Genomic DNA, 57671 nt, shown 5'->3' with positions numbered 1-57671 from the left:
TGCGCACCCGCCAGTGGTTCGCCAGCTCCGTGGCGCCGGCGTCTGTGGCGCCGGCGTCTGTGGCGCCGGCGTCTGTGGCGCCGGCGTCTGTGGTGGACAGGGTGGCTGTGGGCACGGTGCTGGCGGCGGACATGCGCCGACCCCAGCTGTCATCAACACAGATCACGGCCGCGCTGGCGTGTTCCGGGGTGAACAGGGCCGATTTGGTGGCGAAGTAGCCTTCCATGCCACCGTGGAGGTCCAGATGGTCCTGGGTCAGGTTGGTAAATCCTGCCACGTTGAAGCGCACCGAATCGACCCGCCCAAAGGCCAAGGCGTGCGAGGAGACCTCCATGGAGGCAGCGGCTATGCCGCGTTCTGCCATGACAGCCAGCAGCGCGTGAATGTCGGTGGATTCCGGTGTGGTCAGCTTGCTGGGGATGGCAACATCGCCGGCAAGGATCTCAATGGTGCCAATCAGCCCGGTGGTGTTACCCAAGGCTTGCAGCAGGGAATTCAGGAAGTACGTTGTGGTGGTCTTACCGTTGGTACCGGTGACGGCGAACAACGGCAGGGTGCTGCTGATGGCCGCCGTCCCGTAAACAGTGGCCGCCACCACGCCCGTGGCGGCCCGGGCGTCGGCCACCGTGAGCACGGGAACACCCGACGCCCCGGCCAAAAGGCGCGTACCGGCGTCGTCCGTCAAGATGGCAACGGCACCACTGGCAACGGCAGAGGCGGCAAATTGCGCCCCGTGGGTCTTGGCCCCCGGCAGGGCCACATACAGATCGCCCGGACAAATGGCGCGTGAATCGAGGCTGACGCCGCTGACCCGCTGGGCTGACGCGGTGTCTGCGGGGTGGCTCAAGGCGGCACCCAACAGGGCTGCCAGCTCTCCCAAGGTTGCCCCTCGGGGGTGGTGCGGACGCAGCGGCGCTGACGGAATATTCACAGGCACTTCCACGCCATCCTTTTCATTCACAATACGTTTTTCCTTGAGTTCCGCTTCACTTGTAGAACTTGGGCAGCTTGACAGGGGGTGTGGTGGACGGTGGAACATTGTTGCTGCGCAGCACCTGGCCCATCACCTGGTTAAACGTTATCCCCTGAGTGACCCCATATATCTGTCCTTGCGGCCGTTGCACAGTAATACCCACCACATATCGGGGATCTTCCATGGGGGCTATCCCGATGAAGGAGGACGTGTAGCCGTCAAAGCCCACACCGTTGTCCGCCGGGGCCTCCGAGGTGCCCGTCTTGCCACCTGTGCGGTAGCCGGGGATGCCCACCACCTTGTAGTCGGTCATGGTCACCACGCCTTCGAGCATGTCCCTGGCATCCTGGGCGGTCTCCGGGCTGATGACCTTGATCCCAGGGGCCATGGCGGGCGTTTCCACTGTTCCGTCGGCGGCAGTGAATGAGTCAATGATGGTGGGCTTGAGCCGGACACCGTTGTTGGCAACCGTCTGGAAGATCATGGTGGTCTGCAGCGGCGTCTGCGCCACGCCCTGACCAAACAGCACTGTGTACTGTTGACGGCCGTCCCAGTTCTTCCAGTCGGCCAGGATGCCGGGGCTCTCACCGGGCAGCTCAATGCCTGTCTTTTCACCCACGCCGAACTTGCGCAGGTAGTCATAGCGCTGTTGCAGGGACAGCCGGGACCCGGCCATGACAGTACCGGTGTTCATGGAATCGGCAATGATGCCGGACAAGGTGCGTTGTTCGGTGCCGTGGTCGAAGGCATCGGAGAAGTTCTGGCCACCAATGTTCAGCGTTGGCGGCACCAGGAAATGGCTCTGGGGCGTGGCTAGGCCCTCCTCCACTACTGCCGCGGCGGTCACGATCTTGTCGGTTGAGCCGGGCTCAACCACCGAACTGACCGTACGCGAGCCAATGTTGCTTTCAGCCGAGGCACCCACATTGTTGGGGTCATAGGAGTCGCTGTCACCCAAAGCAACCACTCTGCCTGTCTTGGCCTCGATGACGGAGACGCTGGCCCATTCGGCGCTGTACTGCTGCTTTTGCTGCTGCGCAGCTTGCTGGGCGTAGAACTGCATATCCTGGTCGATGGTCAGTTTCACTGTTTGGCCGTCAACGGCTGGCACTGTGCGCACGGGGGCCGTGGGAATGATGATGCCATTCTTGCCGGCCTGGTACGTGCGGGTGCCGTCGGTGCCTGTGAGCTTGGCGTCCATGGTTTGCTCAATGCCTGCCAGCGGCTTGCCTTCGGCGTCAACAAAGCCAACGATCGGCCCGCCCACAGCACCCATCGGGTAAACCCGCTTCGTAACTGATTCGGAGTAGATGCCAGGTACGCCAAGCTCAGCGACTTGCTTCTCCACCAGTGGGCTCACGTCCATAGCCAGGTAATTGTGGTTCTTGGTTCCGGTGGCGTTCTTCACCACGTCAGCAAAGGGCAGGCCAAGGACATCGGCAACTTTCTTCAGGCCCTCGCTCTTGGTGAATTCCTCGATCTTGCCGGTATCCGTGTTCCGGTGCGCATATTCCTCATAGTCCGCCACATTGATTTGGGAGACAGTGATGTTGTAGCGAATGATGCTCTCGGCCAGGACTTTGCCCTTGGAATCAATGATCTTTCCCCGGACGGCGGGCAGCTTTTGCACCACCGTGCGCTGGTTCTCAGCCGCCTGCGCCATGTTGCCGGTATCCAGGCCCTGCACCATGACCAGCCGGCCGGCAATGACCAGCAGGACGGCCACCATGATGATGAAGCCAAGCCGCATTCGGCCGCGGCCAACCTTGTTGAGTTGGAGGGCGTTTGCGCCCGATGCGACCTTTTTGGGGTTCTGTGCCACTGCTACGATTCCTTGCACTCACGCGTTGGGGCAGCCAAGCTGCCAGGCCGTTTGGAACAGCCTAACTGTCCTTTTGGGCAGGGGCCGGGATGGTCCCGCCATTGAGTTCAGGGGCTACCTCTGCAGCCGGAGCGGCTGCCGGGGTGTTGGCGGCCTGCTGTGGCGACTTTTCACCCGACTGGGCCATGGCGGCAGGGCTCGACGGCGACTCGGCGGGCACCGCTGCTTTGGGCGTGTCGATCAGCGCAGGAGGAATGATGGCCAGCCCCTTAGTGTCGGCCGTGGCGGGCAGCGGGGTACCGCTGACGGTCTTGTTGCGCACATCTATCTGGCCGGTTGATCCTGCCGGGACCATGCCCAGGGCTGCGGCCCGCGAGACAAGATTCTGCGGTGCCTGGCGAGCAGCGATCTCCTGTTCCAGCGTTTGGTTGGCTTTATGCAGATCAGACTGCTGGTTCTTCAATCCCACCAACTCGTACTGTCCCTTGCTGACAGAAATGCTGGTGCCAAGAACAACTGCGGTTGCTGCCAGGATCACCAGGAAGAAGATGACCACCACTGAGGAGCGGCTTCGCCGTGGCGTGCTGACCACCAGGGACAGCGGGGTCCGCGCCTTCTTGGTTTTGGGTTCCGGGAGTAGCAGTTCAGGGTCATCGTGCTGCAGTCTCAGTGCCAAGGCAGTGTTGCCCTCGGTCACGGCGATGGTGCGTGATGCACGCTGGCTCATGTTGCACTCCTGACTCTGATCTTTTCCACGGCCCGCAGCCGCGCCGATGCGGCTCTGGGATTCTCTGCAATTTCCTCATCCGTGGGAATTTCGGTTCCCTTGGTGAGACGCTTAAGTGTTGCCTTGTGTTCTTCGAGTTCCACCGGGAATCCTGCCGGAGCCGACGAGGCGGAACCCGCAGCAAAAACTGCCTTAACGATCTTGTCCTCCAGCGAGTGGTAGGACATGACTACGGCGCGTCCGTGCAGGGCCAGGGCGTCAACTGCTGCCGGAATGGCGGTTTCTAGGACGCTGAGTTCCTCATTGACCTCGATCCGCAAGGCCTGGAACGTCCGTTTGGCCGGGTGGCCGCCGGTTTTGGCAGCACCGGAGGGGACCACATTGCGGATGATGTCCACGAGTTCCCCGGTTCGACTCAACGGGGCAATGTTTCGTGCCGCAACAATGTGGTTCGCGATGCGGCCGGCAAACTTTTCCTCACCCCATTTGCGGATGATGCGGACCAGGTCCTCCTCGGAGTACTGGTTGATGACGTCCGCAGCTGTTTGGCCGCGGCTGGTATCCATGCGCATGTCCAGGGGAGCGTCAAAGGAATAGGCAAAGCCCCTCTCCCGCTCATCCAATTGCAATGACGAGACGCCCAAGTCCATGAGGATGCCATCAATGCTGGGAATGCCGAGGTCCTCCAGCACGGAGGCAATTTCGTCATAGACGGCATGGACCAGATCGGTGCGGTCCGCAAAGGGTGCCAGCCGCTCCCCTGCCAAACCCAAGGCTTCGGTGTCCCTGTCAATGCCGATCAGGTGCAGATCGGGGTAGCGCTGCAGCATGGCCTCACTGTGGCCGCCCATGCCTAAGGTTGCGTCAATGACGATGGGCGTGCGCCCGGCTGCCCGGGCAACCTCAAAGGCAGGAGCCAGGAGATTTATGCAGCGGTCTTTCAAAACGGGAGTGTGGCGTTCGGACGTTGGTGGCGTGGGGTTTTCCGACGTCATCACGACTCCGTTTCTGTTCGGTCAAAACCGTAAAGGGGAAAGAATCGTTCCCCCAGTGGCAATGCAAATATGGCAATGAAAATCATTTCTGGTACTGCTGGTGTTGCTGTGCTGGAATCTGTCGACACCGCCGCCTCATTGCGTGGTGTGTTCTTAAACCAGATCCCCCTCCGCGCCAAGCCAAGCCCCGCCTGGCTCCGGGGAAGGTGAGTCAGGAAAGAACCGTGCTGGGCGGCTGGAGATCTCATTCAAGATCACCACCGGATAAAACTAAAGTTCTCTAGCCAATTCCGGGGATACCTAGTTCATCAGTGGCGGAGAAGGCGCTTTCCTTGGCTGCCAGGTACTCGCGCCAAGCTGTTGCATCCCAGATTTCGGCCCGGCTGCCGGCACCAATGACCACCAATTCCTTCTCCAGACCCGCGTAGGAACGCAATGTGGCCGGAATGGTCACACGCCCCTGCTTGTCAGGCACCTCATCCGATGCGCCGGAGAGAAAGATTCGGATATAGTCGCGGGCCGCCATGTTGGACAGTGGAGCATCCTGCATTTGCGCCAAGACCTTTTCAAACTCCCGGGCACTGAAGACGTAGATGCAGTTTTCCTGCCCCTTGGTCAGGACAAGTCCACTGGAAAGTTCCTCCCGGAACTTTGCGGGAAGAATGATCCTTCCTTTCTCATCAAGGCGTGGTGAGTGTGTTCCGAGAAACAACCCATCACCACCTTCAATGTCGAGACTTTAGGACCAAACTAGCCCCATTCCCCTCCTACGTGCTCCACATTACTCCACAATCCTCCACCGTCAACTCCATTTGGCCCCGTGTTCCCCACACAATTTCCCAAGAATTCCCGTGTTTCCGGGGAAGTGATCCGTGTCAACACAGTGGAGGGGAAAAACCAAAAATGACGTGAGGAGTTGGCTTTTTGCCACATTTTCAGCCCGCCGGGGGGCATTTTGGGTCCGGGCGCAGCCTTCGAGGGGGAAAGTGGAGGGCTTTGGTGGCATCCGTGGCGGGCATTCGGCCTCACCTGTTGGCGTGTTGGCGGGCCAGGCGGGCCACCCAACGAGGACAGGTGGCAGGGATCCCTTAAACCACAAAAAAGGCCCGCAAGGGAGCCTTTTTGATGGGGTGTGGCGCAAAGCCATGACGTGCCGGGCGAACGTGCCTCCGGCGGGCGCCGTCAAGTACTGCTAGTGCCCGCCGATGCATCGCCTACTGTTCGCGGCGGCGCTCGTCCCACTTTTCTTCAAGATTATTCATGAAACCGCTCTTCGGCTTGGCTCCGGGCTTACTGCCTGCCTTGCCCGCCCTTTGCGAAGCGGCCCCGAATTTCGGTTTTGAGATGGCCAGGTACACGCCTGCTCCCATGACAAGGAATCCCAGGATTCCCACAACTATCAGCTGGGAGGCCACACCGCCCAACAAAATCATCAACCCGATGATTACCACCAGCACGCCAAGCACAATGTTCCGAGTGGACATTGATCTGGTGGGTGAGGTGGACAAGACGTTGGCAAACTTGGGATCTTCAGCATGCAACTGCTGCTCAAGCTGGTCCAACAGTCTCTGCTCGTGCTCAGAGAGGGGCATGACGACCTCCTTCAGGTCAGGGCCGTAGGCGTCTGTAGTCGTTAACGTCTCTGCAGCGTCATCGGTTCCCCGGTGGTCAGGTACACGCCGTGTCCCTAATTTACCCAGTTCACCAATGAGTTGTGAAGCATCCAAGATTTAACTCCTTGTACTAACAATAGGCTTGATTGCATCGAACTGAAACCCGAATCTACAAAGGTGTTGACAAGCTCCGTGCAAGAGGTGCGGGTGCCTGTTCAAGGCCGGAAAAACGGGCTCCCCAAAGCCCCACTCGGCTGCGTAATATATGCCATTGTTGGCTACTGGGAGTCCCGCGGTTTTAGCAGCCTTGCCGGGACAATCTTGGCGCTGCCAAAGCGTGCCGCAATGGCGTCACCCACCACTTCGGTGCTGCGGCTGCTGTCCTCACGCGGGTCAAGGGAAAATTGCAGAGGGGCTGAGTCCACCGATTCCAGCTGGTCCATGCGCACCCCAATAAGACGGACGCTCTGGGGCCTGGCCCCCAGGGCCTCGAGAAGCGCCACAGCGCCTGCATAGATCTGGGCGGCACTGTCGGTGCCGGCTCCCATGGTTTTGGAACGGGTGATGGTTGAAAAGTCTGTGTATTTGATTTTCAACGCCAAGGTGCGGCCGCTGAGATTGGCCATCCGCAGCCGTGCAGCCACCCGGTGGGAGAGGCGCAAGAGTTCACGGGTGAGGATCTCGTCGTCGTACGTGTCCTGGGCAAAGGTCTCCTCGGCACCGATGCTCTTCTCCGCCCGCTCGGCCTGGACCGGGCGCGGATCAATCCCCCATGACAGGGCATGCAGGGCCGGGCCCGTACTGCCCAACGCTTTTTGCAGTGTTGGCACAGGTGTGGCGGCAACATCCGCCACAGTAAAGATCCCCAAGCGGGCCAGGGCAATGCGGGTCTTCTCCCCCACTCCCCACAACGCCTCCACCGGCAGGGTGTGCAGGTAGGCCACGGTGCCTTCCTTTTCAATCAGCAACATGCCATTGGGTTTGCACCTTGTTGAGGCCACCTTCGCCACGAATTTGCTGGCCGCTATCCCCACCGAGGCGGTGATTCCTATCTCGGCAGAAATCCGTGAACGGATCAGCGCCCCGATCTCCAAGGGCGTGCCCAAACGCCGCAGCGCACCGCGGACGTCCAGAAACGCCTCATCGACACTCAGCTGCTCCACCGTGTCAGTGATGGAATTGAACACCTCCATCACCTGGGCTGAGACCTGATAGTAGAGCTGGTGGCGGGGTTCAATGACCACGGCGGTGGGGCAGATCCGCAGCGCCGTCACCATGGGCATGGCCGAGCGGACCCCCACGGCCCGTGCCTCATAGGAGGCTGAGAGCACCACCGACCGTCCCTGCGGGTGGCCAACAATCACCATTTTGCCGACCAAATCCGGGCGCTCTCGCAACTCCACCGAGACAAAGAAGGCATCCATATCCACATGCAAGATGGTGCAGCCGTTTTGCTCGGGAGGCTTGTCCTGCTGCGGTATCTGGTTCACCCCTCCAGTCTAGTGACGGGCCAACCCTGCCCCCGGCAGCAGTGAAGTGCACAACATGTGCTGGGGTGCCGTTGCCCGGAGTGGGTAAACTAGGGGGTGGTGCCAACGCACCGGCACCGGCAGCAAAGGAAAAGTCATGACTAACTCCACACCCCGCCCCGGGTCCCCCCGGCAGTTCACGCGCAGGAGCCTGTTCGGCATCGGCGCAAGTTCCGCCGCGTTCCTGTTGGCCGCCTGCTCAAGCCCGGCAGCACCCGCCGATTCCCCAACAGCGTCAAGTGCCGCAGCCACGCCAACTTCACGCCCTGCGACGTCCGCCCCAAGCGCCGCCACGGCCCCTGCCACCGCGAAGGCTGCGGTGAAGGAACTCGTTGACGGCTTCCCCACAACTGTTGTGCCGCTCATGAAGGGTGCCCAGATTCAGGCGTCCAGCATTCAGCTGTCCACCCCTGTTTCCATTGCCTCGCTGACGGCCACGGTGACCGCCCCTGCAGCCGATGTTTTGAGCTACTACGCCAAGGTCTTTACCGACCAGGGGTTCAAGGCACAGCCCGGCGACGCCGTGGACGGCGTGCCGCTGAAAACGTTCATCCGGGCAGAGGGCCAGGAAATCATCACCGTCTCGGTAGTCCAAACCGCTGCCACAGCCACCTTCACAGTGGGCGCCACGTTGTTGCCCGCCTCCCTGAAGTAAGTTCGCCCAGCCCACTGGGCCCCTCCCTGCGCTCCACCCCCAACGGCCGGCCAGCACCTCCCACAGCAAGGAATCCTGAACGCATGAATGCAACGCCTGAGCAGACTGACGCCGCCATTGCTGGTGAGCACGAAGCCTACATTGCTGGCGTTGCCGCGCAATTGAATGACTTCCTGGCCGAAAAGCACCAGCTCCTGGCCCAGATCTCCCCCGCGACACTGGTCCTGGTCGATTCCATCAAGACACTCGTGACCGGCGGAAAACGGATGCGCGCCCTGCTGTGCTATTGGGGCTGGCGTGGCGCCGGGGGCGCCGCCGATTCGGCGACCATCATTGCCGCTGGGGCGGCGCTGGAACTCTTCCAGGCCGCGGCCTTGATCCACGATGACATCATTGACCGCTCGGACACCCGACGTGGCGGGCCCAGCGTGCACAAGCAGTTCAGTACGCTTCATGCCGATTCGGGCTGGGCCCTGGACGCCGAACGGTTCGGCCATGCCGCAGCCATTCTCACCGGAGACCTGTGCCTGTCCCTGAGCGAGGAACTGTTCGCCCGCGTGGACAAGGGCTCCAACCCCCGGGCCCGTGCCGTGTTCAACCTCATGCGCACGGAGGTCATGGCCGGGCAGTACCTGGACATTCTGGAAGAGGTGGCCGGGCCGTCAAAACCACACACCACGGCAGTGGCCAGGGCGTCGGCAATCATCCGCTTCAAGAGCGCCAAATACTCCTCCGAGCACCCACTGGTGCTGGGCGGCGCACTGGCTGGCGCCGACGAGCCGCTGCTGGCCGGCTACAGCGCCTTCGCACTGCCCCTCGGAGAGGCCTTCCAATTGCGCGACGACGTCCTGGGCGTTTTTGGTGACCCGGCACAAACGGGGAAGCCAGCCGGCGACGATCTCCGCGAGGGCAAACGAACGGTCTTGGTGGGCCTGACCATTGACGCCGCAGCAGAGGCAGACATGGAGTTCGTTGACAAGAATCTGGGCCGCCAGGACCTGACAGAGGACGAAGTGGCCCGTCTGTGCACCATCATGGTCGAATCGGGGGCACTTGCCCGTACCGAAGCCATGATTGCGGATCTGAGCCAAACGGCGTTTGCCGCGCTGGACACCCTGCCCCTTGAGCAATTTGTGACCGTGGCGTTGTCAGCCCTGGGCCGGGGCGCCGTTTCTAGGACGTCCTAGTCCCCAGCCGCCGGCCCAGCCGTTAAAACAGTCGCGCCCGTCCCCGCTTTTCGCACCCGAGAACGGGTGCGACAAGCGGGGACGGGCGCGACGGCGCTAGGTGGCCCGCAAAGCTGTGGCCCACACTGGTCTCAGTCGGCCAGAGGCCTGGTTACCAGCCCAGGGCTGAGGCGCGACGGCGGATTTCCGTCTTCCGGCCGGCGTGCAGGGCGTCGATGGGACGGCCCGGCAATGACTCATCAAAGGTGAAGAGCCAAACAATGGCTTCGTCATCTTCGAATCCGGCATCGTGAAGCACCGAGATGGTGCCGCGCAGGCTTTCCAGAATATGGTCATCGGCAAAGAATTCGGCCGGAACGGCTCGAATTGAGCGTTCACCAATGCGTGCTGCCAGCAAGGAACCGTCCTTGACCATGGCGTGGACTTTGGTGACCGAGATATCAAGTTTCTCGGCAACATCGGGCAGGGGCAGCCATTCGCTGACTACTGTTTCAACTTTACTCACACTCAAAGGTTCCCACAGATCAGCTCCCTCGGTATAAAGCTGAATAAAAATTGTGCCTGATTCCACAAATAAACCCGCCACGCTGGTGGCTTAGTGTAGGTTCAATTTAAGTCACATCAGTAACATCGTTACCAATAGCATCATCCGTAACGGAAACTTGAGGTATGCATCCATGACACCCACACGCCCCTCGACCAGCGCCGGCAAGCAATTGGCAGCAGTAGCCACGGCAGCCATTCCCGTGGTCATGCTCTCTTCCCTAGCCATGGCACCGTCGGCAACGGCTGCCCCGGTCAAGACCCAAACAGCCCCTCACGGCGCCATTGACGGCAAGAGCGTCCTGGCCGCGGTCAAGGCGCGCACCTCCACCGGCACCAGCATTTCAGCCGCTATGGTGGCAACATCGGTTCCCCGCGGGGTGGCCGCAAAGCTGGTCCTGCCGGCACAAGCCGCCAAGACCATCAAGCACACGGTTGCCGCTGGCGACACCGTCTCGGCAATTGCCGCCCGCTATGGGGTCTCCACGGCGTCAGTGCTGACACTGAACAACCTGTCCGCCGCCACGATCATCTACCCCGGCAAGGTCTTGTTGGTTTCCGGCCCCAAGGCATCCGCCGTGGCCAGTCAGTCGACGGCGACACCGGCAGCCAGCTACACCGTCCGCAGCGGCGACACCCTCAGCGGAATTGCAGCCAAGCACAAGGTGAGCCTGTCAACGGTGTTTTCGCTGAATGGGCTCAATGGCAGCTCCATCATCCATCCCGGCCAAAAGATCAAGGTGGGTGGCCAGGCGCAGGCGGCTGCGCCGTCGAGCCCGCAGGTGAACGCGGCCAAGCCGGCCAGTGGCAACAAATATGTCATCAAGGCCGGCGACACGCTCTCCGCCATTGCGGCGAAGCACAATGTGAGCCTTTCGGCGTTGGCCTCGGCGAACAGCATGGACCTGCGGACCACGATCTACCCGGGCAAGATCCTTGTCATCCCCGGCATCGGTGCTGCTTCCACCGGCATCAAGCCGCTGGCACCGTCACCGGCAGCACCGGGCGCCCTGACCGATGACCAGAAGGTGCCCAACACCTTCCTGCACTACACGTACCCCGACGCAGTGGTCAGCGACGCCAATAAGAACAAGGCGGCCCTGCTGGCAGCACCGTCGCCCAATAGGGCACAGATGAAGGAGATTGTTGCCAGCACGGCAGCACGCATGGGAGTGGATCCCGCGCTGGCCCTGGCGTTCGCGCAGCAGGAGTCAGGGTTCAACCACCAGTCGGTGTCGCCGGCCAATGCCATTGGCACCATGCAGGTCATCCCGGCCGCCGGAGACTGGGCCTCGGGCCTGGTGGGCCGGAAGCTGAACCTGCTTGACCCGCAGGACAACGTGACGGCCGGTGTGGCGATCATTCGGGCGCTGCTCAAGGGTGCCCCCTCGGAGGACCTGGCCATTGCCGGCTACTACCAGGGCCAGTACTCGGTCAGCGTGCACGGCATGTTCAAGGACACTGTCATTTACGTGGCCGGCATCAAAGCCAATCGTGCGCTTTTCCGCTAAAAAAGTTTTCGCTGAACTCTTTTAGCGCCACTAAAGTACGCTTTCAACGAAAAGGGGCTGCCTGCACTGTGTTGCAGGGGGTCCCTTTTCGTTTCAACTCATAAGCTGGAAGAGTGCAAGATCCCTCAGCCGACCCCTTGATTGGGTCCACCATTGATGAGCGCTACCTGGTTTTATCCAAGGTGGCCCATGGCGGCATGTCCACAGTGTATTTGGCCAAGGACTTGCGCCTGCACAGAAACATTGCGCTGAAGATCCTGCACCCGCATTTGGCCACCGACGCAGCCTTCATTGCCCGGCTGCAGCGGGAGGCCCAGAGCGCCGCGAGCCTGTCCCACCCGCATGTGGTGCAGATCCATGACCACGGTGTGGGTCCGCAGCACGCCTACCTGGTCTTTGAATTCATTGACGGCTACACGCTGCGTGATGTCATCAATCAACGCGGCGCCCTGAGCCCGCGGCAGGCGCTTGACCTGCTGGATCCCGTGGTTGAGGGACTGGCCGCGGCGCACAACGCCAGCCTGGTGCACCGGGATGTGAAGCCCGAGAACGTGCTGATTTCACGGCAGGGCTGGGTGAAGATCGGTGACTTCGGCCTGTCCCGGGCCGTCACCACCAACACCAACACGGGAACGCTGCTGGGCACCGTGGGCTATATTGCCCCCGAACTTGCCCAAGGCCACAACGGCGATGCCCGCAGCGACATCTACTCCGCTGGCATCATGCTGTACGAACTACTCACCGGCGTCCAGCCCTTCCGCGGCACAGTGCCGGTGGCCGTGGTCATGGCGCACATCCAGGATGACGTCCCGGCCCCCTCGCTTGCCGTTCCCGGGCTCCCGCCAGTCATGGACGAGCTGGTGCGCTACATGACCGAGAAGGATCCTGACCACAGGCCTGCCAACGGTGCCGCGCTCCTGGAGGACCTGCGCCATATCCGCCAGACGCTCACGCCCGCCGAACTGGATTTTGGCAGCACCGCGTTGGGCCAGCGTCCCGTGGTGGGCGCCAACGCAAACACCGAGGTCATCTCCGCAGCCACCTCTGCCATTTCCCACGATGCCACGAGCGTGATTGCGGCGCCCAGCTTCCCCACCTCGGTGCTGCCGCAGTCGTCAAGGCTGTACCCCGATGACTCCCGGACAGATGTGTACGACGCCGGAAACTCCAGCGCCGCCCACATCGGCGCCAGCTCCTATGCCCAGGCAGGGGACGGCACCTCCGCCCCTGCCCCCTCCAAGCGCCAGGCCAGCGCTGACGCCAAGGCCCGCGCCAAGGCGGCCGCCACACCCCAAAAACGACTGGGGCCCAAGAACCCCCGGCGGCGGGCACTGCTGTGGAGCCTGCTGGTGGTTGCCCTGGCCGTCATTGCCGGCGTGGCCGGCTGGTTCCTGGCCCTGGGTCCTGGCGCCCTGTCAACAGTCCCCGATGTCCACAACAAGACGGTGGCGCAGGCCCACGAACTGCTCCGGGCCCAGGGGTTCGAGCTGCTGCCAACCTCCAAGGTGTTTGACGAGAAGGTAGCTGCCGGCTTTGTGGTGGCCACCGATCCGGGCGCCGGGGAATCAATCCGCAAGTTTCAGTCAGTCACCGTGAAAGTCTCGGCAGGGCCGGTTCTGTACAAGGTCCCCACCGTGACGGGTCAACCCCTGGACGCCGCCAAGAAGCTGCTCGCCGACGGCCAGCTGGCCGTGGGCAGCGTCACCGAGACCTTCGACGAGAAGGTACCGGCCGGCGTCGTCCTGAGCCAAAACCCGGCCGCGGGGAAGGAATTCCGGGCCAACACCAAAGTAAACCTGGTGGCATCCAAGGGCCCCAAGCCCATCCCCGTCCCGGCCGTGGCGGGCAAGACCGAGGCCGACGCCGTGGCAGCCCTGAAGGCCGTGGGCTTGGTGGCGGCCATCGCGCCGGAGCGCGCCAACAGCCTCACGGTTCCTGCTGGTTCGGTGATCTCACAAAACCCCGCGGCCGGCAATCTCAAGGCTGGCGACACCGTCACCCTGACGATCTCCCAGGGGCCGCGGATGATCGCCGTGCCGAACCTCGTTGGCAAGCAGGTTGATGCCGCCACGAAAGCGCTAGAGGATCTGGGCTTCAAGGTCAGCGTGGAGACGCTGCTGGGCGGGTTCTTCGGCACTGTGCGTTTCCAGACGCCCGACGGCGGCGAGGCCCCGGAAGGCTCCACCATAGTCCTGAGGGTGGTCTAGCGCCGCTGTAGTCCCCGGGATTGTTAACTTGTGCGTTGAACCCACCCTGAGTTCTGCGCATATGTTCTGTTGAAACACCACGGCCCCCACCCCTTGCACAAGGGATGGGGGCCGGCGTCATGCAGGTGTTACTTGGACTTGCCCAGTGCTTCCGCGACCAGGAATGCCATTTCAAGTGACTGCTTGTGGTTCAGGCGGGGATCACAGACTGACTCGTAGCCGGTCAGGAATGCTTCCTGGTCAACGGGATCGGCGCCACCGAGGCACTCGGCCACGTCGTCGCCGGTCATCTCCACGTGCAGGCCGCCGGGGAAGGTGCCCTGTGCCTGGTGGACTTCAAAGAAGCCGCGGACCTCATCGATGACGTCATCGAAGTTGCGGGTCTTGTAGCCGTTGGGCGAGGTGACGGTGTTGCCGTGCATGGGGTCGGTGACCCACAGGACCTGGGCCCCGGAGGCGGTGACCTTCTCCACGAGGTTCGGCAGCTTCTCGCGAATGTTGTTCGCACCCATGCGCGTGATGAACGTCAGGCGTCCGGGCTCGCGGTTCGGGTCAAGCTTTTCAATGAGGCGCAAGGCATCGTCCGGGGACGTGGTGGGGCCAAGCTTCACACCGATCGGGTTGCGGACCCGGGACAGGAATTCAACGTGCGCCTGGTCCAGATCGCGGGTGCGCTCACCAATCCACAGGAAGTGTGCTGAGGTGTCGTAGGGCAGGCCGGTCCGTGAATCGATGCGGGTCAGCGCACGCTCGTAGTCCAGCAGCAGGGCCTCGTGGCTGGCAAAGAACTCGACGGTCTTGAGCGCTTCAAAGTCGGCACCGCAGGAGGCCATGAACTTGATGGCGTTGTCGATGTCCTTGGCGAGCTGCTCATAGCGGCTGTGGGCCGGGTTGGAGGTGAAGCCCTTGTTCCACTCGTGCACGCTGCGCAGATCGGCAAAGCCGCCCTGCGTGAACGCACGGATCAGGTTCAAGGTGGAAGCCGAGGTGTGGTAAGCCTTGAGCATGCGGGCGGGATCGTGCTGGCGGGACTCCGGAGTGAAGTCGTAGCCGTTCACAATGTCGCCGCGGTATGCCGGCAGGGTTACGCCGTCGCGCGTTTCATCATTGGAGGAACGCGGCTTGGCGAACTGGCCGGCCATGCGGCCCATCTTGATGACAGGCAGTTGGGCGCCGTAAGTGAGCACCACAGCCATCTGCAGGATGGTCTTGACGCGGGCGCTGATCTTGTCCGCCGTGGCAGCTTCGAAGGTCTCGGCGCAGTCGCCGCCCTGCAGCAGGAACGCCTTACCCTGGGCGGCCTGGGCCAGCCGGGAGCGCAGCACGTCCACTTCGCCGGCAAACACCAGCGGAGGCAGGACTGAGAGTTCCTTGACCGTTGGCTCAAAGGCCGGGGATTCGGACCAGGTGGGCTGCTGGGCGATGGGCAGCTCACGCCACGCATCCAGGCCCGGATAAACGGCAGCACCGGGGACGGAAATTCCGGCGGCGGGTGCTTGTGTCGTGGGAGAAGTTAGTTCAGTCACGCCTTAAGCCTAGCCCCCCAAGAGGCCGCCTAGAAACCAGTCCAGGTCCTGAGATGGCGGCAGCCACAATCACTGCCCACTGCGGGCGTTCCGTGCCCGCTATTTGGCGGTTTCTTGTGGGCCTTCCGGTGCAGTATCTGCAGGTTCCGGCGGGTTCTTCTTGGCGCCGATGACTGTGACGGTGCCGGGAAGTACCGTGGGATTCGGTTCCAGCCGCACGGCATCGGCCGCATTCTTGGCATCGACAGTGGCGGCAGTGCCGTCCTTGCCGGGGGCCGTCTTGGTGTTCTTCTCGGCCTTTTCGGCGGCCAGCTTCTCCTTGACGGTGGTGGCGTAGGAGTCAACGTATTCCTGGCCGGAGAGCCGCATGAGCTCATACATGATCTCATCCGTGACGGAACGCTGGACGAACCTGTCGTCGGCCATGCCCTGGTACCGGCTGAAGTCCATGGGTTCGCCAAAGATCACGCCCAGACGCCGGATCGTGGGGATCCGCCGGCCGATGGGCTGGACCTTGTCGGTGCCGATCATGGCCACCGGGATCACCGGGACATTGGCCGTCAGCACCAGCTTGGCCACCCCCACCTTGCCGCGGTACAGCCGGCCATCGGGGCTGCGGGTGCCCTCCGGGTAGATGCCCAACAGGCCACCATCCTTGAGTACCTGCACGCCCGTGTCCAGGGAACTCGCGGACGCGGCGCCACCCGAGCGGTCCATGGGCAGCTGGTTGGTGAGCTTGAAGAAGGCCGCCGTGAGCCGGCCCTTGATGCCCTTGCCGGTGAAGTAGTCGCTCTTAGCCAGAAAAACCACCGGCCGCGGCACCATCAAGGGCATGAAAATCGAATCGGAGAAGGACAAATGGTTGCTGGCCAGCACTGCCGGACCTTCGGCAGGCAGGTTGTCCAGACCCTTCGTCCAGGGACGGAACAGCACCTTCAGGACCGGGCCCAGAAAAATCTTCTTCAATACCCAATAGATCACTGTGGTGTTCCTCCTCTGGTGCTCCCGGCGCCAGGGCGGCCGGGTTCAGTGCGGTACCCCCGCCATGGACGTACCAACAGTAGTCTAGTGACAGCGACACCAATTAGTGCACAGCCCAGCCGTGCCACATCAAGCAATCTGTCCGGTCCAACACACCGGACAGGAAAGGGGCCATCATCATGGCGCAATCGTTCCGTTCGGAGGGGCACGGGGATTTAGCCCGTGTTGGCGTTGCTGTTTGCCACGGGTTCACCGGGGCGCCTGTCAGCATGCAGGGATGGAGCGACTACCTGGCCCAGGAGGGCTTCGCCGTGAACATGCCCTTGCTGGCGGGCCACGGCACCACCTGGCAGGAGCTGTCCAAGACTCCCTGGGAACATTGGTACAGGGACTTCGAGGCTTCCTATTTGGAACTGGCAGCCCGCTGCGACACCGTCTTTGTTGCCGGCATGTCCATGGGCGGGGCGCTGGCCTTGCGGGTGGCTGCGCTGCACCCCGTGGCAGGGGTGGCCGTGGTGAATCCGGGCCTGACCTTCAGCGACCCACGGGCCAAATACTCAGGGCTGCTCAAGTGGCTGCTCAAGAGCGTGCCCGCCATTGGCGACGACATCAAAAAACCTGGGATCACCGAGGGTGCCTACACCCGCACCCCCGTTGCGGCCGTGCACCAACTCTCACAACTCTTTGCGGACACCATCACCAGGTTGCCGCAGGTTACGGCGCCCACCCTGGTATTTCGGTCCAGCGTGGACCATGTGGTGCCCGATTCCAGCATTTCCGTGTTGCAGGAACACCTCACAAACGCCGAGCTGCAGTTGGTGACGTTGGAAAACAGTTACCATGTAGCCACCATGGACAACGATGCTCCATTGATCTTTTCCCAGTCAGTTGATTTCTTCCGGAGGAACATTCATGCACTCTGACCCCGGTGCGGGCACGCCGCATCCAGGCGGCACAGACGACGAGGTGTGGCGCGATCTCGTGGCCCGGTTGAAAGAACCCGAGGACTCCTTCCTGGACGCACCTGCGGCGCCAACACCGCCCCAGGGCGCAGGACCCGCCGTGGACCCGCCCAACACCTTGGGCGTCACCGACTTTGACCCGCTGGGCGTGTGGCAGAACCAGGAGGCGCCCGCACCCATGGAGCCCCCGCGGGCTGACTACGGTGCGGGCACCGCCGCGTCACCAGGTCCCCGCGACTACGTTGCCGAGGACGATGACGAGGGTTTTGTGCCAGCGGAACTGCCCAGCCTTGCCAATTCCGAGCCTGCCCTCATGCTTTCCTGGATTGGCGCGGCGGGCGGGCCCATCTTCCTGGTCATTGCAGCCATTTTCTGGCGTCAAATCCCCATGATGCTGGTCATTGCCGTGATTGCTGGCTTCCTGGCCGGGACCGGCTACCTGCTGTACCGGCTGCCCAACCACCGCGACCACGACAGCGGTGACGGCGCCGTCGTCTAATGGGGCTGCGGGCTACTTCCCGTGCGCCCTGACCCGGGACATGTCGGCTGCGCCGATCAATCCGGCGGCAGGCCCCAGCTGGGCAACCGTGATGAGGGCTTCTTTTCTGTAGCCCCTGCCGGTGAGGTTCCGTCCGTAGGCGCGGCGGGCAGGCTCCAACAACAGCTCACCGGCGGTGCTCAGGCCGCCCCCAATGATGAAGAGCGCCGGGTCCAAGGCGGCGGCCAGGTTGGCGATGCCCAAGCCAAGCCAGTCCCCCACCTCGGCCACCAGTTCCTTGGCCGTGGCTTCTCCCTGCAAGGCCAGCTCCGTGACAACCGTGCCGGTGATGTCCTTGCCGCGCCCGTTGACAGCGCCCAACAATCCGGCAGCCATGGGTGAATGCTTCTTGGCCAGTTCCCGCCCTTCGCGGCCCAGTGCGTTGCCGGAGGCGTACTGTTCCCAGCAGCCCCGGTTGCCGCACTCGCAGCGGTGGCCGCCGGGCATGATGATTTGATGGCCGAACTCGCCTGCCATGCCGAAGCTGCCGCGTTCCACCCGCCCGTCCATAACCAGGGCCCCACCTATGCCGGTTCCCAGGGTCAGCATGATCAGCCTGTTCTGGCCGCGGCCGGCACCGAAACGCCATTCGGCCCAGCCAGCGGCATCGGCGTCGTTGGTGACCAGGACCGGCCGCCCCAGCATGGCCTCCAGGGTGTGGCGCAGGGGCTCCTCGCGCCACGCCAGGTGCGGGCTGAAAACCACAGTTGACCCGTCCATGTCCATCCACCCCGCGGCCCCGATGCCGATGGACTCCACGTGATACTTTGCATCGAGTTCGTTGACTAGGTCAACAATGACCGCCTCAACGGCACGGGCGTCGCGCCCGGGCGTATCCCGCCGCAATTGAGCCAGGATGGCGCCACTGCCATCCACTACTCCCGCGGCAACTTTGGTACCCCCAATGTCGATGCCCAAGGCCAGCCCATCGCGGCGGGAATTGCTGCCGGGCGGGGCGGCGATGAGGTCGGGACTCGGCGCGGGAACACCGGAATCGGCAGGCGGCAATTGCATGGGCCCAGTCTAGCCAGCAGGGCGAATCAATTCAGCCAAATTGAAAGTGTGAGCTGGACAACATAAAGTTACTCACGGGTAACATATTTGTCCCGACAGATGACCCTCTGGCCGGATAGAGTAAAGCAACACCAACGCAGGCCCACATATCAAAGGAGCTATTGTGCAAGAGATTTCCGTTCCGGCCAAGGTAATCAGCCCGCCCACCATGAACGTCACTGATTTTGTACTCCGGCAGGCGAAGTTGGCCAGCAACCCGCCGCTTTTCTCCCGTCGCAATGAAGACAATGTGTGGGTCGACGTTTCCGCCAAGGAATTCCACGCGGACGTCAGCGCCATAGCCAAGGGCATGATTGCCGCCGGCATCAACGTGGGCGACCGGGTGGGCATCATGGCCCGCACCCGCTACGAATGGTCACTGGTGGACTTTGCCATCTGGTTTGCCGGCGCCGTGTCCGTGCCGATCTATGAAACCTCCTCCCCCTCACAGGTGGCGTGGAACTTGGGCGATTCGAACGCCGTCGCCGTCTTCGCCGAATCCGGCACGCATGAAAACATCATCCGTCAGGCAGCTCACAACGAGGGTCTGGACGCCCTGGCTCACGTGTGGCAGCTGGAGGGTGACGGCCTGGACGGCCTGCGCGAGGGTGGCAAGGGAGTTTCCGATGAGACCCTCGAGGCCGCACGCACCGCCAATGGGCTGGCTGATGTGGCCACCATCATTTACACCTCCGGCACCACGGGACGCCCCAAGGGTTGCATGTTGATGCACTCAAACTTTGTGGAGCTCAGCGAGAATGCCTTGGCCGTTTTGGGGGCGAGCGTGGTGCCGCCCGGTTCACAAACCATCATGTTCCTGCCGCTAGCCCACGTTTTTGCCCGCTACATTTCTGTGCTGGCAGTCGCAGGCGGCGCCAAGGTTGGCCACACTCCTGACATCAAGCACCTGCTCGAAGACCTCCAGAGCTTCAAGCCGACCTTCATCTTGGCGGTGCCTCGCGTTTTTGAAAAGGTGTACAACTCAGCCACACTCAAGGCCGAGAGCGAGGGCAAGGGCAAAATCTTTGCCGCTGCCACCAAGACGGCCATTGAGTTCTCCCGTGCGTCGCAAAATGGCAAGGTGGGCTTGGGGCTCAAGCTCAAGCACCTGCTGTTTGACAAGCTGGTATACGTCAAACTGCGCAACGCCATGGGCGGCAACGTCCGCCACGCAGTCTCCGGCGGTGGGCCGCTGGGCGAACGGCTTGGCCACTTCTTCCAGGGTATTGGGTTGCAGATTCTTGAGGGCTACGGCCTCACGGAAACCACTGCCCCCATCACTGTCAACCGCCCCGAGCACATCCGCATCGGCACGGTGGGTGCTCCCCTGCCCGGCAACGCCGTGAAGATCGCTGACGACGGCGAGATCCTCGCCAAGGGTGTTTGCGTCATGAAGGGGTACTTTGGCCGTGATGACCTCACGGCGGAAACCTTTGTTGACGGCTGGTTCCGCACGGGAGACATCGGCGAGTTGGATGATGAAGGCTTCCTGAAAATCACCGGACGCAAAAAGGAAATCATTGTCACCTCCAGCGGCAAGAACGTGGTTCCGGCCCTTCTGGAGGACCAGATCCGCGCCGATGCCATCGTTTCGCAGTGCGTGGTCATTGGCGATCAGCGTCCGTTCATCGCCGCCATTGTCACGATTGACGAGGAAGCCCTGCCACAGTGGGGCAAGGCGCACGGTCTCACCGCTGGGATCAGCGTTGCCGCGGCCGCCAAGGACCCCATTGTGATCGCCGCCGTGCAGGGCGCCGTGTCGCGGGCCAACAGCACAGTGTCCGCCGCCGAGGCCATCAAGCAGTTCCGGATCGTTGACACTGACTTCACCGAAACGTCGGGTCACCTGACCCCGTCCATGAAGGTCAAGCGCGCCCAGGTGTTGAAGGACTTTGACACAGTGGTGGATGAGATCTACCTGAGCAAGAAGCCCGTCTAACCCCCCACCCACCAACTGACCCGCAGAAAACGCCGAAAATACACGGTTTTACCGTGATTTTCGGCGTTTTCTGCGGGTCAGTTTCGTTTTAGGAGATGACTGCGAGCAGGTCCCCGCCCTGGACCTGGGCGATCTCCCCGACAGCCAGGCGGGTCACAGTGCCGCCCACCGGCGTCGTGATGGAGGCTTCCATCTTCATGGCCTCGATGGTGGCAATGGTGGCGCCCGCATCAACCACGTCACCCACGTCAACCTTCAAGCTCACGGCACCGGCGAAGGGCGCGGCAACCTGGCCCGCAACAGACTCGTCGGCCTTCTCGGCAGCCTTGACGGTACTTTCAATGCTCCGGTCACGGACGGTGATGGGGCGGCTTTGGCCGTTGAGCTTGCACATGACGGTGCGCATGCCCTTTTCATCGGCCTCGGAAATGGTTTCCAGCTCGGCGATCAGGCGCACGCCCTTGCCCAGGGCCATGACGTGTTCCACCCCGCGGCGCAGGCCGTAAAGGTAGTCGCGGGTGTCCAGCACGGACACATCACCGTACGTTTTGCGCACGGCCTGGAAATCCTTGGTGGGCCCGGCAAAGAGCAGGCGGTTCAGGGCTGCCCGGCGGGTTTCACTGTCCCCGGCCAATTCGGCGCTGTCCTGCCCGCTCAGGGTGCCCATGCGCTCAACGATGGTGCGCCCCTGAAGCGCCTTGCTGCGGAACGGCTCCGGCCAGCCGCCGGGAGGGGTGCCCAGTTCACCACCCAGGAAGCCCACCACGGAATCGGGGATGTCGTAGTTTTGCGGGTTTGCCTCGAAGTCGGCAGGGTCGGCCTTGATGCCCACCAGGTGCAGGGCCAGATCCCCCACTACCTTGGACGACGGCGTGACCTTGACCAGGTGCCCCAGGATCCTGTCGGCTGCCGTGTACATGTCTTCGATTTCCTCGAAGCGCTCCCCCAGGCCCAGGGCGATGGCCTGCTGGCGCAGGTTGGAGAGCTGGCCGCCCGGAATTTCGTGCAGGTACACACGTCCCGTGGGTGCGGCCAGGCCTGACTCGAAAGGTGCGTACAGGCGTCGCACGGCTTCCCAGTACGGTTCCAGCGAGCTGATCGCGGCCAGGTCGATCCCAGTGTCGCGTTCGGTGTGGGCCAGCGCGGCCACGAGTGCCGAGGCAGAGGGCTGGCTGGTGGTGCCAGCCAACGACGCCGAGGCGACGTCAACGGCGTCGACCCCTGCATTGATGGCTGCCATCAGCGTGGCCAGTTGCCCGCCCGCGGTGTCATGGGTGTGCAGGTGGACGGGCAGCTCGAAGCGTTCGCGCAGGGCCGTGACCAGCTTGGCGGCCGCGGCCGGGCGCAGCACCCCTGCCATGTCCTTGATGGCCAGGATGTGTGCGCCGGCATCGACAATGCGCTGCGCCAGCTCCAGGTAGTAGTCAAGGGTGTAGATGGTTTCGGCCGGATCCAGCAGATCGCCCGTGTAGCACAGGGCAACCTCGGCGACGGCGGTGCCCGTGGCGCGCACGGCCTTGATGGCAGGTTCCATCTGGTCCACGTCGTTGAGGGCGTCGAAGATGCGGAAAATGTCGATGCCACTCGCCGCAGCCTCGGTCACGAAGGCGTCGGTGACTTCTGCCGGGTAGGGCGTGTAGCCAACAGTGTTGCGGCCGCGCAAGAGCATCTGCAAACAGACATTGGGCAAGGCCTCGCGCAGTTGGGCCAGGCGCTCCCACGGGTCCTCGCCGAGGAAGCGGAGGGCCACGTCGTAGGTGGCGCCACCCCACGCCTCAACGGAGAGCAGCTGGGGTGTCAGGACCGAAACTGCCGGGCCGGCAGCCAGTAGGTCCCGGGTGCGCACGCGGGTGGCCAGCAGGGACTGGTGGGCGTCGCGGAAGGTGGTGTCGGTGACGGCCACGGCCGTTTGTGCGCGCAGGGCTGCGGCGAAGCCTTCCGGGCCCAGCTCGGCGAGCAGTTGCCGCGAACCGGCAGGAGCCTGGGCCACATCAACCTCGGGCAGCTTGCGGGCCGGATCCTCCAGCACCGTCAGCTCACCGTGGGGCTTGTTGACGCTGACGTCGGCCAACCACGTCAGCAGCTTGGTGCCGCGGTCCGAGGAGACATGCGAGTTCAGCAGTTCCGGGCGCTCATCGATGAAGGATGTTGCCACGTCGCCTGCGTTGAAGGCGGGGTCTTCCAGGACCGCTTGCAGGAAGGAAATGTTGGTGGAGACGCCCCGGATGCGGAATTCCGCCAGGGCGCGGCGGGCACGGGCCACGGCTGCGGGGTAGTCGCGCCCACGGCAGGTGAGCTTGACCAGCATGGAGTCAAAGTGGGGGCTGATCTCTGCGCCGGCGTAGATGGTGCCGCCGTCGAGCCTGATGCCCGCACCACCGGCCGAGCGGTAGGTGGTGATCTTTCCGACGTCGGGCCGGAAGCCGTTGGCGGGGTCCTCGGTGGTGATGCGGCATTGGAGGGCGGCACCCTTGACGTGGATGTTTTCCTGGCTCAGGCCAAGATCGGCCAGGGTCTCCCCGGCGGCGATGCGCAGCTGGGCCTGGACCAGGTCGACGTCGGTGATCTCCTCGGTGACAGTGTGCTCCACCTGGATGCGCGGGTTCATTTCAATGAAGACGTGCTGACCGGCCCGCTCACCCACGGTGTCCACGAGGAATTCCACGGTGCCGGCGTTGACGTAGCCCATGGCCTTGGCAAACTTCACGGCGTCGCTGTGCAGGGCCTTGCGGATGTTCTCATCAAGGTTCGGTGCCGGCGCGATTTCAATGACCTTTTGGTGGCGGCGCTGCAGTGAGCAGTCACGCTCAAAGAGGTGGACCACGTTGCCTTCGCCGTCGGCCAGGATCTGGACCTCAATGTGGCGCGGGCGCAGCACCGCCTGCTCTAGGAACATGGTGGCGTCACCGAAGGCGGAGTCAGCTTCACGCATGGCAGCCTTCAAGGCCTCTTCAAGGTCTTCGGCCTTGTCCACGCGGCGCATGCCACGCCCGCCACCGCCGGCCACGGCCTTGGCAAAGATGGGGAAACCAATGTCCGCCGCCGATGCCAGCAGCTCCTCCAGATTATCGCTGGGGGCGCTGGATTTCAGAACAGGTATGCCCGCCGCCTTGGCGGCGTTCAGGGCGTGGACCTTGTTGCCGGTCAGTTCAAGCACCTCGGCCGGTGGGCCAACAAACGTGATCCCGGCTTCCTTGGCAGCAGCTGCAAGTTCGGGGTTCTCAGACAAGAAGCCGTAGCCGGGGTAGATGGCGTCGGCGCCGGCTTCCTTGGCAACGCGGATGACCTCTGCCACGTCCAGGTAGGCCCGTACGGGGTGGCCCTCTTCACCGATCAGGTAGGCCTCATCAGCTTTCTGACGGTGGATGGATGCCCTGTCCTCGTAGGGGAAGACAGCAACAGTCTTGGCGCCGAGCTCGTAGCTGGCCCGGAAGGCACGGATGGCGATTTCGCCGCGATTGGCAACCAGAATCTTCGAAAACATCTCACTCCTGTGTGAACGATGGTGTGGTGGCACGCACAAGCCATAAGTGGAGTGCACGGTTCACCTTCGAGAGCACGGTGTTCGGTGCCTTGTGAGACCCAAAACCGTGCCGCCTTGTAAATAACTAATGTTGTGCTGCGACACAAAGTGGTGTCAGTCTCACCCCGCCGCCCAGCAGGCACCAAATCGTGTGGCGCAGCTCACGGCCGGTCCCGTAACAAACAGTACCGCCCGACGCCGAAACCGAATACGTTGGGCCACTGACTCCGAGGGACCCAACTTTTGGGTCGCTTGCGACCCAAAAGTTGGGAGGAGTCAGGGACTAGAAGACTTCCGCCAGTTCCTCAATGGACGGGCAGGAGCACACCAGGTGCCTGTCACCGTACGCCTGGTCGATCCGGCGCACAATGGGCCAGTACTTGGCCCGCGGGTCCACGCCGGCCGGGAAGACGGCCTCTTCACGGCTGTAGGGATGCTCCCACTCCTGCGCGATGCTTTGGGCCGTGTGCGGGGCGTTGACCAACGGATTGTCCTCGGCCGGCCACAACCCGTCCTGGACAGCTGCAATTTCCTTGCGGATGGAGATCATGGCGTTGATGAACCGGTCAATCTCGCCCAGGTCCTCGGATTCGGTGGGTTCCACCATCAAGGTGCCGGCCACCGGGAAGGACATGGTGGGTGCGTGGAAGCCGTAGTCAATAAGGCGCTTGGCCACATCGTCAACCGTGACACCGGAGTCCGCCGTGATGCCGCGCAGGTCCAGGATGCACTCGTGCGCCACCAAATCGTGGGCGCCTGTGTACAGCACCGGGTAGTGGTCGCGCAGGCGGCGTGCAATGTAGTTGGCGGACAGGATCGCCGTCTGGGTGGCCAGGCGCAGTCCGTCCGGGCCCATCATGCGAATGTAGGCCCAGGAGATGGGCAGGATCGACGCCGAACCGTACGGTGCGCTGGACACCAGGCCCACGGAGGAGTCAAGGCCCAGTTCCCGGGCAGGCAGGTGCTTGGCCAGGTGTGCACCCACGGCCACGGGGCCCACGCCGGGTCCGCCGCCGCCGTGCGGGATGCAGAACGTCTTGTGCAGGTTCAGGTGGGAAACGTCGGCACCAAACCTGCCCGGCTGGGCCAAGCCAACCAGAGCGTTAAGGTTGGCGCCGTCAACGTAAACCTGGCCTCCGGCGTCGTGAATCATGGCGCAGATGGTGCTGATCTCGGTCTCAAACACGCCATGGGTTGAGGGGTAGGTGACCATGATGGCCGCCAGGCGGTGCTCGTGCGTGGCGATCTGGCGTTTGAGGTCGTCGATGTCGATGTTGCCGAAACCGTCGGTGGCCACGGCAACAACCTTGAGCCCGGCCATGACGGCGGAGGCTGCGTTGGTGCCATGGGCGGAGGTGGGGATCAGGACAATGTCGCGATCGGGATTGCCGTTTTCCACGTGGTAGGCGCGAATGGCCATGAGGCCGGCAAACTCACCCTGCGAGCCGGCGTTGGGCTGCACGGAGACGGCGTCGTAGCCGGTGATCTCGGCCAGCCACGACTCCAGCTGCGTGGCCATTTCCACAATGCCCACGGTGTCGGCGGCAGGTGCAAAGGGATGCAGATTGGAGAACTCGGGCCAGGTGACAGCGGCCATCTCGGCCGTGGCGTTGAGCTTCATGGTGCACGAACCCAGCGGGATCATGCCACGGTCCAGCGCATAATCCGCGTCCGAGAGCTTGCGCAGGTAGCGCAGCATCTGCGTTTCGGAGTTGTGCGCGTGGAACACGGGGTTGGCCATGTAGTCCGTGGCCCGGGCGGGCGTTGGCAGCACGACGCCGGCCCCAACGTTGTCGGATTCCGGCGTCTCAGCGCCGAGCAAGGCCGCCAACGCAGCAACATCGGCTTCCGTTGTGGTCTCGTCCACGGCGACCTGGAGGTGGTCGTGGTCCACCTGGCGCAGCAGGTAGCCGGCGCGGTGGGCGGCGGCAACCAGCTCGGCCGCCGCGTGGCCGCTGTGCGAGGTGACCTTGATCTTGACTGTGTCAAAGAAGTTGGCGTGGACCACAGTGTGGCCGGCAGCTGTTGCTGCTTCAGCTACTGCCTGGGCCCGGACATGGACGCGGGTGGCAATCTTCCGCAGCCCCTCGGGGCCGTGGTAGACGGCGTACATGCCCGCCATGACTGCCAGCAAAACCTGTGCCGTACAAATGTTGGAGGTGGCCTTCTCGCGGCGGATGTGCTGCTCGCGGGTCTGCAGCGCCAGACGGTAGGCCTGGTTCCCGGCAGCGTCCTTGGACACGCCCACCAGACGGCCCGGCAGGGACCGCTCAAGACCCTGGCGCACAGCCATGTAGCCAGCGTGCGGGCCACCGAAGCCCATGGGAACGCCGAAGCGCTGGGAGGACCCAACGGCCAGGTCGGCACCCAAAGCACCCGGGGATTCCAGCAGGGTGAGCGCCAGCAGGTCGGCGGCAACGGCCACCACGGCCTTGCGAGCCTTGGCTGCGGCAATGATCGGGGCAATCTCGCGGACCCGGCCGGAATCGCCCGGGTATTGCAGGAGCACGCCAAAGAACTCAACGTCAGGGAGTCCGGCGTCGAAGTCGTGGACCAGCAGCGGCAGGCCCATGGCCTTGGCGCGGGTGGACACCACGGCAAGGGTCTGCGGAAAAACGTCGGCATCAATCAACAGAACGGCACTGTCCGGGGCGCTCCGATTGGTGCGGCGCATCAGGGCCACAGCCTCGGCGGCGGCGGTTCCCTCATCCAGCATGGAGGCGTTGGCCGTGACCATGCCGGACAAATCCGACACAACAGTTTGGAAATTCAGCAGGGCTTCCAGACGGCCCTGGGAGATTTCCGGCTGGTACGGGGTGTAGGCCGTGTACCAGGCGGGGCTTTCCAGCACGTTGCGCTGAATCACACCCGGGGTGTGGGTGCCGTAGTAGCCCTGGCCAATGAAGGACTTGTTAACAGTGTTTTTGCCCGCCAGGGCCCGCAATTCCGCGAGCATGGCTTCCTCGGAGACGGCGGCCTGGAGCTTCATGGGCTCCGTGGTGTAAATGGATTTTGGCAGCGCGGCCTCCGAAAGCTCCTCTAAAGAGCCAAATTCAAGAGTGCTCAACATATGATGAATGTGGGGCTGCGCAGTAACCCCAATATGTCGATCACTAAACACGGCCGACACAAGGTTGTTTGTGTTCTGGTGCCCGGGCAAATTTTCAGCGGTATTTGTCAATGGGTTCTCCAAGTCGCGAACGTTCCACAGCTATTGTATGTGGCAGGGCTATTCGCAGCAGCACATGTTTGAGTAAGCAACGCAAAGGGTAATGGTTCAGCCGTGCAAGTAGTGAGTATCAGCAGCCTCAAAGGTGGGGTCGGCAAGACCTCTGTCACGCTTGGCCTGGCGTCCGCGGCCTTGGCTGCCGGGATCCCCACCCTGGTGATTGACCTTGACCCGCACGCCGACGCCACCACCGGCCTGGGCGTTGCGGCGCGCGGCCAGTTGGATATCGGCCAGCTCATCAAGACCTCCCGCAAGGCGGATCTGGGCGCCAATGTGGTTCCCAGCGGGTGGCTTGCCGCCCACAAGCACGACGGCGTGGCCACCCCCACGCTCGACGTCGCCATGGGATCGGCCTACAGCGGGATCTACGACCGCCCCGATTTGGGCAAACGCGATCTCCGCCGCCTCGCCACGGTGCTGGCGAATGCCGACCGTGACGGCACAGCCCCCTACCAGTTGGTGCTCATCGACTGCCCGCCGTCACTGAACGGCCTGACCCGGATGGCCTGGACGGCCAGCAGCCGCGTGCTCCTGGTGGCCGAGCCTGGTCTGTTCTCTGTGGCTGGCACGCAGCGCACCTTGCGCGCCATTGAACTGTTCCGCACGGAATTTGCCCCGGCCCTGGTTCCGGCCGGCATTGTGGCGAACCGTGTCCGCACCGGCTCCAACGAGCATGCCTACCGCTTGGCGGAGATGAAGACCATGTTCGGCGAGCTGCTGCTCTCCCCCACCATTCCCGAGCAGGCCAACTGGCAGCAGATCCAGGGCGCGGCTCACCCGGTGCACCAATGGCCCGGCGACTCCGCCAAGAACGCCTCAGCACTGTTCGACCGCCTGCTGGACTCGGTGCTGAACCAAAGCGCCACCAGAAGCCGCCTGTACCGCGGCTAACCCTCACAACTGACCCGCAGAAAACGCCGAAAATCACGTCCAAACCCGCGATTTTCGGCGTTTTCTGCGGGTCAGTTGGTGAGCGGGCGCAAAACTGTGGATAACCTCAGCGGCAGCCTCAGAATTTTGCCATGCTGGAAGCATGTTCCATCCAGAATCGTTTCCTCCCGAGTTGCTCGCAGGGCCGTTCAGCATACGACTGGCCAATGATCATGGCATTGGCCCCGGCAAGCTCAAACACGCGGCCGTGCTCAGGCTCAGCCGCGGCATCAAGGCCATCAACACCCAGGACGCTCCCCTGGCGCTACTCACCGCACCCTACACGCAGGTAACCGGATACTCCGCGGCATCCCACGCCACGGCCTTCACCATTTGGGAGTTCCCGGGTTTCCTTCCCGGCAGTGACGAGAACGTGATCCACATTTCCCGGCAGGCACCCCACGATGAACCCCGGCGCGTCGGCATCCATGGCCACACTACGAAGTTCCGAGATGACGAAGTCCTGTGCATCGACGGCCTGTGGATCACCAGCCGGGCCCGCACCTGGCTGGACTGTTCACGGCGCATGTCGGTGGAGGAGCTGGTGGTTGTGGCGGACCATCTCATCCGCATCCCCCGCCCCGAGTTCGAAGACCGGAGTGAACCCTACGCAACCCTGCCGGAACTCGCACAAATGCTGCATCGCCACAAAGGGACTCCCGGAATACAGAAGGCACGGCAAGCCTTGGAACTTGCCCGTATTGGCTCGGATTCTGCGCCCGAAACCCGGCTGCGATTGGCTCTTGCCGACGCGGGTTTGCCGGAGCCGCTGATCAACGTACCCGTGGCTCTGGCCAATGGAAAGTCACGCACACCCGACGCACAGTTCCCCGAATATTGTGTTGCCGTGGAGTACGACGGCGGCTCCCACAATGAGTCCGAGCAGGTGGGTCGCGACATCCGGCGACAAGAGGACTTCCAAGAGGCTGGCTGGATTGAAGTGCGCATCGGCAAGGATCACATGCGTGACGGTGCCAAGGCGGCCGTCCGCAAAGTCCGTGACGCGCTCTACAGCCGTGGTTGGCGGCCCAAAAAGATCTGACCCGCAGAAAACGGCGAAAATCACGGTAAAACCGTGTATTTTCGGCGTTTTCTGCGGGTCAGTTGGAAAAGTTAGGAGATTTTGCGGCTCGCGCGGCGCTTGCTGAGCTCGTCGTCGGCGTAGCCCTGGACGGCTGCATGCTCGCTGGGGAGCGCAGCCAGGGTACCCTCAACCTCGCGCCACACACGGCCCACGGCAATGCCGAACACGCCCTGGCCGCCCTGAACCAGGTCAATGACCTCGTCGGCCGAGGTGCACTCGTACACTGATGCGCCGTCACTCATCAGCGTGATTTGGGCCAAGTCCTCCACGCCGCGCTCCCGCAGGTGCTCAACGGCTGTGCGAATCTGCTGCAGGGAAACACCCGTGTCCAACAGGCGCTTGACCACCTTGAGGACCAGAATGTCGCGGAACCCGTAAAGGCGCTGGGACCCTGAACCGGCGGCGCCGCGCACGGCGGGTTCTACCAGGCCGGTGCGGGCCCAGTAGTCCAACTGCCGGTAGGTGATCCCGGCAGCCTTGCACGCAGTGGGGCCGCGGTAGCCGGCATCTTCGTCAAGAACAGGAAGATCCTCGGTGAAGAGCAAGCCCTGGGCACCGGCCCTTGTAGCGGGGGCGGGGACAACGCTTGCCGCCAGTTCGCCGGCGTCGCTCGTGGGACTCACGTTGATCCTCCTGGTTGCACTCCCCGAATGGATGGGCTGCCAGCGTTCGGTACAGCACAAAGCACCCGGAATCCGACTTTCACAGTCTCTAATCTTCCAGTGTGCCCGGGCCAGCCTCGGCTTGCAATGGGGAACTCTATACTTTGACGTTAGAACGCTGCGGGAGCAAGGTCAAAGACGTTTGCACAACAATTTTGCCGTGTCGAAAGTTTCATCCTCAGCTTTAAGGTTAGAGATTCCACAAAATCCCCTAGAACACAAGGGCTATTGGCCGAAATCCTCGGGCTCCACGTCATTGAGGAATTCGCGGAACTGACGAAGCTCACGTTCCTTGGCCTCGTCGTCGTTCACCTCGGACTCGGTCCCGTCCTCGTCATGATCGCCAATGACGACGCCGGCCTCCTCCACCAGGCTCTCCACAGCCCAGATGGCGCACTGGGCCCGTTGGGCAATGGCTATGGCATCCGAGGCGCGTGAACTCACAGTGGTGCCGTCGTCAAACAGCAACTCGGCGTAAAAGACGCCGTCTTCAACTTTTGTCAGATTGACCCGGACAATGCTGTGGCCCAGGGCCAGGACAACACCACACAGCAGATCATGGGTCAGGGGCCGCGGTGGCACCACGCCTTGTTCGGCCATGGCTATGGCCGTGGCCTCGGCAGCACCAATCCAGATGGGAATGTGACGGTCACCCAGAAGCTCGCGCAGCAGCACCAGAGGCTGGTTAGAGGGCATCTCGATCCGCACCCCCACAATGGTTAACTCAATCACGGCGCTTCCATGTCCGCGATGCGGGCATGGACCAGGGCGCTGTGCAGACCCAGGCACAACTCTGCTATCTCGCGTGCGGCTTCCGCGGCACGCACAGCAGAGGTGCTGTCCCTGCGTGAGGACAAGGGCGCCACAGCGCGCTCCACCAGGCCAAACTCCCTGTCCGCCGCCGCTTGGAAGGGACGCAGATGCCGCGGTTCCAGGCCGTGCGCGGCCAGCGCTGTGCAGGCCTGGGCCACTTTGAGGGCGTGGTCGTCGAAGGTTCCCCTGTGTGATTCCACCAGTCCGTAGCTGAGCATTGTCTCGAACAGCTGCTCGCTGGCACCGGATTCGCGGCGCAGCTCTTCCGGGGTGAACCGGCGCGACCTGCCCTTGAGTTCACGGGCCATGTCGTCGGAAACCATGCGCGGCGCCACGGAGACGCCGGGGGGAAGATTTTGCGGCGTGAGGCCGGCGTCAAGGTCATCGAGATAGTCGCGGATGACTTTCAGCGGCAGGTAGTGGTCGCGTTGGAGGCCCAGCACAAACCGCAGGCGTTCGACGTCGGACTCCCGGAACTGCCGGTACCCTGCAGGGGTTCGCTGCGGGCTGATCAAGCCCTTTTCCTCGTAAAATCGGATCTTTGATGCCGTCACAGTGGGGAAGTCCGTGGTCAGCAGCGCCAGGACCTCACCAATGTTCAAGACGGCGGCAGCACCGTTCCGCCGATTGGTGGATTGCACATCCACCAATCGGCGTCCGGCAGCGGCGTTCACACTTGCCACCCTCGCCCCTAGGAGTCGGCAGCGGGTTCGCTGGCACTGAAGTAGTACGTCAAGCGGAACTTGCCGATCTGCACTTCATTGCCGTTGCGCAGGCGCACCGAGTCAACCCTGTCGCCGTTGACGTAGGTGCCGTTGAGGCTTCCAGCGTCGAGGACCTCAAAACCGCCGTCACACTTCATGAAGTTCACGTGACGTCGCGAAACTGTCACATCATCCAAGAAGATGTCTGCGTCCGGGTGACGCCCTGCCGTGGTGACGGCACTGTCCAGCAGGAACCGCGCCCCCGCGTTGGGTCCAACGTGCGCAATGAGAAGTGCGGAACCGGCGGGCAGCGAGTTCACGGCATTTTGCTCGTCCGGTGCCAGCACGGGAACCGATGTGGGACCCCCTGTTGCCACTGATGGAAGCGCAATTGAGGTGGTGTCCGTGGCACCAGGCTGGTCCTGGGAGTTCGCCTGACCCGTAACCCCGGCGTCATTACTCCTGTCAACCATTGGTACTCCTCCTAGCAGAAAATGATGTTGGGAATTCTGTTGAGTTCCCAAGTACTACAAACGTACGAGCGCTGGCTGGGAAAGGCCTGCATGGCACCGCTTGCCCCGTGGTTGTGGAGCAGCGGACACCGCGCAATCAGTCCTAGTCTCCCTAGCCTACCTTTTCTTGGTACTGGGCTGCGCTGAGCAAAGCGCCGTAGCTGGCGGCGTCGGAAAGGGTGATTTCCAGCAACCAACCGGCGCCGTAAGGGTCGGAGTTGATCAGGGACGGATCTGCATCAAGTGCCTCGTTGCGGGCACTGACAACACCGCTGAGGGGGGCGTAGATGTCGCTGACGCTCTTGGTGGATTCAACCTCTCCCACCACGGTATCGGCTGTGACGTCGCTACCACTCTCGGGCACCTGGACGTAAACAACGTCACCGAGGGCATCTTGGGCGAAATCGGTGATGCCCACGCGCACCACACCGTCCGCGGAGGGCGCCGACACCCATTCGTGCTCTGCTGTGTAGGACAAGTCTGCGGGAATGTTGCTCATGGTGGGCACCTTTCAGGGTTCATCGCGGCCGGGCGAAGAATATGACTAATCAAAAAACATGTGGAACTAGTAGAACACGGAGCTGGAACATCGTTGCTTTCCATAAACCATTACCAGTCTTTAGTGTGCGGGCATTATTCACAAGTCGAAGGTACTTTCTAGCAAAACTGGTCCGACTTTTCTCCGCGAGCGGCGTCATCTCTGCGATGATTTAGCTATGACCGATTCCGTATCCCCCACTCCGGCCAGCGCTCCATCGACCCCGCAGGGCGCCGACGGGAACAAGAACACGAAGGCCGGCCTGCCGCAGTGGCTGCTCCTGACCATTTTTGGCGTGGGCGCGGCCGCACTGCTGGTGGTTACCTACCTCATCGCCTCGGTCACGGTACCGCTGGTGTGGGCCAATGCCATTCGGGACCAGGTGGGCGGCCAGCTGGGAAACAGCATTCCGCTGGGACTGTTCTACGGTTTCACTTTCACCTTCATTCCCGTTCTGCTGGTGTGGCAGGCCCGCCGCAGCAAGCTGAACAAGTGGGGACGAATTTTCCTCCTGGGCCTGGGCCTGCTGCTCACCCTGCCAAATCTGCTCACCCTGGCAGTCCTGTACGGAAACACGGGAACTGCGACCGACGCGCGGGCCATCTGGGCCACGAGCAACGCCAATTGGTTCGGCACCTGGAGCCAGCTCTTCATGGTGCTTGGTGTGATGAGCGGAGTGGCCGTGATAGTTCTGGGCCGCATGTTGTTGCGCCGTGGCAAGAGAATCCGAGAATACAAGGCTGCACAAAAGCTTGTCCGCGAGGAAGAGCTGGCCCAGGCACGCGCGGCCAAAGAAAACGCCAAGGCGGCTGACAAGCAGGCCCGCGAGGATACCCGTGCCGCCGCAAAGGCGCAGAAGGCGGCAGCCCGCGCCAACCGCCGTCACCCGGGCGGCCCTCCCGGCCCTGCCGGCCATTCCGGTGCCGGTACTCCCCCTGAAACACCTCTGGCCTAAATGGGTGCGTCAATGACTTGCCTGCTGGTGGGCGTCTACCCCGGACAGCCGGCCGTAGTGCTGGATGAGGCGGCACAATTGGCCACCGCCTTGGGGTGCCCGCTGGTGTGCGCCTATTCCAACCCGGCCCGGTACCTTCTCAGCGAGGCCGCGGACGGAAGCGTCACCTCGGCGCCCATTGACCCCGATTTCGCTGACGACGCCGATGCCCAATTCCCCACCCGGCTTGCGGCCGCGCTGGCGGAACAGCTGGCCGGCGTGCCCGTCGCGTGGCGGACTTTACTTCTGGCTGGCGACCCAGCACAGTCCCTGACCCGCTGCGCCAACACCCTGGCCGCCGGCATGATCGTGGTGGGTACGCACGGCGACGCCCGCGCCTCGCTGCGCCAGGTCTTCAGTCACTCCGTCGCCGCCAAGCTTGCCCGCCAACAACACCGGGCCGTCCTGGTCATCCCCACGCACCACCAGCTGCCGGCGGCCACGTGAGCCTCCCGTTCCTGCGGCCGCAGTCCTTGGCATGGGTGGCGCTTGGGGGCACTCTTGGCGCGGCGGCACGCGAGGGCCTGATCCTAGGGATGCCCGACGCCGGTGCGATCCCTTGGGCAATAGTCCTTGCGAACCTTGTGGGTGCGTTCCTCTTGGGGTTGCTCTATGCAGCCTTGTCCACCATGCCCCCGGGTCACCCACAGCCCGCCAGGCGTCTGCGGTTGCTCCTTGGCACCGGCTTTTGTGGCGGCTTCACCACCTACAGCACCCTGGCCTTGGGTGTCGTCTTGCTGGCCGGCTCCGCAGGAGTGTTCTGGGCGGCCGCCTATGGCCTGGGGACAGTTTTGCTTGGGGCACTGGCCACCTGGGCAGGGATGGCAGTGGGCACCTTGGCGGGCGCCAGCGAAAGCCCGTTGAGAGCAGGCGATCAGCGATGACACCACTTGTTTTTCTGGCCATTGCTGTTGCCGGCGGGGTGGGCGCGGCGGCCCGCTTTGCCCTGGACGGCTTCATTGGCCACAAGCTGCAAACCACTTTTCCCTGGGCCACCTTCAGCATCAATGTCTCCGGATCCCTGGCTTTGGGCCTGGTGTCCGCCGCGGCAGCGGGGGTCCTGTTGCCGCAGGAGTGGTCCCTGATTTTGGGTGCCGGGTTCCTAGGCGGCTACACCACCTTCAGCACCACCAGCCATGAAACCATCCGGTTGCTGATGGACCAGCGCATTCTGGCCTCGGCTGCCAACGCACTGGGCACCTTGGCGGCCACTGTTGGTGCTGCGGCGTTGGGATACTGGCTGGGAAACCTGCTCTGAAGCCGCGAGCCTAGTCCGCCTGCCCGGCTGACCAGCCCATGTGCAGGAGCGGGAACGGCTGCCCCTGGGCGTCGGTTTCCGAGCGGCCCCGCGGCGTGAAACCGCGCCTGATGTAAAAGACGGCAGCCCGCGGGTTTTGTTCGTTGACATCCAAGGTCAAGGCTGTAAACCGTTCCTTGGCCCAGTCAATGAGTTGGCTGCCAATGCCCATGGACCTCGCCTCGTCGGCCACGAAGAGCATGGCAATTTGCTGGGCCTGCATGCCAATGAACCCCACAATGCAGCCGTTGAGCTCGGCCACCTGCACCCTGAGGTTTGGCAGGTAGTCATCGCGAACCACCGGTTCCAGCCGGTCAATGACGTCCAGGGGCAGGAAGTGGTGTGTTGCCTCCACGGAGTCACGCCAGACATTAGTGAGTTCTTCCAGGTCCTCCTGACCGCGACTTTCGCGCAAGGTCACAACGGGTGCTGTTTTCATGGTCCCGCATCGTCCCCTGGGCTGGTCTTGGTGGTGAGGGCTTCAGCGTGTCCGTCGCTGAGCAATTATCACCCTACAGTCAGGCCATGGCCGAGGTGCCCAATGAGATCAAAACGTTATTGCCAAGGCTTGTGCATGACATATTTTCCGCGTCGGGGGCCGTTGTGGACTTTTGCCCATGGCAGGCCTACAGCGAATGTCCACAACGGCCCCCGGGACACCTCAGGACAACAAAAAACCGCTCCAACACCCATTGCTACAGGTGTCGAAGCGGTTCTCGTTGGTGCACCCCTCCGGACTTGAACCGGAAACCCATTGATTAAGAGTCAATTGCTCTGCCAATTGAGCTAGAGGTGCATGTACGGCATTTACTGCTGTCAACAAGGTCCCCGAGGGGAATTTGTTAGGGCGACCCGCACAGCATCGGCGAGATACTGTACGAGCCTAACCGCCGCTAACCCTGAGAAGGGCGCCTTGGCTACGTAGAACAATACCTGCCCGCGGCAGGATCATAGGCATTGAAATAGCCAAATGAGGTCAAGGTCACTTTGCCGGTAAATGTGCCGTCAGTCGTACCGCAACAACCCGTCCCGACACCGGCAGCGACTGGTCCATGACGCCGGGCCAATCCGCCCATGCCGATCCCCTCGGCCAGCACAGGCTCGTTGTTCATGGACGCTCCTGCATCGTCGCCGTGACTTTCACCGTGAATCCGTCGTCAGCCGGCGCGGAAACACAGCGCCGAAATGATGCGCAGGCCATGCTCAGCGACAGGAACCGTTTCATGCGGCACCATCCCGCCCAACAGGACAATGCTCTGCCCCGGGACGGCTTTCACCATGCCCGCGCCACCACTCGGGTCCCTGCGCACCGCGTCAAGGTCCGCACCCCGGTAGCCGGGGTGGACCAGCAGCGCCCCGGCCGGATCATCCGGCGGCGAATCATCGCGCAACACGGTGATCAGGGTGACGTCGCAGGCGTCGATGTCCAGGTGCAGCCCCAAGTAGTCACCCGGGCGCACGTAGTAGCTGTAACTGCCGCGCCCTCCGGTGGGTGAAACCGGCGCACCGCACAGCGTCGACAAATAGCCGGACAGCCAGGGGGCGCCATAGAACGCATCCTGCACGAGTCCACCGCCTGAGGTGAAAAGCTGCCGGGGAGGTGCTCCCCCTCGGCCGGTGGCCCCGTCGCCTTGGTCCACCCGTTGCTCGTCGGCACCGGGATACAGCACCATGGCCTCGGCCAGCAGTTCGGCGGCCTGCGCCGCCCCGGGCAACCCGTCCACCACTATCACTCCCCCGCCCTGAGCCAGGTTGCCCATGGCGAGGCGATCCGCGGCCTCGCTTCGCAGCTGTGTGCTCACCCGTCACCTCCCATCAATTCTGCCGGTGGTTCAAACACCACGGCGCGCACCAAGGCCCGTTCGTGGTCCGGCAGTCCGTCCAGCGGAAGCTCGGTACCCCCGCCAGCAGTCCAGCCACCATCCGTGGACTGGACTGGTGTGACGCCAAAGTACCGTTGAAAATCACTGACAAGCCCCTCGATGGAAAACGAGAGGCCCACTGCCTGATGGACGGCGAACCCGGCTGCGGCCAATTCGGTTTGGACCGCGGCAACGGCGGCGCTCCCCGGCAGGTGCCGGGCCAGCCCCGCAGCGGTCAGTTCGCTGTCCAGAGGCGGGCCGGCTGGTGATTGCAGGATCACCAGCGCAACCAGCTCCCCGCGTTCGCCCACAGTTCAGAGCTCCGGCGGTTGGGGCGACTCGATGATGAACCGTTCGATCTCCGCCACGTCATGGTCTGTCAACGGCATCCCCTCAGATTCGCCCCGCCCGTCGTCGTCCTGTCCAATGATCGGAGGAATCGGCCCAAATGGCGGCCGGAAAGGCAGGATGGGCACGATCGGGCCAAACGGGGGCCTGAACGGGATCACCGGAACGATCGGCCCAACGGGTGGCCGGAACGGGATGATGGGCACGATCGGCCCCACCGGAACAATCGGCCCCAACGGCGGCCGGAACGGGATGATGGGAACAATGGGCCCAATCGGCGGCAGTGGACGAACCGGGCGCACGATGCGGCAGCGCAACTTGGCGATGAGCACCGCCCGGTGGGCGTCCACGAGACCGTTGCCGGTGGCGGTGTCGGGGCCAACTACGGCAGCGTTGCCGTGGTTCGGATGGTTGGTTCCGGTGGTGACGTCCCGGGCCGTGGTCATGAGGATGTCCCGGATGGCGGCCGGATTCAACCTGGCGCACGTTTGCCGGATCAAGGCGCAGACTCCTGCAATCTGTGGCGCCGCAGCCGAGGTGCCGCTAAAGGCAGCCCAGCCGTCGGTGGTCAGCGTCTGGTCTCCGTTGGGGTGTGTGCCGCCGCCGTTGCCGACGTCGATGGCGCACCCTTCGGGGATGGGCAACATGATGTACATGGCCCGGGGCAGCATGCCGACAAGGCCCGACACGTCGGGCACCCGCCGCCCGGCATAGATGTTGGACATGAAACCGCTGGTGTAGTTTGAGGCACGCAGCGCCCCGTTGCGTTCGCGGTTGACGCCGCCGACGGAAATAACATCCGGATGCTGGCCTGGGAATCCCCAGCCGCCGTTCCCAGCCGAGAAGACTACAGTAATTCCGCCAGAAACAGCAGCAGCGACGGCCGCCGCCAGTGCCTGGTTGGCCGCACTCAACGGGCCGTTCTGCTGGTCGGATCCCCAGCTGTTGGTGATGATGTCAGGCTCCAGGGCCACGGCGGCATTGAAGGCTGCGGTGACGTTGACGAGTGCGCCCGTCGCCGTCGCCGTCTTGACGGGGTACAACGTGACATCTGGTGCCGTGGCGAAAATGTTGGCCGATTCGCCGGTCCCATGCCCGTTCTCGTCAACAGTGGGGTCAGCCGTGCCCGGGCCCAGCGTTGTGGGCTGCACCCGGTAGCCGTGCTCGGTGAAGAACGGGTGTGTTTGGAATCCGGTGTCCACCATGGCCACCTTGACACCCTTGCCGGTGATGCCAGTGCGGTGCGGCTGTTCGGCGTTGAGCCCCACGGACACGTCGTCGGGGACGTTCAAATGAAAATAGTTGACTGTCGGCGGCAGCGAGTCCGCCGTGTGCAGGTAGTAAGGTTCCTCGATGGCGATGCCGTCCAGCACGCCCGCAAAGGCTGTCCCGGCCGGATCGATCAAACCCGAAATTTCCGTGTCCGCGTTGTCGATGAAAGTGGCCAACCCCTCGACTCCACCAGGCTTGTGGACGAGCCGTTCCTGGGTGTAGAGGTGGGCGCCGAACGCCGAATCAAACAAGGCGCGCGGGCCGCAAAAGTTGACCATCAGATTGGTGGCCTGGAGCACCTCGAAGCCTGCTTCACTGAGAGCCGCCATGGCTCTCACGACAACGTCGTCGTCGGAGACGTGCAGCCCGAGCGTGTCCACGGTGGGCACCAGGCCCGGGGTGAACATCGAGAGGCTGGCGGACAGCGGCGAAGCCATGGCGAAGATGCGGTCTGGGAATTGGTTTTCCGTGGGCGGTGAGGACGCCTTTGCTTTGCCCTTTCCTCCGCTGTGGGCCGCACCTGGGCTCGCGCTCTTTTTGCCTGCTGGTTTGCTAACCATGACTCTCCCCTTATAATCGTTTACCCTTGATGATCGATGTCAATGACTGCTGGCGAGGCTGCCGTCGAGCCAGCGTGTAATGCTGTCTTGATTGCCCGAGTAGTAGTGGCACAACGTCCAGCCGGCCCGGTCCGGGTCGGTGGCCGTGAATTCCCCGTTCTGTGCCACATCCGCTGGACTGAAATCTGCGGTGCGCAGAGCGGGCAGGGCCCCCAACGCAAGCCACGTGGCGATCTCTTCCAGGATCCATTGGTTGGCCGAGGGGAACGGGAGCGCCTGGTCCAACTGCGTGGCTGTGGCCAGCTGGGAGGCCCCCTCGACGCCGTCGAGCATCCCAAAGCGGGCATCGGTGCGGTGCCCCGGGTGCAGCGACATCCACAGCAGCAACTGCCAGGCGCACTCAACAAACCAGCCCTCCACACGTGAAAGTTCCACCCAGATCCGGTGGTTGAGCAGGACCACGCCGGTGTTGAACGGGGGTACCGCGGCCACCCCCATGGCGGTGCACAGGCGCCCCAACGCTGGCTCGTCCAGGAACGAGGTGTCCGGACCGTGGTGGCTGCGCGAGCTGTGAACCTCCTCGCGGGCTACGATGTCGGGATCCCCATAGCTTCGAAACAGGTGCTCGACGTCGGCCCGGAAAACGGTGTCGCAGTCGCTGTACAGCACCTGCTGTGCAGGAGTGTGTGCAAGCCAGGTGTTGTTCAGAAATTTGTGCAGCGTGGGGTACCTGGCCAGAACGGGCCAGCCTCGTGGACACAATTCCGCCAGCCGGTGCGCGTAGTCGCCCTGAAGTTGCAGGCAGGCGCGTTGTTCAGCACAGATCCGGACAAGGTGCGGGGTGGGTGTGCCGTACAGGAAGACGACGACGGCGATGGTCCCGTTGTGGCGGCGGAGGCTGGCCAGGCTGCGTTCGAGTTGATGCAACAGCCCTTCTGGATTGTCGCCGTCGGCCAACGAGACTGAATAACAAACTAGGCGCTCAGTCTCGTCCATCAGGTCCTCCAGGAAACCCATCCAACGGTGCCACCACTGGCCATCGATCCCCGCACCGCAGTGGTACTGACAAGCATCCTCGGCACCGTCCCTGCCCGTCAAGAATTAATTGCCCGCACCAGGGCCCCGATGACGAATGTTAGCCATTCGGACAGGGCAGGCGCTACTGGCGCACCCAGGTCCCCAAGCCCTGCGAATCAAAGAACTCCAGGCGCAGAGTTGGCCGCCCCACAGCGTCCTGGGCAAACGTTGCCGAGGAGCGGGACCCGGCGGGTGCATTCTCGCCCGTGGGGACAAACGCAAACGTGTTCGCATCCCAATGCTCCAGCGCAAGCACGTACGTGCCACTCGGGCCCAGGGCAACGGTGAGTTTTCCGGCGTCGAACGTCACTGTGGCCGGGCCGTGGTAGGCGTTGACGTAGGAGCCAAGCAGGGAATCCAGCGCGGTCGACGGCGCCGGGTTGGTGGGTGCCGTGGCGTCGACCAAATCCCCTGCAGGGGCCGTGAGACCCGCCAGAGCCCCCGCGTAGTCGCGTACCCAGTCCCTGTGGCTGGCACCAAATTGGGCGTAGTCCATGAAACCAGCGGCCACGGCCTCGGCCACCCCCAGCGGTGCGGCATTGGTGAGCACCACAATGCCCAGGTCAAGGGAGGGAATCATGGTCATGGCAGTCCCGGCGCCCAGGACGAACGCACCCGAGTGCCCCAGGCTGACCCTGCCCCCGGGCTGGGTGCCCACATTGAAGCCGAATCCGTAGTTGCCGGCTCGCTGGTCCGGGAACGCCGAATGGCCCGAGGTTGTCTGGGCGGAGATGGCCGGCAGCAGGGCCTGGGCCTTGATGAGTTCCCGCCCCTTCCAGGTGCCCTGACCCAGCACCAGTTCCATCCAATTCGCCAGGTCCTGGACGCTGGAGCTGACCCCTCCGGCCGGTGATTGGGCGTCGGCGTCGCGCTCATAGAGGGCGGCGAAGCCGCTAGAAGTCTTGGCATGGAGGGTGGCACGGTTGTCGCGGGCCAGGAAGTCGGTATGGCTGGAGCTGGTTGAGCCCATGCCCAGCGGCGCGTACAGCTCATCCCGGGCCAGGTCTTCCCAGGCGACACCGGCCCTCATGGCCACAGCCTCGGCCCCCGCCGTCATGCCGAAATTTGCGTAGTTGTAGGTGATGCGGAAGGGATCCAGCGGCACCAATGCCAGCCGCTCCAGGATCTCGGCCCTGCCGTAGCCGATGTCCTCCAGGCTGTCCCCCGCGGCCTTGGGCAGGCCCGAGCGGTGGGAATACACATCACCCACAGTCACAGCTTTGCTGACCCATGGATCCGACAGCGTGAAACTGGGCATCAGGGTGGCGATGGGCGTTTCCCAGCCCAGGACCCCCTTGGATACCTGGGAGGCCACCACTGTGGCGCCGAGTGGTTTCGACAACGAGGCGATTTGAAAAACGGTGCCCGGGTCGATGACTGCCGCCTCCCCGAGCTTCCTGACGCCGTAGCCCTGGGCGAAGACCGTCCGTCCCTTGTGCGTCACGGCGACTGCCATGCCGGGGATGTTGGAAGATTTCAGGGCCGCTGCCACAATGTCCGGGAGCTCCTGCAGCGCCGTCTCAACAGAGCCTTCCGGAGCTGCAACGACGTCCTGGCCGGGTGCCTTTCCCGTGCTGATCTCCACGGAGGACCGAGTTGGCTCGGTGCATGCCGAAAGCGTGAAAGCCGCCGCCACCGCGATGGCCGTGCAAACAGTGGTTGTCCCCCGTTGACGCATGCCTGCTCCCTAATGTTTGATGGAATTCCTGTGCCGCAGCCTTGAAACCAGTAGATCAAGGATGCGCAGTGACTGTCGAGGCTTGCGGACGGATTTCCCGCGAGACCGCCCACCCCCATCCTGTGGCGCGCGACACATTACTGATGGGTAACTAGAATCCCCCACAAAACAATTGGGCCGATGTACGCTGGCGTTTATGAGCCACTACCAGCCTCCCCTTGCCGACATTGCCTTCGCCCTGGAACATGTTGTGGGATACCCCAGCATCGCCAAACTCCCCGGATTCGAGCATGCGGACTTTGAGACGGTCATGGAGCTTCTGGAGCAGTGCGGGGAGTTCATGGCCGAGGTTGTGGCGCCCACCAACCGCCAAGGCGACACCGAAGGGTCACGGCTGCTGCCCGATGGCGCGGTGGTGACACCCAGCGGGTTCAAGGAGATTTACCAGCAGTACGTCGACGCCGGCTGGGGCTCGGTGCCACTGCCGGAGGAGTATGGCGGCGGCGGATTCCCGCGGACGGTTGGCCTTGTCATCCAGGAACTCATGACCAGCGCCAACATGGCATTCTCGCTGTGCCCGCTGCTGACCCAGGGAGCCATCGAGGCCCTGCTGCACTACGGCGACGACGCCCTCAAGCAGCGCTACCTGCCCAAGATGATCAGCGGTGAATGGACAGGCACCATGAACCTGACCGAACCCGCGGCCGGGTCCGACGTCGGGGCGCTCACCACCCGTGCCGTGCCCCGGGCCGACGGCAGCTACGCCATCACGGGTCAAAAGATCTTCATCACCTACGGCGACCACGACATGGCTGAACAGATTGTCCACCTGGTATTGGCCCGCACGCCCGGAGCCCCCGAGGGAACCCGTGGCATCTCCTGCTTCATTGTGCCCAAGTTCCTGATCAACGACGACGGCTCACTCGGTGCACGCAACACCGTCCAGACAGTGTCCATTGAGCACAAGATGGGAATCCATGCCTCCCCCACTTGTGTGCTTTCCTACGAGGACGCCACCGGCTATCTCATCGGCGAGGAGAACCTGGGCATGCGCATCATGTTTGTCATGATGAACAGTGCCCGGCTCGGGGTTGGCGTGCAGGGCCTGGCCGTTGCAGAGCGGGCCTACCAGCAATCCCTCGCCTATGCGCAGGAGCGCCGGCAAGGACTGGCCATCGGGGCGTCCGGAACCAGCTCGGCTATCATCGATTTCCCGGACGTGCGGCGCATGTTGTTGACACAGCGCGCCCATCTGGCCGCCATGCGCTACCTCATGCTGCTCGACGCCAGCTACGTGGACAGGAGCACCCACGATCCGGACCCGGCCGTGCGTGCCCGGGCAGCCGAGATCGTTGGCCTGCTCATCCCCATTTGCAAATCGTTCGGCACGGACCTGGGCAACGAGCTGACGTCACTTGCGCTCCAAATCCAGGGCGGCATGGGCTTCATCGAGGAAACCGGGGCCGCCCAGCACGTCCGGGACGTTCGGATTGCAGCAATCTACGAGGGCACCAACGGAATCCAGGCCGCGGACCTGGTGGGGCGCAAGCTCGGCATCCGCGGCGGGGCATCCGTCCTGGAGTTCCTCGCCTCCATGCGTGAGGTTGAAACCGAGCTGACCCAGGGCGGTGCGGCGTTCGCCAGTATCGGGGCGGAACTGGGCCGGGCGTTTGACGCCCTAGAAGAGGCCACCCGCTGGATGTTACGCACGGGCACCACTGACCCTAATGCGGTCCTTTCCGGCTCGACGCCGTTCCTGCGCATGTGGGGACTGTGCACCGGCGCGTGGATGCTGGCCCGGGCGGCTCTGGCAGCCGCCGCCACAGACGATGCGTCCTTGGCGCAGAGCCAACTGGTGCTGGCCCGGTTCTATGCGGAGCAGCTGCTCCCGGCGTCGACCGGTTTGCTGGGAGCCGCCACGGCAGGTTCGCAGGACCTGTTTGCCCTGGACGCGCACCAGCTCGCCGGCGTTGCCGCCCCTCGGGTCCGGAGCTAGCACCCACAATTAAGGTGCTGTTGCCTTCAGGTTGTCCAGGAGCACCGTCAACGGAGCGTTGTTGGCGGTGCCGGAGAGGTAGGTGGCTACGCCCACACCGCCTGGTCCTTGCAGCGCCGCAGTCGTGTCGGTGATGCTGCGCTGCCACGTGGTCGGCTCGGGATTGCCCAGCTCCCACACCCTGGCCCTGATGGTGGTGGGCGACGTTCCCGTCACCTGCAAACGCAGAACCAGCTTATCGCCCACCGCGTAGTTGAGACCGGCAATGGTCACAGATGATTGGATAGTGGTCTCGGCACCGTTCGCGGCAGTCCTGACCAAGGACAACCCCACGGACCCGTTGGCGGCCAGAAGAACTTTTGCACGGTACTCCCCCGCCACAGCAATTCTGCGCCCGATGCCACTCACATAGAGGCCCGAACCAGAGGCCGGCTTGTCGGTTGCCAGTTCCAGATACAGTTCTGTGGCGGATGAGGACACCGTTCCGAGGTATCCGTTGAGGCCGCCACCGGCCGCCGGGATGCGGATGCGCCCTGTCCCTGCGGCAACTGAGTAGTTGGCCGCGCTGCCGGTGGTGGACCAGGGCCCGCCGGTGTCGGCCACCCCCAGACCGTTGGTGACTGTCCGGTCAAAAACATCCTGCGCCAGCAGACCCACCACCGGATCGGTCACGGTCACCGATTGGACGACGCTTCGACTGGAACCTGCGTTATCGGTCACCGTGAGGGTCACCGGGTAGGTCCCTGGGGCCGCATAAGTCCTGCTGGCCGGTTGGGTGGTGCCGCTGCTTGAGTCGCCGAAGTCCCACGCGTAGCTGACGATGCTGCCGTCAGGATCGGTCGAAGCCGCCGCATCAAAACTGCAAGCCAGGGCAAGGCAGGAACTGGTGAAGGCCGCCGTGGGCGGCACGTTGGCCCCGGCCGGGGCGATGCTGAAACTGTCTTGGAATGATCCAGCTGTGGCTACGAATCCAGCAGTCATGCTGGTGGCCGTGAATTTCAGGTCCAGCAAACCATGACTGGGTGTGGCATTGAGCCCGGACGACGCCGCAAAGTAGGGCGCCTCAGGATCCGCAGCATTGACGTCACGCAGGGTGACACCGCCGGTGCCAAGCGTGGTGAAGACGGTGCCGGCACCCTTGCCCAGCGAGTTGTCCCCGTCCGCGACGCAGGCGGTGTTGAAAACGTTGACCACCAGCCCGGAGCAGCCGGCCGAGGTGGCCAGCTGCTTGGTCCGCTGGTACAGGTGTTCATGGCCGTTGAGCACCAGGTCCACCTTCTTGCTCAGCAGCAAATTGGCGATCGGAGCACCCGAGGCACACACATACTGCCCCATCGACAGGCAGGGAGTGTGCATCCCCACCACCACCCAAGGGATCGACGCCGAGCGGGCGCCGTCTATGGCTGCCGCGGTCCAGTTGTAGCGGGGGCTGCCCACGGAATAGTCCCAGGTGCCGTCGGAGAACGGGATGCCCGGTGCGATCATGACGAACCGGACCAGCGGGTTTTGTTCCGGAACATCCACATAGTACTGCCGCGCGTAGGACCCCACAACGCCGGGTAATTGGTTGGGCAGGCACGCCGCAATGTCGTTGATGTTGCCGTTCTGGCCGTTGCTCTCGTGGTTGCCTGAAATGAGTTCGAACGGGAATCCTGCGCCGGTGCGTGAGGTGACAAAGTCGCACCACTGCTGCTCCGCCCCGGTGGCCCCGTACGTCAGGTCACCCAGGGCGAGGTGCAGGTCGGGGGCAATGGTCCCCACTCTTGAGATGACCCCTGCCGCGGCGGCACTGCTGGAGTAGTCGCCGGCTGCCGTGACGTGAAGTTCGCCTGGTGTGCCGGGAATAGGCGCCGCTGGCAGCTGGGCGGGTTGGACGGACGCGGTGCCGGCAAGGTTCGCCGCCAGCGGGCTCAGGGAGGGTCCCGCCCCGAGAATCAACACAATACTGGCCAGCACAGCTGTCAGGATTCGACCATTGCTCATGACGCACTCCAAAGAACACAGTTCCGGATACCGTATCCGGCGCCGATTCCCGCCAAGGAAGGGGCACCGAAGCCACCCACAGGCACATGGGCTGACACAGTGTGAGACCGCACTAGCGCATGAGGTCATGGTAGCCCGGGGCGCGGCGGCTGCACAGCACTTGGGGGCGGTTAAATTATTCGCTGCCTGACTGCGGGTCCAGGAAGGGCAGGCTTCAGCGGCGGACTACTGGCTGGCGCAGAATGGTTTTGAGTTTCTCCGGCGCGGCACGGCGGGGATCGCCCAGGTAAATTTCGTGGTGTTTGCCATTGAAGGCCAGTCCGTTCGCCGGCATGAAGCGCTCGTGCAGGCGCGCCAGGGTGGGGGCCTCGTCGTCGTACGGACCTATATGGAGGATCTGCACGCACAGCCCCTCTTCCAACTCCATGACTCGCAGCCGGTCCAGGCCGGGCAGGGCCTTCTTCTTCGCGGCAGCCTGCTCGACGGCGCCCGCCACCAGGTCCTGGGTGATCCAGCCGGGCTGGCTGATCATCATGGTCCAATCCCACTGGTCCTTGTCCCCGGCCGTAAATGCGCCCATATCTGCCGCCCACCACAGCCCCTCCAGCGGCGCCACCACAAAGTCCCGCCCCAGTCCGTTTTTGCTGGCGAATTTCACGCCGTAGGCCGTGGCGTAGAGAGCCTCGAGCGCCTCGGTGTAGGCGGCCGACGTCCCGGGGTTGCCGTGCCCGTCAATGGCCAGGTACTGGGCCCAGGGCACGTCAACGAGGGAAAAGTCCTTGGCACTGGGCGCAAAGAGCTCCTTGTGAGCCTTCTTGACGTCGTACTTGTCCATTTCCTGCACCCTTCACTCCGCCGTCTCCGTGCCACCAGTCTAGGATGACGCCGGAACCAATTAGACGTTCCGGTCAGCGACGCCGAAATGGTGATCCGCGCTCGATAAATCAACAGCGGATAACCGTTTCGATAGCGCCAAGCGTTTAAGCACCAAAAAACCCGCTGTTTCTCAGTCAGAAACTAAGAAGCAGCGGGTTTTTGTTCGGTCGGGCTGACAGGATTTGAACCTGCGACCCCTTGACCCCCAGTCAAGTGCGCTACCAAGCTGCGCTACAGCCCGAAAGCTCAACCTCGGAGAAGATATCTTCACCGGCTGAACCAACGACAAAAAGTTTACCCCATATTTTAGGGCACTTTGACCAATCCACATGTGATGGCCATCTCACTTCCCGGCCGGAGTTGCTGCCGGCCGGGAAATGAGCGCATTCTTACTTCTTTTTGCTGCGCTTTTCACGCACGCGCATGCTGACCTCGATGGGCGTGCCCTCGAAGCCAAAGGTCTCGCGGAGACGGCGTGTGATGAAGCGGCGGTACCCGGGGTCCAGGAAGCCCGTGGTGAACAAGACGAACTTCGGCGGGCGACTGGAGGCCTGTGTGCCGAACAGGATGCGCGGCTGCTTGCCACCACGGACCGGGTGGGGGTGCTCGGACACCAATTCGCCCAGGAACGCGTTCAGGCGACCCGTGGGGATGCGGCGGTCCCAGTTTTCCAGCGCCAGGTCCAGGGCCGGCACCAGCTTGTCCTTGTGCCAGCCGGTTTTGGCTGAGATGTTGACCCGTGGTGCCCACTCAACGTGGGCCAGGTCCTGCTCGATTTCGCGTTCCAGGTACTTGCGGCGTTCGTCGTCCAGCAGGTCCCACTTGTTGAACGCGAGCACCAGGGCGCGGCCGGATTCGATGGCCAGCTGCAGGATGCGAACATCCTGCTCGCTGAGCACCTCATCCACCGCCAGCAGGACTACGGCAACTTCCGCCTTTTCCAGGGCACCCTGGGTGCGCAGGGAGGCGTAGAAGTCGGCGCCCTGTGCCATGTGCTGGCGACGGCGGATGCCTGCAGTGTCCACGAATTTCCAGGTGCGGTCGCCCAGTTCAATGAGCTCATCAACAGGGTCGCGCGTGGTGCCGGCAACGTTGTCAACAACAACGCGTTCGGTGCCGGCCAGCTTGTTCAGCAGGGAGGACTTGCCAACGTTCGGGCGGCCAATCAGGGCCACGCGACGCGGTCCGCCTGTGCGCTCAATGCCGGCGACGGCGGAGAACTCGGGCAATACGTCCATGACAACGTCCAGCATGTCGGCAACACCGCGGCCGTGCACAGCCGAGACGGGGTGCGGCTCACCCAGGCCAAGGCCCCACAGTGAGGCGGCGTCGGCTTCCTGGACCAGGTCATCAACCTTGTTGCCCACCAGGATGACGGGCTTCTTGGACTTGCGCAGCATCTGCACAATGGCCTCGTCGGAGGCGGTGATGCCCACTACGGAGTCAACCACCAGCAGGACGGCGTCGGCCATCTCCACGGCAATTTCAGCCTGCTCAGCCACGCGCTGGTCGATGCCGCGGGCCTTGCTTTCCCAACCGCCGGTGTCAACCAGGGTGAAGTTGCGCCCGTTCCAGGTGGCCGGGTACTGGACACGGTCACGCGTAACGCCGGGGGTGTCCTCCACGACGGCTTCGCGGCGGCCCAGGATACGGTTCACCAGGGTGGACTTGCCCACGTTGGGGCGGCCTACAATGGCTAGTACGGGGTCCTGGCGGAGCGCGTCTTCGCTGGTTCCGTCGTCGAACTCGCCGGAGAGCAGCTTGGCGTCTTCCTCGTCGAGTTCGTAGTTGGCCAGGCCTGCGAGCAGGCCGGCGGCGCGGGCTTCGGCGTCCTCGTCGGTGATTTCCGCAAGCCGCTCAGCAATGTGGTCAGCTCCCGTGGGCTCGTAGTCCCGGTGACTAAACTCACCCTCATCGGGGCGCGTGGCAGACTGTGAGTCGCTCATGGTTACTGTCCTTCTTGCTTAAGAGGTGTGTCGTCATCCGCAGGTAAATCCTGGCCTGTGACCGCTACTGCGGCAGCAATATGGGCTGCCAGCCGCAGACGGATCGCATCGGTTGCTCTGTCCATTGAAACACGCCCGGAAACTCCCGGCTCACGTTCAATGGTCATCGCTTCTCCGAAGACCACATGCAGATGCCGGCGAGGTGCCGGAATTTTGTCTCGATGTTCGCGCTCAACCCGGGTTCCCAGGATGGCGACAGGGACGACGACGGCACTTGAGTTCAGTGCCAGCCACGCCACCCCGCTGTTCATGCTTGCGGCATCCCCGGTCCCCCGGGTGCCTTCGGGCAAAATGCCCACGCAGTCATTGCGGTCAAGGACAGCCTTGGCATGTTGCAATGCCGCCCTGTCCCCTGCCCTATTGACGGGAATCTGACCCGAGGCATGCAATACCCAGCCCAGGAATCCCTTAAACATGTCGTGGCGGACCATGACATGCATATATCGGTTTGCCGCACCCACCATGACGGGGCCGTCAAGGTAGCTCAGGTGGTTGGCGGCGAACACCACCGCACCGTACGTTGGAATGTTTTCCCGGCCGTGCACAGTGGTTTTGTACACCACATGGTCCAATACCCGCCCTAGCGGCCGGCTCCACCGGGTCTTCCAACGCGGCGGGGCCGCACTCAGGCTCCACAGTGGTTTTACCGCAGGGCTCATGCAGCGGGACCTTCGTTCACAGCCGATCGCACCACATTGATAACCGCCGTGACAGTTTCCTCGAAGTCAAGATCCGAGGAATCAACCGTGTAGACACCATCCGCCGCGCGTTGGAAGTCAACCACTGTGGAATCCTTGGCGTCGCGTGCAAGAACCTGCTGGACCAGCTGCTCGGCACTCTGGGTGCCGCCCAACTGGATTCCCCGGCGTCGCATCCGGGCTTCCTCACTGGCTGTCAGGATCAGGCGGGCCTGCGCCTGCGGGGCCACCACTGTGGTGATGTCCCGGCCCTCCACCACAATGCGGTGGCCGCACTGGGCAATGATGGCCTGCTGGCGGCGCACCAGTTCCTTGCGCGCACCCAGGTTGGTGGCCACGGCGCTGACATTCTTGGAAATTTCGGGATCCCGGATGGGTTCCGTGACCGTGATGCCATTGACCTTAACGAACTCGCCGTCGGGGGTGAGGTTTTGTTCAAGGGTGATGGTGCGGGCGGCAGCCTCTACGGCGGCTGCATTGTTCAAGTCAATGCGGCCGTTGAGGCAATGCCACGTCAGCGCCCGGTACATGGCACCGGTGTCCAGGAACGCCAAGCCAAGCCGCTTCGCGACAGCCTTGCTGACACTTGATTTGCCGGATCCCGAGGGCCCGTCAATGGCTATTACCAGGGGCTTGCCCTGGCGCAACTGCACACTAGCTGTCACTGAATGACCTTCCAACCGCGTTCCGTCAAATCTTGCACCAAATTCACACGCTTGGACGGCAGCACCGAAAGCTCCACCATCCCCACCTGCAGCCCGGCCGAATGGTCCAGGCGAAGATCCTCCACGTTGACGCCAATCTCACCGATCTCGGTCAACAATTTTGCAATCTGCCCAGGCTTGTCATCCACCAGCACCGTCAGCCACGAATACTGCTGAGGCGGGCCGCCGTGCTTGCCGGGAATCCTGCTCTGCCCCGCGTTGCCTTCAGCCATGAGCTGCGCCAAATCCAGGCGCGCACCCGGGGCTGTTGGTGCGCTGAGCGTGTTGATCAGGCGGTCCAAATCAAGCCGGACACCCTCCATGATCGTGAGCAGTTTGGGGGCATTGGCCCCCAAAATCTGCACCCACAGGGAGGGGTCGCTGGCGGCGATGCGGGTGACATCGCGCAAGCCGTTGCCCGCCAGCGACAGCGCGTGCGCCGGCGTTTCCGCCAGCCTGCTGGCCACCAGGGAGGACATGATCTGCGGCAAGTGCGAAACCAGCGCCACAGCTTCATCGTGTTCCTCGGGAGTGAAACGGAACACCACGGCATCCAGGTCAATGGCCAGCGAATGGGCCACCTTGATGGCGTGGGCACTGCTCACCTGAGAGGGGCACAGCACCCACGGCATCGAGTTGAACAGTTCCCCGCGCGCAGCCACCGGCCCGGAACGCTCCCGCCCGGCCATGGGGTGGGTGCCCACATAGCGCTGCAGCAAATCCATGTCCGCACCCACCAGGGCGCCAAGTTCTTCCAGCACAGCAAATTTGACGCTTGCAATGTCCACTACGACGGCGGACGGGTACCTTCGCAGGGCTGCGGCCACCACTGTGGCGCTGACGTCCGGCGGCGCGGCCACCACCACCAGCTCAGGATTGAGCGGCTCGGCACCGTCAAAGGCACGCCCTGCGCCAATGTCCACGGCCACTGCCTGCGCCGACGGCGAGGGGTCGCTGAGCACCACATCCACGCCGCGGGCACGCAGCCCGAGCCCAATGCTGGCTCCCAGCAGTCCACTGCCAAGAACCAGCACGGGCCCCAATAAGTGCGAAGGATTCATGGGTTTGTTTACATTCCCACGTCTGCGAGCAGGTAACCCACCTCGTGGCGGCCCAAAACGCGGACGCTGCCCTGGCGCTGGTCACCCAAGGCGATGGGGCCGAACTTGACGCGCACCAGGCGCTCCACGGGGTAACCCACGGCGTCAAACATGCGGCGCACAATGCGGTTCTTACCGGAGTGCAAAACAACCTCAGCCAAGACGTGGCCGGGGGTGGAGTCCACCAAACGGAAGGAATCCACACGCTGCCAGCCGTCTTCAAGCTCCACGCCGTCCTTGAGCTGGGCACCAACACCCTGCGCCATGGGGCCCTTCACCTGGACCAGGTAAGTCTTGGGGATACCGTATTTGGGGTGGCTCAAGCGGTTGGCAAGTTCGCCGTCGTTCGTCAGGAGCAACAGGCCCTCGGTGGCCGTATCCAAGCGGCCCACGTGGAAGAGGCGCTCGGCGGTCTGGCGCTTCTTGAGGAAGTCGCTGATGCACGGGCGGCCTTCGGGGTCATCCATGGTGGAGACAACGCCCTTGGGCTTGTTGAACACCATGTACACCATCTGGTCGTTGGTCTGGATGGTCATGCCGTCAACTGTGATGTCAACGGTTGCCGGATCCACGCGCAGGCCCAACTGGTTCACTGTGACGCCGTCAACCTGGACGCGGCCCTCAAGGATCATGTCCTCGCACAGACGGCGCGAGGCCACACCTGCCATGGCCATGACCTTCTGCAGGCGCACACCCTCGGCATTGTGAATGTCAATGTCGTCCGTGGTGGTCAGCGGACGGCGGTTCTGCTCGGTGGGCCGGTTTTTGCTGGAGGTGACGGTGCGGCCGTACTGCTCGTTCTTAAACGGGCGGGCGCCGGTCTGGCTGGGCTTGCGTGCACCGGGCTTGCTGGCGGCGGACTTGGGGCCGCCCAGCTTGGAGCCGCCGGAGCGGAAACCGCCCTCGCTGGCAGCCTTGGCAGCATTGGCCGCCCTGTCGGAGTTGTAGCCGGCAGCGCGCAGGGCGCCGGGCTTGATGCCGCCATCGCTGGAGCCGCCGGACTTGCTGTAACCACCGGAGCGGTAACCGCCCTCGCTGGAGCCGCCGGAGCGGTAGCCGCCCTCGCTGGAGCCGCCGGAGCGGTAGCCGCCCTCGCTGGAGCCGGCGCCCTTGTAACCGCCGGACTTGAATCCGCCGGACTTGGGGGCACCGCCCTTGTAGCCGCCGGACTTGGGGGCGCCGCCCTTGTAGCCGCCGGACTTGGGGGCGCCAGAGCGCGGATTACCTCCACGCGGCTGGTTCTGCCCGGAAGAGTTTCCGGAGCGGTGCGACGGTGTCGGTGTCATGGGAATATCCTTAAAGTACTAAATGTTGTGGTCAAGCTAAAAGTGTGAATCATCGATTTCATGAAGGTTTTCCAGACCGGGCAGGTGCTGCGCAATTTGCGGCAACTGATCCACGCTACCCATCCCCAGCCGTTCTAAAAAGTACGCCGTGGTGCGGTACAGGAATGCCCCGGACACCTCATCGGTGCCCACTTCCTCAATCAGTCCGCGCTGCGCCAGCGTCCTCACCACGGAGTCCACGTTTACGCCTCGAATGGCGGAAACACGGGCCCGCGAAACTGGTTGGCGGTAAGCAATCACCGCCAACGTTTCCAAGGCCGCCTGCGTGAGCCGGGCTGTCTGGCCGTCCACAACAAACTGTGACACGATATCGGCGTAAGCAGCTCGTGAATAAACACGCCAACCTCCGGCAAGTTGCCGAAGTTCAAAGCCGCGAACCGGTACGGTGTCACCCTTCCTAGTATAGCCGTCGTACTCCCGTGCCAGTTCGTGTAATTGCTCACGTATTGCCGCAGCCGGCAAACCCACCACGGCGGCCAGGGCTTCCTCGGTGACAGGCTCGTCCACCACCATGAGCACGGCCTCCAGCGCAGCTCTTACGCCGTGGGCCGTTTCCAGCAGTTCCGCAGCCTCTTCGGGCGCAGCCGTGGATGCGTCCACGGTGTTTGATTCTTCGCTCATGATGGCACCTCCGCGCGCTGACGTTCCGGGGATTCTCCATGGGCCTGCCCGCGCGGACCCTCATCGTCAAAGTCGCTGTCAGTGGCCAGGGTGTGGTGCGCGCCAGCGCTCCACCGCACCAGCAGCTCACCCAGCGGATTGGCCTGTACAAAGGTGACCACCTGGTCCCGGAACAGTTCCAGCAGGGCCAGGAACCGGGCAATCACCACCATGGAGGAGGAGGCGTCGGCGCTCAGAGCGGCAAAGGACAGCGGGGCGCCGAGCCAGCCGGCGGCACCGGGATCGCCGTCGTGGGGCATGCCGGCTGTGAGCATGAGCGTCATGATGGCCGCCTGCTCCCGCACGCTCACCGGCTGCACATGCAAATGCGCCAGGCCCACCTCGGTGATGGGTGCCTGTTTGGGCTCCATGGCCTTGGCGGCCAATTGCGCGAACTGTTCGGGGGTGTGCCTCCACACCAGTTCCGGCAGCAACGCGGCAAAGTGCGGTTCCAGCCCCGCTTGGCGGGGGAAGCGCTGCGCTTCGCGGTCAAGTTCGGCGCCCAGCAGGGCGGCCACTTCCTTGAAGGCCTTGTACTGCAAAAGCCGTGCGAACAAGAGGTCACGGGCCTCCAAAAGGGCCAGGTCGTCGTCGTTCTCCACCTCGCCGGCGGGCAGCAGGCGGGCAGCCTTCAAATCCAAAAGGGTTGCGGCCAGGACCAGGAATTCGCTGGCTTCATCCAGCGCCCACTCCTGCCCCAGTTCCTGCAGAGCCTTCAGGTAGCTGATGAATTCATCCGTGACGGTGGCGATGGCCACGTCCGTGATGTCCAATTCATGCTTGGCAATCAGGCCAAGGAGCAGGTCAAAGGGACCGGTGAAATTATCCAGCCGGACTTCAAAACGCTGGGGGCTGTTGGCCTGCGTACGTGCCGCGATCCCCGCGGCGTGTGATGGCGAAAGCAAGTTAGGGCGAGCCGCCCCGGGCGATCAGTTCCTTGGCCAGACGGCGGTAGGAATCGGCGCCCTGGTGGTTGGCGGCGTAGGAGGTGATGGGCTCGGCCGCAACGGAGGCGTCGGCGAACTTGATGGTGCGCTTGATGACAGTCTCAAACACCTTGTCCCCAAACGCTTCCACCAGGCGGGCCAGCACTTCACGCCCGTGGAGGGTCCGCGCGTCGTACATGGTGGCCAGGACGCCATCAACCTGCAGGCCGGGGTTCAAGCGGTCCTGAACCTTGTCAATGGTTTCCACCAGCAAAGCAACGGCGCGCAGGGCAAAGAATTCACAAATCAGCGGAATGATTACGCCGTGGGCTGCCGTGAGCGCGTTGACAGTCAGCAGGCCCAGGGAGGGCTGGCAGTCGATCAGGACAACGTCGTAGTCGTCCTCCACCTTGCGCAGGGCGCTGGCCAGGACCTGTTCGCGGGCAACCTCGTTGACCAGCTGGACCTCGGCGGCGGAGAGGTCAATGTTGGCGGGGAGAATGTCAATGTTCTCCACGTCGGTGTGAATGATGGCGTCACGAATGTCCACCTTGCGGTCCATCAAGACGTTGTAGACGGTGATGTCCAGCTCGTGCGGGTTGGTGCCCAGGCCGGCAGAGAGCGCGCCCTGCGGGTCAAAGTCGACCAGGAGGACCTTGCGGCCTGCTTCTGCGAGCGCGGCACCCAGGTTGATGGTCGACGTCGTTTTTCCCACGCCGCCCTTCTGGTTGACCATGGCAATAATGCGTGCCGGGCCGTGGGAGGTAAGAACCGGGGGCTCGGGGAATTCCGTCAGGGGTCGTCCGGTTGGGCCCAGAACGTCCTCGCCCACGAGTGCCGTTGCACCCTGCTCGTTGCTCACCTGTCAGTCCACACTTTCGCTGCTTTGTCCTTACATCACTTCCAGTGACAAGGTTACCGGGTTGGGCGGGCATGTTTTGAACATTTGACCGTATTGGGTTTTGAGCCTTGACCCTCAAGTTGAGGCTGAATGTTCGGCGCGGGGCCGCGAGCCTATACTTCGAGGTGATGAGCAAAGTATCCAATTCCTCCCCTCTTTCGAATCCGGCCCAGCACCAGGATGTGGTGCGCGCAGAGAAGCTCCAGGCCGGCTACAGCGGCAACCCCGTCTGTGGTGTGGTCAGTTTCAGTGTGCACTCGCACCAGTCCCTTGCCCTGGTGGGTCCCAACGGCGCGGGCAAGTCCACTGTTGTCAAAACGGTGGTGGGCCAGCTGGAGGCGCTCTCCGGGGTGACTCTCATCAACGGCGCCGAGGTGGATGATCGGACCCTGAACTTCCGCCGTGAAGTGGCCGTGGTCTTTGATGACGACGCGTTCTTCCCCGCCCTCACGGTGGAGGAGCACCTGGCCATTGTGTCCGCAGGGCACGGGGTGGAGGACGTCGAGGAGGTCATAGCCGCGGAACTGGAGTTCTTTGGACTCACCGGGCAGGCCACCTCACGGCCGTACAACCTCTCCTCGGGTCAGCGCCGGCGCATGCTGCTGGCTTCTGCCTTTGTGCGTCCCCGCTCCCTCCTGGTCCTTGACGAGCCCGAGCAGCGCCTGGACACCGCCATGCGGCACAAGCTGGCCGCCAGGTTGCGGGCCGAGGTGGATGCCGGCCTGGCACTGCTGGTAGTCACCCATGATCCGGACTTCCTCACCACAGTGGCCACCAAGGCCCTTTTTATTGCCGACACCATCCATGTCATGACGCCCCAACGTGCGGCCGCCGCCATCGCCTCCGAGAACCCGTACGCGGAGTAGCCACCCATGAGCCTGCAAACACGTGAGCGCTTCAGCGCGAAAGAAATCCGGCAGTACACCTTCAAGGCCGGGCTGAGCCGCACCGAGGGTGGCCTGATGGAGCTTGTCTCCGAGGTGTACACCTCCATCCTGGGCGCCCTGACACTGCTGGCCATGGCAGGGGCGCTCATTGTTGCCCTGCGCCACAGTCTGGGTGTGGGCACCGAATCAGCCCTCGCCGCCATGGCCGTTGCGCCGGGCTTCCACTCCGTGACGCTGCTGCAGGCGAGCGCCACAGTCCTGCTGACCCTGGCTGCAGCGTTGCTGAGCGTTGAGATGACCATGGGACCGGTGGCCATGACCTTGCCGCAGACCGCGTGGTGGCTGGGGCTGCCCGTGCGGCGCAGGGGTTTCATCCAGCCGGGTTTTTTGAAATCGCTGCTCTGGCCCACCATTGCCGCCATCCTGATGGTGGTGCCACTGGCCCTGGGCATGGCGACTAGTCCAGCCCCCGGCAACATTGCCTTGGCGGCCCTGTGCGGCGTGGGCCTGGCCTGGCTGCTGTACGGCCTGGCGGGGTGGTGCCAAATCACCAACTCCGGCGCGTGGCTCAAGCCCGTTATGGGGGCCATCACCCTGGTGGCTCCGCTGACCCTGGTGGCCACGGCCCTGTACAACAATGTGGCAGGTTCCCGTGCAGTGACGGCCGGGCAGACTGCCTGGATGGAGTACCTCCCCACCAGCTGGCCCCTGTTGGTGGCCGACGGCGCACGCTGGCCGCTGCTGGTAGTGGCCCTTGCGCTGGGACTGCTGACCCTGGTCTATGTGAACCTGGAGCGCATCACCACGGCACAGCTGAAGGCCAGTGCGGCCGCGGGCGCGTACGCTGCCAGCTCGCTCCTGTCCATGGATGCCACGGAGCTCTCACGCTCCCTGAGCACGGGCCCCGCCGTGGGCCGAAGCACGCTACGGCTCCCCATGGTTTTCAAGAAAGGCTCAGCTGCCTCACGCAGCATCAAGACGTTGCTCAGCACCCACGCCACCATGGCACTGCGCTCCCCACGCACCCTGTTGCGTGTCCTGGTGCTGGCCGCCATCCCGGCGTCGCTGGCTGCCGTTGAATTCCTAGGCAATGCGGTCTTGATTGCCGTGGTGCTTTTCCTGTGCGCGTATTTTGCTGCCACAGCCCTTGGCGCAACCGCCCGCTTTGCCGCAGGCAATCCAGCCGTTGATGCACTCATGCCGCTGCCGGCCAAGACGGTTCACCGGGTGCACTTTGTGATTCCAGCCCTGGCCATGACGCTGTGGGCGGCCGTGTGCTTTGGCTTGCTGCTGGCCCTGGGCGTGGGCTCCCCTGACCTGCTGGTTCTGGCGCTCTTTGCCGGTCCGGGCTTGGGTGCGGTCACCTTGCGGGCAGCGTTTAGGCCGGCACCGGATTGGAACATGCCGGCCGTTGCGTCCCCCACGGGCCCCATCCCCACCGGGGCCATCCGCTCCTTCTTGTCCGGTCCGGACCTGACACTTATGGTGTTCCTGCCGGTGCTGATCTGCCTCATCTCCGGCGGTGTGCCCGCCGTGGCGTTCCCGGCCCAGCTGACACTGTCCTACCTTGCCTTCCTGTGGGGAACGCACGTGCGCAAACCCAAGCCAAAGAAGTAGCCCGTCCCGTCCCATCCCGTCCCGTCCCCCACCGAGTCTGACCGAGCGCCGGGGGGGGGAGGGGGGGGGAAAAGAGGGGTTTCGCGTGTGTGGGTGGGGGGCGAGAGGGGGGGGGGGGGAGGGGAGG

Annotated in this window: 51 protein-coding genes and 2 tRNA genes (1 of these 53 running past the window's edge); 16 read left to right on the top strand and 37 right to left on the bottom strand. The window is 63.4% G+C overall.

Translation table 11 applies throughout. The annotated features are described in order from the left end of the window. From ACX80Q_RS11250 to dinB, 7 genes are all read right to left on the bottom strand, one after another. On the bottom strand, positions 1-961 hold the 5' portion of the coding sequence (locus ACX80Q_RS11250; RefSeq protein ID WP_459330620.1) for a UDP-N-acetylmuramoyl-L-alanyl-D-glutamate--2,6-diaminopimelate ligase. The gene continues 788 nt to the left of window position 1, outside the view; 961 of the gene's 1749 nt are visible here — the first part of the coding sequence; its start codon is at positions 959-961; its stop codon lies beyond the left edge, outside the window. 25 nt (positions 962-986) lie between these two features. After that, positions 987-2795, bottom strand: coding sequence for a peptidoglycan D,D-transpeptidase FtsI family protein (locus ACX80Q_RS11245; protein WP_459330619.1), 1809 nt, complete (start codon positions 2793-2795; stop codon positions 987-989). A 61-nt stretch (positions 2796-2856) separates the two neighbouring features. Beyond that, positions 2857-3522 carry a hypothetical protein gene (locus tag ACX80Q_RS11240; protein ID WP_459330618.1) on the bottom strand — a complete coding sequence of 222 codons (666 nt, stop codon included), beginning with the start codon at positions 3520-3522 and terminating at the stop codon, positions 2857-2859. Then, complete coding sequence (gene rsmH / locus ACX80Q_RS11235) at positions 3519-4517, bottom strand: 16S rRNA (cytosine(1402)-N(4))-methyltransferase RsmH (protein WP_459330617.1); 999 nt, start codon at positions 4515-4517, stop codon at positions 3519-3521. Before rsmH ends, ACX80Q_RS11240 begins: the two co-directional genes overlap by 4 nt. Positions 4518-4797: 280 nt before the next feature. Beyond that, entirely contained in the window at positions 4798-5229 is a 432-nt protein-coding gene (gene mraZ / locus ACX80Q_RS11230) for a division/cell wall cluster transcriptional repressor MraZ (protein WP_459330616.1), read from the bottom strand. Between the two features lie 502 nt (positions 5230-5731). Then, positions 5732-6109, bottom strand: a complete 378-nt coding sequence (locus tag ACX80Q_RS11225; RefSeq protein WP_459330615.1) for a DUF3040 domain-containing protein — start codon at positions 6107-6109, stop codon at positions 5732-5734. A 299-nt stretch (positions 6110-6408) separates the two neighbouring features. Next, positions 6409-7620 carry a DNA polymerase IV gene (gene dinB / locus ACX80Q_RS11220; RefSeq protein WP_459330614.1) on the bottom strand — a complete coding sequence of 404 codons (1212 nt, stop codon included), beginning with the start codon at positions 7618-7620 and terminating at the stop codon, positions 6409-6411. 136 nt (positions 7621-7756) lie between these two features. Between dinB and ACX80Q_RS11215 the strand changes: the two genes are divergently transcribed. Then, positions 7757-8314: a hypothetical protein gene (locus tag ACX80Q_RS11215; RefSeq protein ID WP_459330613.1), complete on the top strand. Its 558-nt coding sequence runs from the start codon at positions 7757-7759 to the stop codon at positions 8312-8314. An 83-nt stretch (positions 8315-8397) separates the two neighbouring features. Next, positions 8398-9501 (top strand): polyprenyl synthetase family protein, encoded by a 1104-nt coding sequence (locus ACX80Q_RS11210; RefSeq protein WP_459330612.1) that lies wholly within the window; start codon positions 8398-8400, stop codon positions 9499-9501. Between the two features lie 151 nt (positions 9502-9652). On the opposite strand, the gene ACX80Q_RS11205 is transcribed toward ACX80Q_RS11210, so the two are convergent. Continuing rightward, positions 9653-10006 carry an Rv2175c family DNA-binding protein gene (locus tag ACX80Q_RS11205; RefSeq protein WP_459330611.1) on the bottom strand — a complete coding sequence of 118 codons (354 nt, stop codon included), beginning with the start codon at positions 10004-10006 and terminating at the stop codon, positions 9653-9655. 172 nt (positions 10007-10178) lie between these two features. Between ACX80Q_RS11205 and ACX80Q_RS11200 the strand changes: the two genes are divergently transcribed. Then, complete coding sequence (locus tag ACX80Q_RS11200) at positions 10179-11555, top strand: lytic transglycosylase (RefSeq protein WP_459330610.1); 1377 nt, start codon at positions 10179-10181, stop codon at positions 11553-11555. Positions 11556-11668: 113 nt separating this feature from the next. Beyond that, on the top strand, positions 11669-13762 hold the full coding sequence (gene pknB / locus ACX80Q_RS11195) for a Stk1 family PASTA domain-containing Ser/Thr kinase (RefSeq protein ID WP_459330609.1): 2094 nt from the start codon (positions 11669-11671) through the stop codon (positions 13760-13762). A 128-nt stretch (positions 13763-13890) separates the two neighbouring features. On the opposite strand, the gene ACX80Q_RS11190 is transcribed toward pknB, so the two are convergent. Both ACX80Q_RS11190 and ACX80Q_RS11185 read right to left on the bottom strand, forming a co-directional pair. Further along, positions 13891-15288, bottom strand: a complete 1398-nt coding sequence (locus tag ACX80Q_RS11190) for a class II 3-deoxy-7-phosphoheptulonate synthase (protein ID WP_459330608.1) — start codon at positions 15286-15288, stop codon at positions 13891-13893. A gap of 99 nt (positions 15289-15387) precedes the next feature. Further along, on the bottom strand, positions 15388-16269 hold the full coding sequence (locus ACX80Q_RS11185; RefSeq protein ID WP_459330607.1) for a lysophospholipid acyltransferase family protein: 882 nt from the start codon (positions 16267-16269) through the stop codon (positions 15388-15390). 179 nt (positions 16270-16448) lie between these two features. Here ACX80Q_RS11185 and ACX80Q_RS11180 point away from each other — a divergent pair, with 179 nt between their 5' ends. Next, positions 16449-17192: an alpha/beta hydrolase gene (locus ACX80Q_RS11180; protein ID WP_459330606.1), complete on the top strand. Its 744-nt coding sequence runs from the start codon at positions 16449-16451 to the stop codon at positions 17190-17192. After that, on the top strand, positions 17182-17730 hold the full coding sequence (locus tag ACX80Q_RS11175; protein WP_459330605.1) for a hypothetical protein: 549 nt from the start codon (positions 17182-17184) through the stop codon (positions 17728-17730). Before ACX80Q_RS11180 ends, ACX80Q_RS11175 begins: the two co-directional genes overlap by 11 nt. Before the next feature lie 12 nt (positions 17731-17742). Here ACX80Q_RS11175 and ACX80Q_RS11170 read toward each other — a convergent pair whose 3' ends face one another. Beyond that, positions 17743-18783: an ROK family glucokinase gene (locus ACX80Q_RS11170; protein WP_459330604.1), complete on the bottom strand. Its 1041-nt coding sequence runs from the start codon at positions 18781-18783 to the stop codon at positions 17743-17745. Positions 18784-18946: 163 nt separating this feature from the next. Here ACX80Q_RS11170 and ACX80Q_RS11165 point away from each other — a divergent pair, with 163 nt between their 5' ends. Then, the gene (locus tag ACX80Q_RS11165) at positions 18947-20761 is read left to right on the top strand and encodes an AMP-dependent synthetase/ligase (protein WP_459330603.1); all 1815 of its coding nucleotides are present in this window, start codon (positions 18947-18949) and stop codon (positions 20759-20761) included. An 88-nt stretch (positions 20762-20849) separates the two neighbouring features. Here ACX80Q_RS11165 and ACX80Q_RS11160 read toward each other — a convergent pair whose 3' ends face one another. After that, positions 20850-24245: a pyruvate carboxylase gene (locus tag ACX80Q_RS11160; RefSeq protein ID WP_459330602.1), complete on the bottom strand. Its 3396-nt coding sequence runs from the start codon at positions 24243-24245 to the stop codon at positions 20850-20852. A gap of 322 nt (positions 24246-24567) precedes the next feature. After that, on the bottom strand, positions 24568-27414 hold the full coding sequence (gene gcvP / locus ACX80Q_RS11155; RefSeq protein ID WP_459330601.1) for an aminomethyl-transferring glycine dehydrogenase: 2847 nt from the start codon (positions 27412-27414) through the stop codon (positions 24568-24570). Between the two features lie 153 nt (positions 27415-27567). Here gcvP and ACX80Q_RS11150 point away from each other — a divergent pair, with 153 nt between their 5' ends. Both ACX80Q_RS11150 and ACX80Q_RS11145 read left to right on the top strand, forming a co-directional pair. After that, positions 27568-28404, top strand: coding sequence for a ParA family protein (locus ACX80Q_RS11150; protein WP_459330600.1), 837 nt, complete (start codon positions 27568-27570; stop codon positions 28402-28404). Positions 28405-28546: 142 nt separating this feature from the next. After that, complete coding sequence (locus tag ACX80Q_RS11145) at positions 28547-29485, top strand: hypothetical protein (protein ID WP_459330599.1); 939 nt, start codon at positions 28547-28549, stop codon at positions 29483-29485. 71 nt (positions 29486-29556) lie between these two features. On the opposite strand, the gene ACX80Q_RS11140 is transcribed toward ACX80Q_RS11145, so the two are convergent. From ACX80Q_RS11140 to gcvH, 5 genes are all read right to left on the bottom strand, one after another. Beyond that, entirely contained in the window at positions 29557-30150 is a 594-nt protein-coding gene (locus ACX80Q_RS11140) for a MerR family transcriptional regulator (RefSeq protein WP_459330598.1), read from the bottom strand. Between the two features lie 264 nt (positions 30151-30414). Beyond that, positions 30415-30921, bottom strand: a complete 507-nt coding sequence (locus ACX80Q_RS11135) for a bifunctional nuclease family protein (protein ID WP_459330597.1) — start codon at positions 30919-30921, stop codon at positions 30415-30417. Then, positions 30918-31643 carry a transcriptional regulator FtsR gene (gene ftsR / locus ACX80Q_RS11130; RefSeq protein WP_459330636.1) on the bottom strand — a complete coding sequence of 242 codons (726 nt, stop codon included), beginning with the start codon at positions 31641-31643 and terminating at the stop codon, positions 30918-30920. Before ftsR ends, ACX80Q_RS11135 begins: the two co-directional genes overlap by 4 nt. A 50-nt stretch (positions 31644-31693) precedes the next feature. Then, positions 31694-32179, bottom strand: a complete 486-nt coding sequence (locus ACX80Q_RS11125) for an FHA domain-containing protein (protein ID WP_459330596.1) — start codon at positions 32177-32179, stop codon at positions 31694-31696. Positions 32180-32330: 151 nt separating this feature from the next. Then, positions 32331-32717, bottom strand: a complete 387-nt coding sequence (gcvH, locus tag ACX80Q_RS11120; RefSeq protein WP_459330595.1) for a glycine cleavage system protein GcvH — start codon at positions 32715-32717, stop codon at positions 32331-32333. A 217-nt stretch (positions 32718-32934) separates the two neighbouring features. Here gcvH and ACX80Q_RS11115 point away from each other — a divergent pair, with 217 nt between their 5' ends. From ACX80Q_RS11115 to crcB, 4 genes are read left to right on the top strand one after another with little or no spacing between them, the layout of a single operon-like run. Beyond that, positions 32935-33711, top strand: coding sequence for a hypothetical protein (locus tag ACX80Q_RS11115; protein ID WP_459330594.1), 777 nt, complete (start codon positions 32935-32937; stop codon positions 33709-33711). Positions 33712-33723: 12 nt separating this feature from the next. Then, the gene (locus ACX80Q_RS11110; protein ID WP_459330593.1) at positions 33724-34197 is read left to right on the top strand and encodes a universal stress protein; all 474 of its coding nucleotides are present in this window, start codon (positions 33724-33726) and stop codon (positions 34195-34197) included. Beyond that, positions 34194-34634 (top strand): fluoride efflux transporter FluC, encoded by a 441-nt coding sequence (locus ACX80Q_RS11105; protein ID WP_459330592.1) that lies wholly within the window; start codon positions 34194-34196, stop codon positions 34632-34634. The genes ACX80Q_RS11110 and ACX80Q_RS11105 overlap by 4 nt, the downstream gene beginning before the upstream one ends. Further along, positions 34631-35008 (top strand): fluoride efflux transporter CrcB, encoded by a 378-nt coding sequence (gene crcB, locus ACX80Q_RS11100; protein WP_459330591.1) that lies wholly within the window; start codon positions 34631-34633, stop codon positions 35006-35008. The genes ACX80Q_RS11105 and crcB overlap by 4 nt, the downstream gene beginning before the upstream one ends. Positions 35009-35018: 10 nt before the next feature. On the opposite strand, the gene ACX80Q_RS11095 is transcribed toward crcB, so the two are convergent. The 8 genes from ACX80Q_RS11095 to ACX80Q_RS11060 all read right to left on the bottom strand — a co-directional run bounded on the left by ACX80Q_RS11095 (position 35019) and on the right by ACX80Q_RS11060 (position 41844). Next, a complete protein-coding gene (locus tag ACX80Q_RS11095) occupies positions 35019-35486 on the bottom strand; it encodes a GNAT family N-acetyltransferase (protein WP_459330590.1) in 468 nt (155 codons plus the stop codon). 281 nt (positions 35487-35767) lie between these two features. Next, positions 35768-35843: transfer RNA gene (locus tag ACX80Q_RS11090), tRNA-Lys, on the bottom strand. A 121-nt stretch (positions 35844-35964) separates the two neighbouring features. Beyond that, entirely contained in the window at positions 35965-36159 is a 195-nt protein-coding gene (locus ACX80Q_RS11085; RefSeq protein WP_459330589.1) for a hypothetical protein, read from the bottom strand. A 45-nt stretch (positions 36160-36204) separates the two neighbouring features. Beyond that, the gene (locus ACX80Q_RS11080) at positions 36205-36849 is read right to left on the bottom strand and encodes a hypothetical protein (protein ID WP_459330588.1); all 645 of its coding nucleotides are present in this window, start codon (positions 36847-36849) and stop codon (positions 36205-36207) included. Beyond that, positions 36846-37220: a hypothetical protein gene (locus ACX80Q_RS11075; RefSeq protein WP_459330587.1), complete on the bottom strand. Its 375-nt coding sequence runs from the start codon at positions 37218-37220 to the stop codon at positions 36846-36848. Before ACX80Q_RS11075 ends, ACX80Q_RS11080 begins: the two co-directional genes overlap by 4 nt. Before the next feature lie 3 nt (positions 37221-37223). Further along, positions 37224-39089 carry a S8 family serine peptidase gene (locus tag ACX80Q_RS11070; RefSeq protein WP_459330586.1) on the bottom strand — a complete coding sequence of 622 codons (1866 nt, stop codon included), beginning with the start codon at positions 39087-39089 and terminating at the stop codon, positions 37224-37226. Positions 39090-39128: 39 nt separating this feature from the next. Next, on the bottom strand, positions 39129-40187 hold the full coding sequence (locus ACX80Q_RS11065) for a hypothetical protein (RefSeq protein ID WP_459330585.1): 1059 nt from the start codon (positions 40185-40187) through the stop codon (positions 39129-39131). Between the two features lie 61 nt (positions 40188-40248). Then, on the bottom strand, positions 40249-41844 hold the full coding sequence (locus ACX80Q_RS11060) for a serine hydrolase (RefSeq protein ID WP_459330584.1): 1596 nt from the start codon (positions 41842-41844) through the stop codon (positions 40249-40251). A gap of 196 nt (positions 41845-42040) precedes the next feature. Between ACX80Q_RS11060 and ACX80Q_RS11055 the strand changes: the two genes are divergently transcribed. Further along, the gene (locus ACX80Q_RS11055; RefSeq protein WP_459330583.1) at positions 42041-43840 is read left to right on the top strand and encodes an acyl-CoA dehydrogenase; all 1800 of its coding nucleotides are present in this window, start codon (positions 42041-42043) and stop codon (positions 43838-43840) included. A gap of 9 nt (positions 43841-43849) precedes the next feature. On the opposite strand, the gene ACX80Q_RS11050 is transcribed toward ACX80Q_RS11055, so the two are convergent. The 11 genes from ACX80Q_RS11050 to ACX80Q_RS11000 form a co-directional block, all read right to left on the bottom strand. Next, positions 43850-45823, bottom strand: a complete 1974-nt coding sequence (locus ACX80Q_RS11050) for a PKD domain-containing protein (RefSeq protein WP_459330582.1) — start codon at positions 45821-45823, stop codon at positions 43850-43852. A gap of 214 nt (positions 45824-46037) precedes the next feature. Next, positions 46038-46658 carry a GyrI-like domain-containing protein gene (locus ACX80Q_RS11045; RefSeq protein WP_459330581.1) on the bottom strand — a complete coding sequence of 207 codons (621 nt, stop codon included), beginning with the start codon at positions 46656-46658 and terminating at the stop codon, positions 46038-46040. 208 nt (positions 46659-46866) lie between these two features. After that, positions 46867-46940, bottom strand: a tRNA-Pro gene (locus tag ACX80Q_RS11040). Positions 46941-47088: 148 nt separating this feature from the next. Beyond that, entirely contained in the window at positions 47089-48645 is a 1557-nt protein-coding gene (gene der / locus ACX80Q_RS11035; RefSeq protein WP_459330580.1) for a ribosome biogenesis GTPase Der, read from the bottom strand. Between the two features lie 2 nt (positions 48646-48647). Beyond that, positions 48648-49364: a lysophospholipid acyltransferase family protein gene (locus tag ACX80Q_RS11030; protein ID WP_459330579.1), complete on the bottom strand. Its 717-nt coding sequence runs from the start codon at positions 49362-49364 to the stop codon at positions 48648-48650. Next, a complete protein-coding gene (gene cmk, locus ACX80Q_RS11025; protein ID WP_459330578.1) occupies positions 49361-50068 on the bottom strand; it encodes a (d)CMP kinase in 708 nt (235 codons plus the stop codon). The genes ACX80Q_RS11030 and cmk overlap by 4 nt, the downstream gene beginning before the upstream one ends. Beyond that, positions 50065-51168, bottom strand: coding sequence for a prephenate dehydrogenase (locus tag ACX80Q_RS11020; protein ID WP_459330577.1), 1104 nt, complete (start codon positions 51166-51168; stop codon positions 50065-50067). Before ACX80Q_RS11020 ends, cmk begins: the two co-directional genes overlap by 4 nt. A gap of 8 nt (positions 51169-51176) precedes the next feature. Beyond that, the gene (locus ACX80Q_RS11015; RefSeq protein ID WP_459330576.1) at positions 51177-52493 is read right to left on the bottom strand and encodes a pseudouridine synthase; all 1317 of its coding nucleotides are present in this window, start codon (positions 52491-52493) and stop codon (positions 51177-51179) included. A gap of 36 nt (positions 52494-52529) precedes the next feature. Then, entirely contained in the window at positions 52530-53174 is a 645-nt protein-coding gene (gene scpB, locus ACX80Q_RS11010) for an SMC-Scp complex subunit ScpB (protein WP_459330575.1), read from the bottom strand. Further along, the gene (locus ACX80Q_RS11005; protein ID WP_459330635.1) at positions 53171-54091 is read right to left on the bottom strand and encodes a segregation and condensation protein A; all 921 of its coding nucleotides are present in this window, start codon (positions 54089-54091) and stop codon (positions 53171-53173) included. Before ACX80Q_RS11005 ends, scpB begins: the two co-directional genes overlap by 4 nt. A 28-nt stretch (positions 54092-54119) precedes the next feature. Further along, on the bottom strand, positions 54120-55001 hold the full coding sequence (locus tag ACX80Q_RS11000) for a ParA family protein (RefSeq protein ID WP_103466289.1): 882 nt from the start codon (positions 54999-55001) through the stop codon (positions 54120-54122). A 167-nt stretch (positions 55002-55168) separates the two neighbouring features. Between ACX80Q_RS11000 and ACX80Q_RS10995 the strand changes: the two genes are divergently transcribed. Then, a complete protein-coding gene (locus tag ACX80Q_RS10995; protein ID WP_459330574.1) occupies positions 55169-55906 on the top strand; it encodes an ABC transporter ATP-binding protein in 738 nt (245 codons plus the stop codon). A 6-nt stretch (positions 55907-55912) separates the two neighbouring features. Continuing rightward, positions 55913-57544: a DUF6297 family protein gene (locus ACX80Q_RS10990; protein WP_459330573.1), complete on the top strand. Its 1632-nt coding sequence runs from the start codon at positions 55913-55915 to the stop codon at positions 57542-57544. Positions 57545-57671: the final 127 nt, after the last annotated feature.

The sequence above is a fragment of the Arthrobacter sp. HLT1-20 genome, from assembly GCF_054510895.1.
The sequence above is the reverse complement of the archived record's forward strand: the minus strand, read 5'-3'. Positions and strand labels throughout refer to the sequence as shown.

Bases quoted from the DNA above. Each gene is read 5' to 3' on its own strand.
- ACX80Q_RS11240 (WP_459330618.1), bottom strand. From the start codon at position 3,522: ATGAGCCAGCGTGCATCACGCACCATCGCCGTGACCGAGGGCAACACT.
- rsmH (WP_459330617.1), bottom strand. From the start codon at position 4,517: ATGACGTCGGAAAACCCCACGCCACCAACGTCCGAACGCCACACTCCC.
- ACX80Q_RS11225 (WP_459330615.1), bottom strand. From the start codon at position 6,109: ATGCCCCTCTCTGAGCACGAGCAGAGACTGTTGGACCAGCTTGAGCAG.
- ACX80Q_RS11215 (WP_459330613.1), top strand. From the start codon at position 7,757: ATGACTAACTCCACACCCCGCCCCGGGTCCCCCCGGCAGTTCACGCGC.
- ACX80Q_RS11210 (WP_459330612.1), top strand. From the start codon at position 8,398: ATGAATGCAACGCCTGAGCAGACTGACGCCGCCATTGCTGGTGAGCAC.
- ACX80Q_RS11200 (WP_459330610.1), top strand. From the start codon at position 10,179: ATGACACCCACACGCCCCTCGACCAGCGCCGGCAAGCAATTGGCAGCA.
- ACX80Q_RS11180 (WP_459330606.1), top strand. From the start codon at position 16,449: ATGGCGCAATCGTTCCGTTCGGAGGGGCACGGGGATTTAGCCCGTGTT.
- ACX80Q_RS11175 (WP_459330605.1), top strand. From the start codon at position 17,182: ATGCACTCTGACCCCGGTGCGGGCACGCCGCATCCAGGCGGCACAGAC.
- ACX80Q_RS11170 (WP_459330604.1), bottom strand. From the start codon at position 18,783: ATGCAATTGCCGCCTGCCGATTCCGGTGTTCCCGCGCCGAGTCCCGAC.
- ACX80Q_RS11160 (WP_459330602.1), bottom strand. From the start codon at position 24,245: ATGTTTTCGAAGATTCTGGTTGCCAATCGCGGCGAAATCGCCATCCGT.
- ACX80Q_RS11145 (WP_459330599.1), top strand. From the start codon at position 28,547: ATGTTCCATCCAGAATCGTTTCCTCCCGAGTTGCTCGCAGGGCCGTTC.
- ACX80Q_RS11125 (WP_459330596.1), bottom strand. From the start codon at position 32,179: ATGGTTGACAGGAGTAATGACGCCGGGGTTACGGGTCAGGCGAACTCC.
- gcvH (WP_459330595.1), bottom strand. From the start codon at position 32,717: ATGAGCAACATTCCCGCAGACTTGTCCTACACAGCAGAGCACGAATGG.
- ACX80Q_RS11115 (WP_459330594.1), top strand. From the start codon at position 32,935: ATGACCGATTCCGTATCCCCCACTCCGGCCAGCGCTCCATCGACCCCG.
- ACX80Q_RS11110 (WP_459330593.1), top strand. From the start codon at position 33,724: ATGACTTGCCTGCTGGTGGGCGTCTACCCCGGACAGCCGGCCGTAGTG.
- crcB (WP_459330591.1), top strand. From the start codon at position 34,631: ATGACACCACTTGTTTTTCTGGCCATTGCTGTTGCCGGCGGGGTGGGC.
- ACX80Q_RS11095 (WP_459330590.1), bottom strand. From the start codon at position 35,486: ATGAAAACAGCACCCGTTGTGACCTTGCGCGAAAGTCGCGGTCAGGAG.
- ACX80Q_RS11085 (WP_459330589.1), bottom strand. From the start codon at position 36,159: ATGAACAACGAGCCTGTGCTGGCCGAGGGGATCGGCATGGGCGGATTG.
- ACX80Q_RS11070 (WP_459330586.1), bottom strand. From the start codon at position 39,089: ATGGTTAGCAAACCAGCAGGCAAAAAGAGCGCGAGCCCAGGTGCGGCC.
- ACX80Q_RS11060 (WP_459330584.1), bottom strand. From the start codon at position 41,844: ATGCGTCAACGGGGGACAACCACTGTTTGCACGGCCATCGCGGTGGCG.
- ACX80Q_RS11055 (WP_459330583.1), top strand. From the start codon at position 42,041: ATGAGCCACTACCAGCCTCCCCTTGCCGACATTGCCTTCGCCCTGGAA.
- ACX80Q_RS11050 (WP_459330582.1), bottom strand. From the start codon at position 45,823: ATGAGCAATGGTCGAATCCTGACAGCTGTGCTGGCCAGTATTGTGTTG.
- ACX80Q_RS11045 (WP_459330581.1), bottom strand. From the start codon at position 46,658: ATGGACAAGTACGACGTCAAGAAGGCTCACAAGGAGCTCTTTGCGCCC.
- der (WP_459330580.1), bottom strand. From the start codon at position 48,645: ATGAGCGACTCACAGTCTGCCACGCGCCCCGATGAGGGTGAGTTTAGT.
- ACX80Q_RS11030 (WP_459330579.1), bottom strand. From the start codon at position 49,364: ATGAGCCCTGCGGTAAAACCACTGTGGAGCCTGAGTGCGGCCCCGCCG.
- ACX80Q_RS11020 (WP_459330577.1), bottom strand. From the start codon at position 51,168: ATGAATCCTTCGCACTTATTGGGGCCCGTGCTGGTTCTTGGCAGTGGA.
- ACX80Q_RS11015 (WP_459330576.1), bottom strand. From the start codon at position 52,493: ATGACACCGACACCGTCGCACCGCTCCGGAAACTCTTCCGGGCAGAAC.
- scpB (WP_459330575.1), bottom strand. From the start codon at position 53,174: ATGAGCGAAGAATCAAACACCGTGGACGCATCCACGGCTGCGCCCGAA.
- ACX80Q_RS10995 (WP_459330574.1), top strand. From the start codon at position 55,169: ATGAGCAAAGTATCCAATTCCTCCCCTCTTTCGAATCCGGCCCAGCAC.
- ACX80Q_RS10990 (WP_459330573.1), top strand. From the start codon at position 55,913: ATGAGCCTGCAAACACGTGAGCGCTTCAGCGCGAAAGAAATCCGGCAG.